Below are 57671 nucleotides of genomic sequence, written 5' to 3'. Positions count from 1 at the left end.
CTCGGTTACTGTTGTTGTTAATTCCATAATAAGTATCTCCAATCCTTTGAATTCTTAAAGTGCTTCTGCGTCCATTTCGCCAGTTCGGATACGCACCGCTTGGTTCAGATCGTAAACAAAAATTTTACCGTCGCCGATTTTTCCGGTTTGCGCAGCTTTTGTAATTGCTTCAACAACGCGATCTACATTGTCTGCGTGAGTCGCGATTTCAATTTTCACCTTTGGTAGAAAATCGACTTGATACTCTGCACCGCGATACAATTCCGTGTGACCTTTTTGACGACCGAACCCTTTAACTTCTGATACTGTCATCCCTTCGATACCGACATCAGCCAATGCTTCTCGTACATCGTCTAATTTAAACGGCTTAATAATGGCATTGATTATTTTCATTGAGTTATCTCCGAAGCTTTCATCCTGAAACACTTCTTATAATCCAATCTACGTGCCAAGTTTTTAAGTTATTGAATAATAAAAACTAACCTCAATTTACATATCTATAAACAAAAAGGGCGCACCATATCGGTGCGCCCTTTTCACAAATTTAAAGCAACGGCAGAGAAGTTACCCAAAACTGTGCATTAAATGTTCAAAAAGTCTTTCCACTGTTCGATAAGTGCCATGAAATCCTCTATCCCACAACTTGCTGTACTTTCTGCATTGTAGAAGTCGAACTCACTTTCCATCTCGACATCATATTCATGGGCTAATGCGTTTTCTTGTACAAGAACTTCGTCGCCCTGAATCATCAAGCTAATTTCCGTGCCTGTTAGGTTATGCTCCTGAGAAGGCGCTGAAAATGACCGCTCAATTAGCTTTTCAACCTGTGCAATCTTCATCGGATCTTTGCCAATTTCTTCTTGCAACCAGCGCCCTACAATCTCATGTCCCATGCTACATTTTACGTAGTACTCGCCCATCAACGTGTTACGAATGAATTCAAATTCCACCGAGATTGCCTATTTCGTATCAATTTGGTGCGAGTATAGCGAATTGCTCCCATAAAAAAAGCACCTCATATGAGGTGCTTTCGAATTGTGCATTTCTGATTATGCCGGTTCTTGGAAGATCACTTCGTCCGCTTTCTTGGTGTATTGATCCATTTTATGGAAGTTCAAGTAGCGGTATGTATCCGTTGCCGTAGCGTCGATTTGCTTCGCGTATTCTAGGTATTCTTCTTTGGTTGGAATCTTACCTAGGATTGCACCTACTGCAGCTAGCTCAGCTGACGATAGGTAAACATTCGCACCAGTACCCAGACGGTTCGGGAAGTTACGCGTTGAAGTCGACATTACTGTTGATTTATCTGCAACACGCGCTTGGTTACCCATACAAAGTGAACACCCTGGCGTTTCAATACGAACCCCTGCACGTCCGAAGATACCGTAGTAGCCTTCTTCAATCAGTTGGTCTTTATCCATCTTTGTTGGTGGCGCTACCCAAAGGCGCGTCGCTAACTGGCCATTGAACTTGTCAAGCAATTTACCTGCTGCGCGGAAGTGACCGATGTTCGTCATACAAGAACCGATGAACACTTCATCAATCGCTGTGCCTTGTACTTCAGACAACAAACGAGCGTCATCTGGGTCATTCGGTGCACATAGTACTGGCTCATTGATTTCAGCCATATCGATTTCAATCACATGTGCGTATTCAGCGTCTTTATCTGCTTGCATCAGCTCAGGGTTTGCTAGCCACTCTTGCATTGCAGTAATACGGCGCTCGATAGTACGGCGATCACCGTAGCCTTCAGAGATCATCCACTTCAGCATCACGATGTTAGAGTTTAAGTACTCTTCGATCGACTCTTGAGACAATTTCACAGTACAACCTGCCGCCGAACGCTCTGCAGATGCATCAGAAAGCTCAAATGCTTGCTCAACCGTTAGCGTTTCTAAGCCTTCAATCTCAAGGATACGGCCAGAAAATTCGTTGATCTTGCCCGCTTTTTCTACCGTTAGTAGACCTTGCTGAATCGCGTAGTAAGGGATGGCATGAACAAGATCACGCAGTGTAATACCCGGTTGCATCTCACCTTTAAAACGAACCAAGATTGACTCTGGCATGTCTAGCGGCATAACGCCTGTCGCAGCTGCAAAGGCAACCAAGCCCGAGCCGGCTGGGAATGAAATACCCAGAGGGAAACGAGTATGTGAGTCACCACCCGTACCGACAGTATCCGGTAGTAGCATACGGTTCAGCCATGAGTGGATAATACCGTCACCAGGACGAAGAGATACACCACCGCGGTTCATAATAAAGTCCGGAAGTGTATGGTGAGTGTTAACGTCTACTGGTTTTGGATAAGCCGATGTGTGACAGAAAGACTGCATGACAAGATCAGCAGAGAAGCCGAGACACGCCAAGTCTTTAAGTTCATCACGAGTCATAGGGCCTGTAGTATCTTGCGAACCTACTGTCGTCATTTTCGGCTCACAGTAGGTTCCAGGACGGATGCCTTCTACGCCACACGCTTTACCAACCATTTTCTGTGCAAGCGTGTAACCCTTGCCAGAATCTGCGATTTCACCAGGTTTGCGGAATACGTCCGAAGGCTCAAGACCTAGAGACTGGCGCGCTTTGTCTGTCAAACCACGACCGATGATCAATGGGATACGACCACCAGCACGAACTTCATCAATCAGTACTTCTGTTTTTAGCGAGAACTCAGCTAGAACCTCACCAGTTTCGTGGTTGCAAACTTTACCTTCATATGGGTAAACATCGATAACATCGCCCATGTTGAGCTTAGTTACGTCAACTTCGATTGGTAGTGCGCCAGCATCTTCCATTGTGTTAAAGAAGATAGGGGCAATTTTGCCACCAAGCACATACCCACCAGCTCGTTTGTTTGGAACGTAAGGGATATCATCACCCATAAACCAAAGCACTGAGTTTGTTGCCGATTTACGTGAAGAGCCAGTACCAACAACATCACCAACGTAAACCAATTGATAACCTTTGTCTTTTAACTCTTCAATTTGCTTGATCGGGCCAATAGTACCCGGTTGATCAGGGTTTATTCCTTCACGCTCGTTTTTAAGCATCGCCAGTGCGTGTACTGGGATATCAGGACGAGACCAAGCGTCAGGTGCAGGTGAAAGGTCATCCGTGTTCGTTTCACCTGTTACTTTAAATACGGTTAGAGTGACTTTTTCTTCAAGCTTAGGCTTAGAAAGGAACCACTCAGCATCAGCCCATGATTGAAGTACTTTCTGTGCATGCGCATTGCCTGCTTTTGCTTTCTCTTCTACGTCATAGAAAGCATCAAACATTAGCAGCGTATGAGACAGCGCTTTTACTGCGATCTCTGCCAGTGCTTCATCATCCAATAGCTCAACTAGCGGTTCGATGTTGTAACCACCTTGCATAGTGCCTAGCAGTTCAGCCGCTTTTTCACGACTCACTAATGGTGATTTAACTTCACCTTTTGCTACTGCTGTTAGGAAACCCGCTTTTACATAAGCAGCTTCATCAACACCTGGAGGGATACGGTTTTCAAGTAGGTCAAGAATGACTTTTTCTTCACCTTGCGGGGGATTTTTCAGAAGTTCTACAAGTCCAGCAACTTGTTCTGCGTCTAGCGGTTTAGGAACAACTCCTTCAGCAGCACGCTCTTCGACGTGTTTACGGTAGGCTTCAAGCACGACTTTTTCCTCTCATTGCGGTTCCTCCTCTATTATTACTATTGTTAAAGTAAAGGAGTGAACATCCTTGGAAACTTGGCTCTCCATTGCCCTTGTTTTCATTCAATTATGATTGAGAAACAGCGCCGTAGAGGCCAAACTGTGGGCAAAATAATAGCAAATTTAACCTTAAATTAAAATCTTATCATTTTGACCAACATAGCAACTTACGACTAAAGTTCTGCTAATTTTGACCAAATATGCCAAGTTTTTGCTTTCTCATACCCGATTAATTAAACGATGTTCCTACGATCAAATACACAGCATCCAAATCTTGCTCGGTACGACCGTATGCCAACATTATTGGTCCTATTGGTGAGTCAACACCAAAGAAGATGGAGCCAGCATTGTAAAGCGGCGCTTCGTTTAGTTTCAGATCATTATCAGACCAAACACCGCCATATTCGACCGATGCGCCCAGGTAGACTGGAGCTTCAAACAATCCGAAATCATTATCAAACCACTTATATCGGTACACCAAACTGCTGAAAAATAAGTTCTGTCCGATCAGGCTATTTCTTGGGATTCCCGATAGGCTTAAGAAGCCGCCCAACTCTCTGGGATCAAGCGGTAAAGATGAGTTTTTACTCTCTACAAAACTATATTCAGCATGTCCGACTAAAGTATGACGCTGATGACTCACTGCACCTTTAAATCGTGCAGAGATTTCATAAACGGTATCTTCAATAATTTTGTCAGTTTCTAAAAGGTTAACGCCTTGAGGACTTTGATCATGAGACACTAAATATTCGAGATCGACTAAAAGCCCACGAGTCGGAAATGCGAAATCATCAAGTGTATCTAGGCGATAATTGGCAAACAGGCCACGACGTTCAAAATCCAATTTACCAGCAGAAGCCAAAGTAGAAAGCTCAATATCTCCGGTTGAGTAGCGAGCGCCAAATCGAAGTTCTTGCCACAATGTGGGTTGGATACCTATCGCTAACTCTGTTGTAAAATCATCGTAAGTGACCGGAAAAAAGTCATTTACTGACTCTAAATCTGGTGCTTGAGGCTCTGTTAAAGGTAAGTTTCGGCTCTCACTACCATAGGAAATTCGCCCCGATACAAAAAGTTCTTGGCTAGATAAAACAGGGGAATACAACTCAGCTTCAATCAGCTTATCCGTGCCCATTTCTACGTTGAACGCCAACTCCGCGCCATGAGAGTTTAAATTGGTAAAGTTGGTCGATATTCCTATGCCGTACTGGCTATCTGTATCGAAGTCATCTTCAAGAAAAAATCGGAAGTTGAGATAATTAGGCCCCCACGACTTCTCGTTAACATCAAAAACCAACAATGTCTCACCATCCACCTCTTCAAAGTGATAAGTGATGAGCTCGAACCTATCTAACGCGTAGAGGTTTTCAACGGCTTTCTCAATTTCGGCCGTTGAAATACGACGTCCGGTTTCTAATTCAATACGATTCGTCAACAACACATCGCTGTAGTGCGTGTTATTTACAATCACTATGTCATCAACCACACGCTGATCACCATAAATCAAAGTTTTACGAACTTCTTGTTTGCGATCGATGTATTTTTGATAGTCCGCATTGGACAAGCGCAACCCTTTCAGCTTGTCTTTTAACTGCTTGGTAATATCGTACCCAGCTTGAAAAGCCCAAGGCATTTTGTCGAACTCGACAGTTTCCATGGTGCCCACATTGGGACGAATATAGATATCTTGAGGTTCAAGCTCGTCCACTTGCTGTTGTGTACTACGACGAACGAGATAGTTAGAGAGTTGGTCCGCGACAGTAAACAGCCCCGTAAATTCATCTTCGGTTTTGTAATCGGTGCTAATATCGACGGCAATAACGACATCAGCCCCCATGGCGCGAGCCACATCGACAGGCATGTTATTGACGACGCCGCCATCAACAAGCATATGGCCATTGAGCTTATAGGGAGGAAGCGCTCCTGGTACAGACATGCTAGCCATCATGGCGTCCACAAGGTAACCATTGCCCAATACGACTTCTTCTAAGGCAAGAATATCAGTCGCAACAGAACGATAAGGAATGGCAAGATCATCAAAAGAATCGAATCGCCCTAAGTTCCCTGTAGTCTCACGCAATACTCGCAACATGTTCTGGCCTTGCACCACACCCGTTGGTGCTCGTACCTCACCGAACCTTAAGCCGAGATCGGTATTAATTTGATAGCGGTCTTCATACTCTTTGTCACGAACTCGACGTTGGCTACGGTCAACACGATCTCGATAACCGCTGCCCCAATCGACGGTGTAGATAAAACTCTCGATTTCATCAGCACTCATCCCCGTGGCATAAAGCCCACCCACATAGGCGCCCATACTGGTACCGGTCACAATATCCACAGGAATCTGCATTTCTTCCAATGCTTTTAAAACTCCAATGTGTGCCGCCCCTTTCGCTCCGCCACCAGCGAGCACAACCGCCACCTTTGGTCGAGGTTCCAAGTCATCCGTTTTTGTTAGAGAGTTTGCGAGGGAAACAGAAGGAGTGATCATCAAAAAGGTACTAACCCAAAGCGCAAAGTTGCGAACCGATGGGCGTGATAACAGCTTTTTGAACATTCACTTCTTCCTTTATTGAATATCTGATCAAGTAGGGCGTGCTAGCAGTACTGTACTAACACGCCCTAATATGTACTAAGAATTAATCAGATAAACAAGCTAATGTTGTTGATTTGGCGATGCTACCAATCAAATATGCTATTTAACCAGTTTGATTTCTTCTCACACTGTTGCTTTATCTGACCGGTTTTATCCCAAACCGGCAGTTTGTAATCACTACGGCAGTTCATTTCTAAACCTCCATCAGATGTAGGCTTGAACCCTAATGTGGTGATTTCTCTTGGCCATGGGAGCTCTAAACGCTCAGGAATACGCTGCTTCAAGTACTCTGCGTATACTCGTAATGCACCACTCGACCCCGTTAGATTCACGGGTTTATTATCGTCGCGGCCTAGCCAAATTGTCGTCACCTCACGACCATCAACACCGACAAACCAACTATCGCGGTTATCATTACTGGTACCCGTTTTTCCTGCCAATGCAGCCCAACCAAACTGGCTTTGTAAGAAGCGGCCAGTGCCTTGAGCAACCCCTTGTTTCATCGCGTAGGTCGTTAGCCATGCTGCTTGTTCATCCACGGCTCTTGATGAACGAGGCAAGGATTGATACAGCACATTACCTTCCATATCCATGACTGAGCGCAGAGCGGTCAGTTTTGCACGCTTACCTGAATTCGTCAGAGTCTGATACATCTGTGCGACTTCGAATGGCGTCAAAGAAAACGAACCCAAAAACATCGAAGGCACTGGGCGAATTTCGTCTTTGTTCACGCCCAAACGCTCTAAAGTATTGGAGACTTCAGGAATGCCAAGTGCCATACCTAAGCGCACGGTTGGTACGTTAAGTGATTTCGCTAAAGCAATGTAAAGTGGCACATCACCACGATATTTTCTATCGTAGTTGCGCGGCGTCCACACGTTACCTTTACTGCTCTTCAGACTTAACGGCGTGTCGTGTAGCGTCGTGCCTAGGTTGTATTTATCCGGTTGTTCTAGAGCCGTTAAGTAAATCGCTGGTTTCACTAAAGAACCAATTGGACGACTGGCATTGAGCGCGCGGTTAAAGCCTTCATAACCGACACGTTTACCACCAACCATCGCACGGATTTCACCACTATGGCGATCAACGGCCACAGCAGCGGCTTCTAACTCTTTACCACCCCGTTTAGCTAGTTCTGGGATCTTTTTCGCGATAGCTTGTTCCATTTTGCTTTGCGATACTGGGTCCAGAGACGTAAATACGCGCAGTCCGGTCTCTGCTTTAAATCGCTCCCCAACTTTTTCTTTTAATTCAATGCTCAATTGTTGGAAATAAGCTGGCTGACGGCTCGCAATACGTGGCTTGCTTTGCGTATCGAGTGGACGACTTACAGCTTGTTCATACTGCTCTGAAGTCAACATGTTTTGCTGCATTAACAGGCGCAGAACGAGATCACGACGCTCTTTCGTTCTCTCAGGGTAACGAATTGGGTTGTAGTAAGACGGTCCTTTTACCATCCCAACTAACATCGCCAGTTGATCGATTCGCAACTCCTGAATTGGCTGCCCAAAATAGTAACGCGACGCCAAGCCAAACCCGTGGATCGCTTCACCTCCACTTTGACCTAGGTACACTTCGTTGAGGTAGGCTTCTAAGATACGATCTTTGCTGTAACGATAATCCAAAATTAGCGCGATATACGCTTCTCGAACTTTACGCCACAGTGTTTTATCACGAGTCAAAAACAGGTTTTTTGCCAGTTGCTGAGTCAACGTACTACCGCCTTGAACAGTACGACCCGCCTTAATGTTCGCAACCAATGCACGTGCAATCGCGAGCGGTGACACCCCGTCATGTTGATAAAAATCCCGGTCTTCGGTCGCAAGCAGTGCATCCACCAAAATTTCAGGGAACTGATCACGACGTAAGAAAAGGCGCTGTTCATCACGGTCTTTCTCCAGCATGCCCAACATCTTCGGTTCTAGGCGCAAGTAACCAAGGTCTCCTCGAGATTCTAAAGACTGAATACGTTGCAAACCGGAATCAGAGAAATGCAGCATAATGTGACGATCTGGCTCAGGACCATCGGCAAACTCGAATGGACGACGAATCAATTCAATCCGAGTGGAAGAAGAGGAATATTCGCCTGGGTAACGAGGTTGACTCACTTTACGGTAATTCAACACATCTAGCTCGTTGCGCAGTTCTTGGATGGTGATATTCTCACCAGGGCTTAGATTCAAGATACGGGCATAAACCACCGTTGGCAGCTCAAACAGCTGGCCTTCAAAGCGTTCTTTCACCACACTATCTAAGTAAATCCCAACAAACAGCAAAACAGCGGCAAGTGCAACGCCAGCTTTCCAGCTAAACGACCACAGAACTTTCAACCACGAACGTTTCTCGTTAGTCGGCTTTTTACTCGGCGTACGTCGAGTCTGTTTTGCGGCTCCTTTATTGGTTGTACTTTTCTTCGCTGGCGCTTTTTTCGCGCTAGGCTTCTTGCTGTCAGTCATTATTCAATTGTCTTTTTGTTTTCGTTGTTGCTACATGATTGGCAGGATCATCTGGCCAAACGTGTTTTGGGTAGCGCCCTTTCATCTCTTTTTGAACGTCTTTGTAGCTTCCGTTCCAGAAAGCCGCCAAGTCCGACGTTACTTGCAATGGACGTTGTGCCGGTGAAAGCAGTTCAAGCACCAAACGCTTGCGGCCAAGAGCCACCGTTGGGGAACCACTCTCCCCAAATACTTCTTGCATACGCACCGATAATATCGGCTCATGGCCATATTGGTAACGGATACGCTTCTTTGAACCTGTGGGCAGTTGGTAATGCTCAGGTAACCATTCATCCAGTTGTTGATTGAGTGGCCAACCTAATCGAGCATTAAGCGCTTCGACCAAGTTTATCTTGCTCAGGTCTTTAACCGAACTGACAGACGTCATGTATGGTTCTAACCACTCCTCTAATGAATCCAGCAAACTGACTTCATCAAACATTGGCCATGACTGCTCAGGTAACCATTCCACCGCACAACGAATCCGAGCTAACAAGCTCTCCGCTGCCGGTGTCCAGTTTAGACTCTGTAAGCCCTGGCGGCGGACATACGTGAGTAAAGCTTGTGTCATTTTTTCTTTGCCCGGGCTTGGCAACGGCTCGCGTTCAACGACCAGCAGACCGAGTTTTGTTTGTCGCTCAGCTATTAGACGGCCTCTTTTTTCATCCCAGTCCACTACTTCTTCAGACGAAAATAGCGTATCAAAGGTCGTTCGCAATATATTGACATCCAATTCACATGCCGAATGAATTTGACTTGAATTAGAATGAGAACGCATTAAGTCAACGGCAACCAAATACTCACAGCCACCTAGCATGTCTTCCTGATGACATTCTGCACCATGACCATTAGCCAAAGTAAATCGCCCAAATTGATTTGTGCGCTGCTGTGCAATGCGATCTGGAAATGCCAAACTTAACACCAGCGGTAATGCATCTTCATCCACGCCTTTCAGGTCAAATACCGTATCCAATTTGTACGCCAGAGATTGAGCACGCTTGAACAACATCGACTTTTTTGGATGAGTACCAACAAGCCAACGATGCAAGCTATAAGCGATATTGGTAACATTTCTCTCTGGCTCTTCAATCAGTGCGACCGCCGCCAAAGCAGCATTTAACATCTTATCACTGTAAGATTGCGCTTTAATTAGCATCGCAGCCGCACGAGGCTCAACGCCTAGTTCATGCGCCTGTTTTCCTTCGGACGTTAATTGCCCTTTTTCCGTCAGTAGTCCCAATGACACCAATAGCTGCTTCGCTTGTTCCAATGACGCATTAGCGGGAACATCAAGCCACTTTAGATCGTGGATATCACTCGCTCCCCAAAAGGCAAGCTCCATAACTAAACTAGCTAAATCGGAATACAAAATTTCGGGTTGGGGAACCAGCGGTTGCTGCTTGAACTGGTTTTCAGAATAAAGACGAACACAAATGCCCTCTTCTATTCGTCCCGCTCGTCCTGTACGCTGAATCGCTGAAGACTGTGCAATGCGTGTTTGCTCTAAGCGTGTTAAACCGTTTTTCAAATCAAAGCGGGCAATACGCTCTAACCCAGAATCAACGACGAGGCGAATGCCTTCAATCGTTAGTGAAGTTTCTGCAATGTTGGTCGCTAGAACGACTTTACGCTTACCTTGTTCTGCTGGCGTAATCGCTTTTTGTTGATCTGCAAAGCTCAGTTGACCATAAAGTGGGCATACGTCGATATCATCCGCTAAATGAGACAACCGCTCTTCAACTTGTTTTATGGCACCAACACCCGGTAGGAAAGCTAACAAAGATCCAGACTCTTTGTTCATAAGACTTTCTATTGTTTTTGCCATACTCGTAGGTAAATGCTCGTTCACACCTAACGGCTGGTAGCGCATTGCCACATCAAAGCTGCGCCCTTCAGATTCAATGTAACTGGCTTCTGGCAACAACGATTGTAATGCTTGTTGGTCAAGCGTTGCCGACATTACCACCAGCTTGAGATCGTCTCGCAATGCCTCTTGAACTTCTAAACTGAATGCCAAAGCGGTATCGGCATGAATGCTGCGTTCATGAAACTCATCAAAGATCAGTAGATCAACCCCATCCAGTTCAGGGTCAGTTTGGATCATCCGAGTCATAATCCCTTCGGTCACGATCTCCAGCTGCGTTGCAGAACTTACCTTTGCCTCGCCACGAACTCGATAACCCACGCGTTGACCAACTTGTTCTCCCAATTGCTCAGCAAGATAACGGGCAATGTTACGCGCCGCGAGTCGTCTTGGCTCAAGCATGATGATTTTTCCAGCAACCGAATGATTTAAGAGTAACTGCAAAGGGAAGTAAGTCGACTTACCGGCACCAGGCGCCGCTTTTAAGATCACTTGATGTTGATTTTTGACCGCCGTCAGCAACTCAGGCATCACGGCTTCAATCGGCAATTGTGACAAAGGAAATACCTTATGGTGTAATGGTGGCAACATTGTACATAAAAAATTTTTTGTCTAAATAAGCAAATGCATTTCACACCCGCTTTAGAGTCCGCCACTCTACTCAAACGTTATAAACGCTTTCTTGCCGATATCGAGCTCGATACTGGTGAAATCCGTACAATCCACTGCGCAAATACAGGTGCAATGACGGGTTGTGCAACGCCCGGAAACAAAGTTTGGTTTTCTACTTCCGACAACCCGAAACGAAAATACCCCAATAGTTGGGAGTTGAGTGAGACCGAACAAGGCCACCGTATTTGTATCAACACCGCGCGTGCCAATCAATTAGCCGTAGAGGCTATTGAAAATAATGTCATTTCAGAGCTTTATGGTTATGACACACTTCAAACTGAGGTGAAATACGGCAATGAAAATAGCCGAATTGATATCTTGCTCAGCGCAGACGACAAGCCAAAGTGCTATATAGAAGTGAAAAGCGTCACTCTTCTTGATGAGACCGACTCTACTGGACAAGGATACTTCCCAGATGCGGTCACGACTCGGGGACAAAAACACCTGAGAGAGCTCACAGAAATGGCACAAAATGGAAGTAGAGCCATACTTTTATTCACTGTTTTACATTCAGGTATTGAAAAAGTATCCGCGGCGCACCATATAGACGCGAAATATTCACTATTACTCAAACAAGCACAAGACGCTGGAGTGGAAGTTCTCTGCTACAAAGCTGAACTGAGCGATACTGGAATGAAGCTGATTTCCGCTATTGATTTTATCAATTAAGAGAAAAAATGATGTCGTCTTCACATTGACGATAACTTTGCGATTCAGTATTTGCTTGCACCGCCTCTTTTTGCTATAGATACCCGCCTTAAATTGACTGCGTAGCAGTTGACTAGGTGTAAGTAGGAGATGCTGTATGCCAGAATCAAAGAAGAAAACGATAGGCATCCTAGCCATTGCCGGCGTGGAGCCATATCAGGAAAAACCTGGTGAAGAGTACATGTCACCAGAGCAGGTTGAACACTTTACGAAAATCTTAACAGCTTGGCGCGACCAGCTAAGAGCTGAAGTGGATCGTACTGTTCACCACATGCAGGACGAAGCAGCAAACTTCCCAGATCCAGTTGACCGCGCCTCTCAAGAGGAAGAGTTCAGCCTAGAACTGCGTAACCGTGACCGCGAACGCCGTTTGATCAAGAAGATTGAAAAGACTTTGGATAAAATCAAAGAAGACGATTTTGGCTTCTGTGAGTCTTGTGGCGTAGAGATTGGTGTTCGCCGTCTTGAAGCACGTCCAACCGCTGACCTTTGTATTGACTGTAAAACACTTGCAGAAATCAAAGAGAAGCAAATGCAAGGTTAATCACCCAGCATTATGATTGTTGAAGGGAGCTCAGGCTCCCTTTTTGTTTTGGCTATCTTCGCACCCTATTTGTTTACTAAATTCGAGATACACGCATGACACGCTATGTAGGTCGATTCGCCCCATCTCCTTCTGGTCCACTGCATTTTGGTTCACTGATTGCCGCTCTTGGCAGTTATTTTCAAGCGAAAGCACAAAACGGAGCTTGGTTAGTACGTATTGAGGACTTAGACCCACCAAGAGAAATGCCAGGTGCAGCGCAACTTATCCTAGAGGCACTCAAGGCCTATCAGCTGCATTGGGATGGAGAAGTGGTATACCAGAGCGAACGTCACGACCTTTACCAAGCTCAAATAAACAAATGGCTCGAAAATGGAGAAGCCTATTATTGCCAATGTACTCGTAAGCAAATTAAAGAGCATGGCGGTTTTTATCCTGGCACTTGCCGCGATAAAAACTTGAAAGACGGCGCGATTCGCCTAAAAATGACCAAGCCTGTCGCTCATTTCCTCGACCAAAAGCGGGGAACCATTACTATTCCAGAGCAACTCGTTAATGAAGATTTCATTATTAAACGTCGAGATGGATTATTTGCTTATAATCTTGCGGTAGTATTGGACGACATCGACCAAGGCGTCACAGAAGTCGTGCGAGGTGCAGACTTAATCGAGCCGACAGGGCGTCAAATTAGCCTGTACCAAATACTTGGTCAGCCTGAAGTTAGCTACTTGCATTTACCATTGGCGATGGACAACAACGGCAATAAATTGTCGAAACAAAATCACGCGACGGCTATTGATATAGATACACCAAAACCTACTCTATTGCGCGCCATGACATTTTTAGGTTTCGAGATACCTGAAACCGTAAGGGCGGCCAACATAGAAGATATTCTTCGTTGGGGCTGCGAAAACTGGCGCTTGGAACAGCTTCCAGCAGAGATCGAGATCACACCGTGATTCTCAAATGGCATTGTGTAGGCTATCATTAGCCGCAAATTAGGCCCTAGAGGCGTATAAAACTAACCAAAGCAAGATTGGATTAAACCCAGTTATTGCCAGATGCACATGAATACAAACGACTATACACCAAGCGAACCTGCCACAATTCCAGAGCTCGCTCTCAATGTAATAACTCGTGAAGAGCACAACATTTCGCGTAAGCAGATCAGTGATAATGCGCTGAAGGTACTGTACCGCCTAAATGGTGCTGGTTTCGATGCTTTTCTTGTGGGTGGCGGGGTTCGAGACTTACTGCTTGGACAAAAACCAAAAGATTTTGACATTGCGACCAACGCAACGCCGGAACAGATCAAACAGCTATTTCGTAACTGCCGTTTGATTGGTCGCCGCTTCCGCTTGGCTCATATTATGTTTGGCCGAGACATCATTGAGGTTGCGACATTCCGTGGTCACCACCAAGAGCAAAAGAATAAGAGCATTTCTCAGCAATCAAAAGAGGGTATGCTGCTGCGTGACAACGTCTACGGCACCATCGATGAAGATGCTGAGCGCCGTGATTTCACGATTAACTCGATGTACTACAACATCGCAGATTACTCGATTCACGACTACGCACGTGGTATTGAAGATTTAGAAGATCGCCTAATTCGACTGATTGGTGATCCAGAAACACGCTACCGTGAAGACCCTGTGCGCATGCTGCGTGCGGTTCGTTTCGCGGTAAAACTAGACTTTGATATTGAAGAAGACACCGCAGCGCCAATCGAACACATGGCACCGTTGCTCGGTGACATTCCGTCAGCGCGTCTTTTTGAAGAGTCACTCAAATTATTGCAATCCGGTCATGGCTTAGAAACCTACCACCTACTGCGTGAGTACAACCTATTCCAGCAACTATTCCCGACGATTGCAGCGCACTTTACAGAAGATTACTCCTCTCATACTGAGCAGATGTTGGATCTTGTCCTAGATTCTACCGACATGCGCATCGAAGATGGGAAACGCATCAATCCAGCATTTATGTTTGCTGCAATGCTGTGGTACCCACTGTGTGCGAAAGCCGATGAACTGATGGAAGAGCGCAACTTAGGCCATTACGACGCCATTATGGAAGCGAGCAACATCATTCTTGACGAGCAAGTTCGCACAATTGCCATTCCAAGACGCCACACCGCAACCATTCGCGAGATTTGGCAGTTACAGCTTCGTCTTCCACGACGTAACGGTAAACGTGCATTCCGTCTTATGGAGCTCAATAAATTTAGAGCTGGCTTTGATTTTCTTGAAATGCGCGGTGAAATTGAAGGTGGTGACACTCAGAAGCTTGCCAAGTGGTGGGAAACTTTTCAAAATGCAGGCCGAGAAATGCGTCAAGCAATGGCTGCCGACTTAGACGGTCAATCACCGAAAACAGGCCAGCGCCGCCGTAAAACTTATCGCAAGAAAAAGAGTAAGCCCAAATCATGATTACAGCGTACATTGCGGTAGGCAGTAACTTGGCTGATCCTGTCAGCCAAGCGAAGCAAGCGATTGAAGCATTAAAAACGCTGCCTAAATCAGAGTTTGTTCAAGCTTCTTCGCTATACAGCAGCACGCCAATGGGGCCACAAAACCAACCGGATTACATCAATGCGGTTGTGTCTATTAACACCAGTTTGACGCCTATTGAATTGCTCAATTGCACACAAGCTATAGAGCAAGAACAAGGGCGTGTCCGTAAAGACGAACGCTGGGGACCAAGAACCTTGGACCTCGACATTGTGCTTTATGGCAATGAGGTGATTAATTCCGAGAGGCTGATCGTTCCTCATTATGGAATGAAAGAGCGTGAATTCGTACTCTACCCTCTTGCGGAAATTGCACCAAGTTTACAACTCCCTGATGGGACCGAGGTCTCTAAACTACTGGAACAAGTAGATAGAAACGGCCTCAGTATCTGGCAGTCATAGCCAACTCCTAGTAAGGATAAAACCATGAAAAAAATGACCATCAACGACCTGATCAAGTGGAAGCAAGAAGGTCGTAAATTTGCTACTTCAACCGCTTATGATGCGAGCTTTGCCCAACTGTTTGAAAGCCAAGAAATGCCAGTACTTCTTGTTGGTGATTCTCTAGGTATGGTTTTGCAAGGTCACAACGATACTCTGCCAGTAACGGTCGATGATATCGCTTACCATACTCGTTGCGTACGCGCTGGTAGCCCAAATTGTTTGTTGATGGCAGACATGCCATTCATGAGCTACACCACGCCAGAGCAAGCTTGCGAAAATGCGGCTAAACTGATGCGTGCTGGTGCCAATATGGTAAAAATTGAAGGTGGTGACTGGCTTGTCGACACGGTGAAAATGCTCACTGAACGATCAGTTCCAGTTTGTGCTCATCTTGGTTTAACTCCTCAAGCTGTTAATATTTTTGGTGGTTACAAAATCCAAGGTCGCGATCAAGAAAAAGCAGACCGCATGGTAAAAGACGCATTAGCGCTGCAAGAAGCAGGCGCTCAAATCGTCTTACTAGAATGCGTACCAGCTGAGCTTGCTGAACGTATTACGCAAGTGCTTGACGTTCCTGTTATCGGTATTGGTGCAGGTAACGTAACAGATGGTCAAATTCTCGTGATGCATGATATGTTCGGTATTTCTGCCAACTACATGCCGAAATTCTCCAAAAACTTTCTTGCTGAAACAGGTGATATGCGCAAAGCCGTTACTAAATACATTGAAGATGTAGCCAACGGTGTATTCCCAGACGACGCTCATACCATTGCCTAGAGGATAAATGCATGCAAACTTTTGCGGAAATCTCAGCAGTTCGTGAACACCTTAAAACCTTTAAACGTGAAGGTCGTAAAGTGGCGTTTGTCCCTACCATGGGCAACCTTCACGAAGGCCACTTAACTTTAGTGCGTAAAGCACGCGAATACGCTGATATCGTTGTCGTAAGCATCTTTGTTAATCCGATGCAGTTTGATCGTGCTGACGATTTAAATAATTACCCACGCACGCTAGAGGAAGACTTAAGCAAGTTAACCTCTGAAGGGGTCGATGTGGTATTTACGCCAACACCAGAAGTTATCTACCCAGAAGGTCTGGATAAGCAAACCTTCGTCGATGTCCCTGGCCTATCAACAATTCTCGAAGGCGCGTCTCGACCAGGTCATTTCCGTGGCGTGACGACGATTGTGAATAAGCTGTTTAACATCGTACAACCGGATGTCGCGTGCTTCGGCGAGAAGGACTTCCAACAACTTGCTGTTATCCGCAAGATGGTTGATGACCTAGCAATGGACATTGAAATCATCGGTGTACCAACCGTACGTGAAATGGACGGTTTAGCAATGAGTTCACGCAATGGCTTGCTTACGCTGGACGAGCGTCAACGTGCTCCTGTACTTGCTCGTACAATGCGTTGGATCAGTAGTGCCATTCGCGGTGGCCGCGATGACTACGCATCGATCATCGAAGATGCAAGCGACCAACTTCGAGCTGCAGGTCTGCACCCTGATGAGATCTTCATTCGTGATGCTCGTACATTACAAGTGATCACACCAGAAACGACACAAGCTGTCATTCTGATGTCTGCGTTCCTAGGCAAGGCTCGTCTTATCGATAACCAAACGGTAGATATGGTTGTCGAAGCGAAGGAAGAAGCTGAATCTAACAATACAAACTCAGAGAGCGCAGAGTAAGCTCTGAGTCATAAAAGTAAAAAGGTCGACTCTTAGTCGACCTTTTTTATACTCTACGTATAGACGCAATCTAACCCTTCAGGGCGAGTTTTAAACCGCTTGTGCAGCCACATCCACGCTGGAATATCACGTTTTATCATTTTCTCAAGCTCTTGGTTCAAGATGCTTGCCGCTTTAACCGCATTACGTCTCTCGAAACGCTCGCTAATGTCTTTTCCAATGTACAGCGTGTAATGGTGATTTTTACTCACTGTAACGCCAGATATAACCGCGCACTTTGTTGCATCAATGAGAACACTAGACCCGACGGTACTCGCCGCTTGTTCAACAGCAAAAAACGGCGCAAAAACAGAATGGCTAACGCCATAATCATGGTCGGGCAAATACCAAAGTCGATGACCCTTTTTCAGAACTTTGAGCATTGATTTCACGTCTTTTCGATCAATCATTTGATGTCCAAAACGAGTTCGACCTCGATGTTGAATAAACTCATAAGCAGGATTCGAATTTGGGCGATAAACGCCATAACCTTGGGCAAACTGGCTAAAAATACGAGCGGTTATCTCCAAGTTTAAATGGTGACTGCACACCACCAACACACCACGTCCATTCTTTTCCTCAGCGAGTAAACGATCTTTTCCAACAATAGAGGTTATCCAACGTATCCGCCAATCTGGCCAAAACCAAGCGATACCGGTTTCGATGATCGCCATTCCAGTATATTGAAAGTTTTTTCGTACTACGTCCTTACATTGCCAATCCGTAAAATCAGGGAAACACAGCTGGAGATTACGCAGAGCGATCTTGTGTCGGCGCTTCATTACATGCATCGCAATACAGCCGATGCTTCTACCTAAGATTCGCAATACTACGTATGGCAGTACATTAACAAGAATCGCTAAAGATCCAAATGCCAGCCATACAGACCAATATTTGGGCTTAAGTAACTGATAGGAGAAAGGCGGCGGCGGGACAATATTCATAGGATCACTCATTTATTACAAATGATTGAAACCTACCATGATAAAAACCGAAAAATTGTATGGGTATGTATTGTTATGCATGCGAAAGAGCAGCGTGAATCGCCGCTCTTTGCTTTATGAGAATGGCTTAGCTTCTTAGCCCAATCCCTTTGGTTACTAGATAATACGCAATGGCATACAGTGCAACAACAAACACTGCAAGTACACTAAATGAAGTGATAATGCCTACATCCGAGACACCTAAAAAGCCGTAACGGAACGCATTCACCATGTAGACGATTGGGTTGATCTTAGAAACGCCTTGCCAAAATTCAGGCAGAAGACTAATCGAATAAAAGACACCTCCCAAGTAAGTTAGAGGAGTCAATACAAACGTAGGGATGATCGAAATATCGTCAAACGTTTTTGCGTAAACCGCATTGATCAAGCCACCGAGAGCAAATACCACCGACGTCATGAAGACAGTCGCGACAATAATGCCCCAGTGCTCCACTTGCAAATCAACGAACAAAAGTGACACACAAGTAACAATTGCACCGACCAACAAACCTCGAGTCACGCCGCCCATCACGTAGCCAGCAATAATCACATAGTTTGGTACCGGTGCCACCAGCAGTTCTTCAATGTTCTTCTGTAGCTTTGCACTAAAGAATGACGACGCCACGTTCGAGTATGAGTTAGTGATCACCGACATCATGATCAAACCTGGAACAATGTACTCCATGTAACTAAAGCCGCTCATCTCACCAATTCGAGAGCCAATAAGATTGCCGAAAATGATGAAGTACAACGTCATCGTAATGGCTGGCGGCACTAAGGTTTGCACCCAAATACGTGTAAAACGAGTGACTTCTTTGCTCAGCAAGCTGCGAAATGCCGTCCAATATAAACCGTACATTTAATTACTCCCCTCTCTTACAATGCTGACAAACAACTCTTCAAGTCGGTTGGCTTTGTTACGCATTGAGAGAACTTTAATGCCATGCTCTGTTAACTGACTGAATACCGAATTCAATCCTTGGCTCTTATCTAGTTCTATCTCTAAAGAGCCATCAACAATACTTTGTCGATTAACACCTTCAAGCTCAGGCACCTCGACTTCTGACTCAATATCCAAGATAAATGTCTCGACGCTTAGCTTACCTAGTAACGCCTTCATGGTGGTATTTTCAATCAGCTCACCACGATTAATAATGCCGATATTTCGACACAGCATCTCCGCTTCTTCTAGGTAGTGTGTCGTTAAAATAATCGTAATTCCTTGCTCTTGGTTGATCTCTTTCAGAAACCCCCACATTGAGCGGCGTAGTTCAATATCCACTCCAGCCGTTGGTTCATCTAAAATGAGTAATTGCGGCTCGTGCATCAAAGCTCTTGCGATCATTAAACGACGCTTCATCCCACCGGATAGGTTACGAGCACGCTCTTGGCGTTTTTCCCATAAATCCAATTTTTTCAGGTATTTTTCTGCTCTTTCTTTGGCTAATACTTTAGACACACCGTAATAGCCAGCTTGCTGCATCACAATTTGCTCAACGGTTTCAAACTGGTTGAAGTTGAACTCCTGTGGCACCAAGCCTAAATTCTGCTTGGCCAATTCGAGGTCGGTATCAATGTCATAACCGAAAACTTTCGTCGTTCCGGAGGTTTTATTCACTAAGGAGGAAATGATGCCAATCGTGGTCGATTTTCCTGCACCATTGGGACCCAGAAGCGCGTAGAAGTCACCCTTTTTCACTTGGAGACTTATACCTTTTAACGCCTCAAAGCCACCTGCATACGTCTTGCGCAGTTGTTCAATTTCTAATGCGTACATAAGGTCTTGATTGCCGTTTGTTTGTGATTACTAATACCGACTCATATTTAGCAGCGGTTTACTACAAAATCGCCTTGGGTATCGTATTGGAGGTCCATCAGTTTATCGTTGAATAACGATGATTACAAATAAACCTTTCGATAATATTGGAAATATAACCCTTACCTCGTAAAGGTTATCTCTGAGTAAGACAAAATAGAGCATAAAAAAACGCAACAGGACACTGTTGCGTTTTTAACTGTCAGAATGATTACGCCGTTATGCGCTGATACTGGTCTGCCTCAACATGTGCCACCGCCGCATTCAATGCTTCGTAACGGAATTGGTACATATTTTCATCAGGCACAAGGTCAATCACATGGAATTTCTCTAGCTGTTCTCGTGTTCGCTCATTCGGGCATAATAAATACACGGCACAATTGGCATCGAGAGCATCCTTAATCGCATTCTCTAACGCCAAACCGACGGTCACATCAATCATTGGTACATCCGTAAGATCGAGAATCATCACGTCATAGTCCGAAATACTAGAGTGCTGACGTGAAATGGCTTTAGAAACACTAAAGATCATCGGACCGGAAAGATAAAAGAACAGCACTTTACCATTAGCACGATCCAACAAACCACGCTCGCTGTCAGTCAGCGGCACATCATCTTCATCCGCGTCGCTGATCGCTTTTACTTGTCGCGCCTGCTCTCGGCTCAAACGCTCGATGATGATAATGTTCGAGATAAAGACGCCTAAACCCACCGCAACGATAAGATCAACGAATACTGTAAGCAACATAACGCCATACATCACCGCCATTCCGGAAAAGCTTACCTTATGTGCCCTCTGAATAAAGCTCCAGTCTAGGATGTTAAAGCCAACATACACCGCAATGCCTGCTAACACAGCCATCGGGATTGGCTCTGTTAACCCGCCAGCAACCAGTACAACCAACGCCAACATTAGTGCACGAATCACACCAGATAATGGCGAACGAGCCCCAACTTGGATATTCGTTACCGTCCCCATGGTAGCCCCCGCCCCCGGCAGCGCACCAAACAAGCCTGAGATCATGTTAGCTAACCCTTGACCTCGCAGCTCTTTATCTGAGTCGTGTTCTTTACGAGTTAATGAGTCACCGATAACCGCCGTTAACAAAGTATCAATACAACCTAATGTGCCGAGCACTAATGCATCAATGACCATCTCGACAAACATATCTGTGTCAATATAAGGGGCGACGAGAGAAGGTAACCCAGCAGGAATTTCACCGATACGACGAATATCTTCTGTATCAAAGAGAATCACAGACAATAAAGTTACCGCGACCAATGCCACGAGCTGTGCAGGAACGTATTTACGATATTGCTTAGGGAAGAAAAAAAGAATCCCCAAAGTCAGTAGTCCCAAAAACAACTCACTGAATTTAAGGTTAGAAATGGTCTCCGGCAAAGCAGATAACGTTCCGAGTACTCCCCCTGAAGGCGCAGCATGTCCCATCAAAGGCGATAACTGCAGAATGATAAGAATCACACCAATGCCAGACATAAACCCGGAAATAACGCTATAAGGCATTAAGGTAACGTATTTACCCAGTTTTAACGTCCCCAATAGGATTTGGAATGCGCCAGCCATCATGACAACCGTGAAAGTCATAGCCATGCCCGTTTCTGGGTATTTCGCCATCATACTGGTTAATACTGCGGTCATGATTACCGTCATTGGCCCTGTCGGTTCTGATATTAACGTATTAGAACCACCAAATAACGAGGCAAACAAACCGACCATTATTGCCCCCCAAAGGCCGGCCTCAGCACCGGCTCCGGATGCAACACCAAACGCTAACGCCAGAGGGAGAGAGATAATCGCCGTGGTTACCCCGCCAAATACATCCCCTTTGAAATTGATATCTTCAAAACGACTACCGAACACTGCTGATTTTCCCTGCATTCAATTTTAAAAAGTAAAATATCACTACTTTAACGAGCTAGGCGAAAATTTAAACCATAAATAGATTAAGGCTAAATTCACACCACAAATAGTTTCACCAGATTTTACTTTTTTCTTAATGAAAACTAGTCAGATGAGTCCTATCTGACGAATATTTAACGAGATCGAAATTGTAACATTGTGTATAGTTACAACACTGATCGCTTGCATGTGCACACAAACAGCGGCAGCGATTTTGTCTTTTAAGGGAAGTAGTTTGCAAAATGCCGGAAATAAAACAGTTATTTGAAAACAATTCGAAATGGTCTCAAGAGATCAAATCTGATCGACCTGAATACTTCGCAAAACTCGCTGAGGGGCAAAAGCCTGATTTTCTTTGGATTGGCTGCTCTGATAGCCGCGTTCCTGCCGAGCGACTAACCGGGCTATACTCAGGTGAACTCTTTGTTCATCGGAATGTTGCAAACCAAGTTATCCATACTGATCTCAACTGTCTATCTGTCGTCCAGTACGCCGTAGACGTTCTTAAGGTTAAACACATCATTGTCTGTGGACACTATGGATGTGGTGGCGTAAACGCAGCCATTGATAACCCTAAGCTAGGTCTTATTAATAATTGGCTGTTACATATCAGAGATATCTATTTCAAACACCGCACTTACCTAGATCAAATGCCGCAACAAGATCGAGCGGATAAACTAGGCGAGCTTAATGTTGCAGAGCAAGTGTACAACTTGGGTAACTCAACCATCCTGCAAAACGCTTGGGAGCGTGGGCAAGATGTTGAAATTCATGGTGTGGTATACGGAATTGAAGATGGTCGCTTAGAGTACTTAGGCATTCGTTCTAACTCTAAGGAAACCGTAGAAGCGTCTTACCAGAAAGCTCTTTCGACGATTCTAAATACAGATAACAAGCTGCTTTGTCGCTAAGTCATATCTAAAAGTTGAACAAAAAACGCCCATCTTAGATGGGCGTTTTTTTTATATTTTTAATGCTGCTCTCAATGATTATTCTTGAGGTACAACTTTACCGATGTATGGTAAGTGGCGGTATTTCTGCGCGTAATCAATACCCACCCCAACGACAAATTCATCTGGAATTTCGAAACCAATCCAATCCACAGGAACATTCACTTCACGACGAGATGGCTTATCTAGGAGCGTACAAATAGCGATAGACTTCGGCTCACGTAGCGAAAGAATCTCACGGATTTTATTTAGTGTGTTACCAGTGTCAATGATGTCTTCAACAAGCAGAATGTCTTTACCTTTGATGTCATCATCCAAATCTTTCAAGATACGAACGTCACGTGAGCTTTCCATCGTATTGCCGTAGCTTGACGCTGTCATAAAATCAACTTGGTGAGTCAGTTCGATAGCACGTGCCAAGTCTGCCATAAATACAAATGAGCCACGCAATAAGCCTACCAACACAAGATCTTCACTACCTTGATAACGCTCTGTAATTTGTTTGCCTAATTCACGAACTCGCTCCTGAACTTCTTGCTCAGAAATCATGACTTCTATTGTATGTTTCATACTGTGCTCAATCTAAATTTGTGGGTTGAGGTAAGTCGCACGCAAACGATCACCTAATCTTACGGCGTGTAGTGTATCACCACGTTCATTGGGTTGAAAGTCACATCCTGTTGCCAAAAAATCTTGGAAGAAGGTCTTAGTTTTATAAAGTTCATAGCTAAATTTATCAATAATAATGACATTACTGTATATAAATTGTTCTACAGATGTTGACCTTGTGCATATGCACCATTACACTCATCACTGCTTTAAGCAACTATTAAAATAATCAATTAGGGGGTTACCCCCAATATCAACTCAAATGGCAAGGAAAATGGACATGGACTCAATTGCAAAGAGACCTAGAACTAGGCTTTCTCCAATTAAGCGTAAGCAACAGCTAATGGAAATCGCATTGGAAGTATTTGCGCGCCGCGGCATCGGTCGTGGTGGTCACGCAGATATCGCAGAAATTGCTCAAGTTTCTGTGGCGACTGTTTTTAACTACTTCCCTACACGCGAAGACTTGGTGGATGAAGTTCTCAATCACGTCGTACGTCAGTTCTCAAACTTCCTATCGGATAACATAGACCTAGACTTACATGCACGTGAAAACATCGCCAATATTACGAATGCGATGATCGAGCTTGTCAGCCAAGACTGTCACTGGCTAAAAGTATGGTTCGAGTGGAGTGCTTCAACACGTGACGAAGTATGGCCATTGTTTGTTTCAACTAACCGTACTAACCAGTTGCTGGTACAAAACATGTTCATTAAAGCAATTGAACGCGGTGAGGTGTGTGACCAGCACGATTCAGAACACTTGGCAAACCTGTTCCACGGTATTTGTTACTCACTGTTTGTCCAAGCGAACCGCGCTAAAGGTGAAGCGGAGCTGAAACATCTAGTGAATTCATACTTAGATATGCTTTGCATTTACAACCGTGAACACTAAAGCTTAGCTCGTAATATATGTCAGCCCACCGTTTGGTGGGCTTTTTATTGTCTGCTAAGCACACATTTATATTCCTATATAACAAGCATAAAAAAACCGCTGCAATGCAGCGGCTTCTATCATTCAGTCAGAAAAAGCTTACTTCTTCTTAACTGCTTTTTTGTTTGGCAGGTCAGTGATTGAACCTTCAAATACTTCAGCAGCTAGACCTACAGACTCGTGTAGAGTTGGGTGAGCGTGGATAGTCAGAGCGATATCTTCTGCATCACAGCCCATCTCAATTGCAAGGCCGATTTCACCAAGTAGTTCACCACCGTTAGTACCAACGATAGCACCACCGATTACGCGGTGAGTTTCTTTGTCGAAGATTAGCTTAGTCATACCGTCTGCACAGTCAGATGCGATTGCACGACCTGATGCTGCCCATGGGAATGTTGCTACTTCGTACTTGATGCCTTCTTCTTTCGCTTCTTTTTCAGTCTTACCAACCCAAGCCACTTCTGGCTCAGTGTACGCAATTGAAGGGATAACTTTAGGGTCGAAGTAGTGCTTCTTACCAGAGATAACTTCAGCAGCTACGTGACCTTCATGCACACCTTTGTGAGCAAGCATTGGTTGACCAACGATATCACCGATCGCGAAGATGTGAGGAACGTTAGTACGCATTTGCTTATCAACGTTGATGAAGCCGCGCTCGTCAATTTCTAGACCCGCTTTTTCACCGTCGATTAGCTTACCATTTGGTACACGACCGATAGCAACTAGAACCGCATCGTAACGCTCAGCTTCAGCTGGCGCTTTCTTGCCTTCCATTGAAACGTAGATACCGTCTTCTTTTGCTTCAACTGCTGTTACTTTCGTTTCTAGCATTAGCTTGAACTTGTCTTTGATACGCTTAGTAAATACTTTCACGATATCTTTGTCTGCTGCAGGAATTACCTGGTCAAACATTTCAACAACTTCAACTTTAGAACCTAGAGAGTGGTAAACCGTACCCATTTCTAGACCGATGATACCACCGCCCATGATAAGCAGTTTTTCTGGCACTTCTTTTAGTTCAAGAGCGTCAGTAGAGTCCCAAATACGTGGGTCTTCATGCGGGATAAATGGCAGTTTGATTGGACGAGAACCAGCCGCAACGATTGCGTTGTCAAAGTTAACAACTGTTGGCTCACCTTCGCCTTCTACAAGGATAGAGTTAGGGCCAGTGAACTTACCGTAACCGTTAACTACTGTTACGTTACGCATCTTAGCCATACCGCTTAGGCCGCCAGTTAGTTGGTTAACAACCTTTTCTTTCCAGATGCGGATTTTGCTGATGTCTGTTTGAGGCTCACCGAACACAACGCCGTGGTCAGCCATCGCTTTCGCTTCTTCAATTACTTTAGAAACGTGAAGCAGTGCTTTAGATGGGATACAACCCACGTTCAGACATACACCGCCAAGCGTGCTGTAACGTTCAACTAGTACAGTTTCAAGACCTAAGTCCGCACAACGGAATGCAGCGGAGTAACCAGCAGGACCAGAACCAAGTACAACAACTTGGGCTTTAATTTCTTTGCTCATTTTGACCTCTTGTAGTCATTATCCCTAACAGGCTGAGTGGGTATCGATTTTTTATGTTTAAGAGAGATTTGTTTTAAACAGTTATTTTCAGACCGCTAACAGTTTACAGAGATGTTAATGGTGTGAAAAGTAAATCAATTTAGCCTGTGAGCTAGACAACAATTCGATTGTGAAAACCCTGAACGAAGCAAGGCTGATAACCAAATTGTCGGTAATTATGATTAGCAGAGGCGGCTAAGTTGCCGCCTCTCATTCATCTAATTTCTATTACAGAACTAGACGACGAATGTCAGATAGACATGAGTTTAGGTAAGTGATGAAGCGCGCACCTTCAGCACCATCGATCACACGGTGGTCGTATGATAGAGACAGTGGAAGTTGTAGACGCGGTTCGAACTCTTTACCGTTCCATACCGGTTTCATTTCTGACTTAGACACACCTAGGATACCAACTTCTGGCGCGTTTACGATTGGAGTAAACGCCGTACCGCCGATACCGCCTAGGCTAGAGATAGTGAAACAGCCACCTTGCATGTCAGCAGCTGTTAGCTTGCCTGCACGTGCTTTCTTAGAAACCGCCATTAGCTCTTCAGATAGCTCGTAGATGCCTTTCTTGTTCACGTCTTTAAATACAGGAACAACTAGACCGTTTGGTGTATCTACCGCGATACCAACATTCACGTATTTCTTCAGAATTAGGCTCTCACCGTCTTCTGATAGAGAAGAGTTGAACGCTGGGAAGGCTTCAAGCGCTTTAGCTACCGCTTTCATGATGAACACAAGTGGTGTGATCTTCATGCCAGTGTCTTTCTTCGCTTCAATCGCGTTTTGCTCTTTACGGAATGCTTCAAGAGCCGTGATGTCTGCGTTATCCCACTGTGTAACGTGCGGGATCATTACCCAGTTACGGTGTAGGTTTGCGCCAGAGATCTTCTTAATGCGAGATAGCGGTTGAACTTCTGTCTCACCAAACTTGCTGAAGTCCACTTTTGGCCATGGTAGTAGACCAAGAGCCGCGCCGTCGCCTTTGCCAGATGCTGCTGCACCTGCGCCAGACTCAAGACGCTTAAGTGCATCTTTCACGTAAGCTTGAACGTCTTCTTTTAGGATACGGCTCTTACGACCAGAACCTTTAACCTTAGAAAGATTAACGCCAAATTCACGCGCTAGACGACGAACAACTGGAGACGCGTGAGCGTACTCATCATTTTCTTTGAAATCGCCAGTCGCTGCTGGAGCTGCTGCCGCTGGAGCTTCTGCTTTAGGAGCCGGAGCTGCAGGTGCTGCCGCTTGAGCTGGAGCTGGAGCTGCTGCAGGAGCAGGTGCTGCACCCGCCACTTCGAATACCATGATTAGTGAGCCAGTAGACACTTTGTCGCCAGCTGCAATCTTGATTTCTTTAACTGTGCCAGCGAATGGTGCAGGAACTTCCATAGAAGCTTTGTCACCTTCAACAGTGATTAGAGATTGCTCTTCTTCCACTGTGTCGCCAACCGCAACCATGATCTCAGTAACTTCAACTTCGTCGCCGCCGATATCTGGAACGTTCACTTCTTTTGCCGCAGACGCTGCTGGAGCTGCTGCCGCAGGAGCTTCAGCTGCCGCTGGTGCTGCTGGAGCGCCTGAACCTGCTGTTTCGAATACCATGATAAGTGAGCCAGTCGATACTTTATCGCCTGCTGCAACTTTGATCTCTTTTAGAGTACCTGCGAATGGCGCTGGAACTTCCATAGAAGCTTTGTCGCCTTCAACAGTTAGAAGAGATTGCTCTTCTTCGATGCTGTCGCCAACGGCAACCATGATTTCGGTAACTTCTACTTCATCACCACCGATGTCTGGTACGTGAACTTCTTTTAGTTCTGCCGCTGCTGCTGCTGGAGCTGGAGCTGCTGCTGGAGCTGCTTCTGCCGCAGGAGCAGGTGCAGCGTCAGCTGCACCCTCGGCTTCGAAAATCATGATTAGAGAACCAGTAGAAACCTTGTCGCCTTCTGCAACTTTGATTTCTTTAACGATACCCGCTTGAGAAGCAGGAACTTCCATAGAAGCTTTATCGCCTTCAACTGTGATCAGAGACTGCTCTTCTTCAACCTTGTCGCCAACGCTTACAAGAATCTCAGTAACTTCAACCTCATCCGCACCGATGTCTGGTACATTAATTTCGATTGCCATTTCTTATCTACCTTCTTAATTAAGCGTATAGCGGGTTTGTTTTCTCTGTGTCGATGTCGAATTTCTTAATTGCTTCTGCAACTACAGATTTCTCAACTTCGCCACGTTTCGCTAGTTCAGTTAGCGCTGCTACTACTACGTAACCTGCGTTCACTTCGAAGTGACGACGTAGGTTTTCACGGCTGTCTGAACGACCGAAGCCATCAGTACCAAGAACTTTGAAAGACTCAGCAGGAATGTATGCACGAACCTGCTCTGCGTAGTTCTTCATGTAGTCAGTTGCTGCGATAGCAGGTTCAGTACCCATTACTGTTTGGATGTAAGGTACTTTCGCTTCCGCTTCTGGGTGAAGCATGTTGAAACGCTCTGCATCTTGGCCATCGCGAGTTAGTTCGTTGAATGACGTTACAGAGTAAACATCAGAAGCAACACCGTAATCTTCGCTTAGGATTTGAGCTGCTTTACGTACTTCATTCATGATAGTACCAGAGCTCATTAGCTGAACTTTCGCTTTGTCGCCCGTGTAAGTTTCTAGCTTGTAGATACCTTTACGGATGCCTTCTTCAGCGCCTTCTGGCATTGCTGGCATTGCGTAGTTTTCGTTCATTAGCGTTAGGTAGTAGAACACGTTTTCTTGTTCTGGACCGTACATGCGACGGATACCGTCTTGCATGATTACTGCTACTTCGTACGCGAATGTTGGGTCGTAAGAAATACAGTTAGGAACCGTACCCGCCAAAATGTGCGAGTGGCCGTCTTCGTGCTGTAGACCTTCACCGTTCAACGTTGTACGACCCGCAGTTGCACCTAGTAGGAAACCACGTGCTTGTTGGTCACCAGCCATCCACGCCATGTCGCCAACACGTTGGAAGCCGAACATTGAGTAGTAGATGTAGAACGGGATCATTGGTAGGTCGTTTGTCGAGTATGAAGTCGCAGCAGCAACCCATGAAGACATAGCACCTAGCTCGTTGATACCTTCTTGTAGAACCTGACCTGAAGTCGCTTCTTTGTAGTAAGAAACAACGCCACGGTCTTCTGGTGTGTAAGTTTGGCCGTGCGGGTTGTAGATACCGATTTGACGGAACAGACCTTCCATACCGAATGTACGTGCTTCGTCAGCAATGATAGGAACGATGTTCTTACCAATGTTCTTGTTCTTAAGTAGAACGTTTAGCGCACGTACGAATGCCATAGTAGAAGAGATATCACGCTTCTGTTCTTCTAGTAGTGGCTTGAATTCTTCTAGCTCAGGAACGATGAATTCTTGAGTGAATTTTGGTAGACGCTGTGGCGTGTAGCCGTGTAGCGCTTTACGACGAGCGTGTAGGTATTCGTACTCTTTTGAACCTTCTTCAAGTTTCAGGTACGGAAGCTCTTTCACTGCTTCGTCAGTTAGGATGTCTTGAAGACCTAGACGATCACGTAGGTGTAGTACGTGAGTCATGTCCATCTTCTTAACTTGGTGCGCGATGTTCTTACCTTCAGCCGCTTCACCCATGCCGTAACCTTTAACAGTCTTAGCTAGGATTACTGTTGGACGACCTTTAGTTTCTGCCGCGTTTTTGTATGCCGCGTATAGCTTAGAAGACTCGTGACCACCACGCTTAAGTGCGAAGATTTCGTCATCAGTCATGTCAGCAACAAGTGCAGCTGTCTCTGGGTACTTACCAAAGAAGTGCTCACGTACGTACGCGCCATCTTTTGATTTGAATGTTTGGTAGTCGCCGTCGATCGTTTCATTCATAAGCTGTAGAAGCTTACCAGTCGTATCTTTAGCTAGTAGTGAATCCCAGTTGTTACCCCAGATTACCTTCACTACGTTCCAACCAGCACCTTTGAACAGACCTTCAAGTTCTTGAATGATCTTACCGTTACCCATTACAGGGCCATCTAGACGCTGTAGGTTACAGTTGATTAGGAAGCATAGGTTGTCTAGTTTCTCACGCGCAGCGAAAGAGATAGCACCACGTGATTCTGGCTCATCCATCTCACCGTCACCTAGGAACGCGTAAACGCGCTGCTCTGAAGTATCTTTAAGACCACGGCCTTCTAGGTACTTAAGGAAACGAGCTTGGTAGATAGAAGCGATTGGACCTAGGCCCATCGATACTGTCGGGAACTGCCAGAATTCAGGCATCAGTTTAGGGTGCGGGTATGAAGGAATACCTTTGCCGTCTACTTCTTGACGGAAGTTGTCTAGCTGCTCTTCAGTTAGACGACCTTCAACGAATGCACGTGAGTAGATACCTGGTGAAATGTGACCTTGGTAGTAAACTAGGTCGCCACCATCCTTCTCGTTTGGTGCACGGAAGAAGTGGTTGAAACATGTCTCGTAGAACGCAGCAGAAGACTGGAAAGACGCCATGTGGCCGCCTAGCTCTAGGTCTTTCTTAGATGCACGTAGAACGATCATGATAGCGTTCCAACGAATAATTGAGCGAATACGACGCTCAAGTGTTGTGTCACCTGGGTATGCTGGTTCTTGGTCTGCAGGAATCGTGTTGATGTAGTTAGTTGTGATACCTGTTGGCATATCAACACCGTCTAGACGTGCTTTATCTAGAACTTGCTCTAATAGGAATTGAGCACGCTCTAGACCTTCTTCACGTACAACTGACTCAAGCGCTTGTAGCCATTCTTGAGTTTCCAGTGCATCTACGTCATGCTTCATATCAGACATGGCGATCTATCCTTCTGTTGGTTGGATCTACTTATTTAAGTAACGCTCTTACGAGTCGTTACCCTGCTGAATTCGACGTAGAGAACGCTCTCGTCGAGACTCTTCTCGAGTCAAATCCAACAATGTTTCTTCGATGTAAGCCAAGTGCGAGTGGGACATTTCTCGCGCCTTTTCAGGCTGACCAGAAACAATCGCATCCACGATATTGGCTCGGTGTTTACTGACTTTCTCGACCGCTTCTGGGCGGCGACGTAGTAATTTAAAATTTTGTAGAATATTTTGCTCAAGCAAAGGTGCTAAGCTTCGAACAATGTGCAACAAAACCACGTTGTGCGCGGCTTCTGTCAAAGCGATCAAAAATTGCATCACTTCCGCAGATTCAGCTTCGATATCGTTGTTTGCTTGCTCTTGGCTAATGCGTTCAAGGCAACCTTGAATACGCGCAAAATCTTCTTCGGTACCACGTAAAGCTGCAAAGTAAGCTGAAATTCCTTCCATTGCATGACGAGACTCAAGCACATCAAGCTGGGTTTCAGAATGACTAGACAACAAATTCAACAAGGGATCTGAAAAGCTCTTCCAGATATTCTCACTTACGAATGTTCCGCCACCTTGGCGACGAGTCAACAAACGCTTCGCTTCCAAGCGTTGAATGGCTTCTCGGACTGAAGGACGAGACACATCGAACTGTTTTGCCAGTTCACGCTCTGGAGGCAGTTGTTGCCCCGGAGACAATGTTCCTTCCACTATCAACCTTTCTAACTCTTGTTCTATAACATCAGAGAGTTTTGGCTGACGAATCCTTTGATAAGCCATAATTTATTGTTCTTCTACTCTTGCAGGTAATTGGTAATACCAATTTTAAGTTGGTGCAGAAATTAACATAATTAAAACGCCACTGTCCAGCCGAAAATTGACCTAAATCATAGAACGAGCTTACTTCCAACACTCTGATAACAATCGACTGTTAAAACAGCAATAGAATTGGTATGACCAATTACATAAAGCATACAAATGGGAAGTCGACGTGCTAGCAGTTTTGGAAAAGAAATACAGAAAATGACAAAATTATCAGTCTATTTATTCACCAAAACGGCATGTACGAGCGTAAAAATGTAGTTAACTTTTAACAATCATTAATATTTCTGGTATCAAAAAAAGGCATACCTGATCGTATGCCTTATTTATTTCGCTTTTTTGAATTTACACTTTCGCTACAAATCAACGCTGTATAAGCAGTCTATATTTCACCCAATCAAAGCTTAGACCAGGATCGCTTTTTCTCAAGGGCGCAATATATTGATGACCGGTAATTCGTGGCGGGGTGATTTGAGGATAAGACTGCATAATCACCTCAGTGATCTCTGCAAGTGATTGATATTGCGCTTCTGTGTAGGCAGTAAATTCTGTCCCTTCAAGCTCGATACCAATGGAATAGTCATTACAACGCTCCCTGCCTGCGAAACTGGATTGACCGGCATGCCATGCTCTATCAAGAAAAGAAACAAATTGAACAACCTCGCCGTTTCTTTTAATCAAGCAATGTGCAGAAACGCCCATTTTGTGAATGACTTCAAAAAATGGATGTTCATTTGGGTCTAGCTTGCCAGTGAAGAAGTCCTCTATATATGGTCCACCAAACTGCCCAGGAGGCAAACTGATATTGTGTACCACCAGCAGAGAGATGTCGTTTATATCAGAGCGGGCATCAAAAAATGGTGACGGAACATGCTTTGCTTGTGTCAGCCAGCCATTCTCGATAATTGGGCGCATATCAACCTCTCTACTTTGCAAATTAACTGCTGAAATTATTGACACCGGAGAGTATCATTCGTTGCCATCTCCCTTTCAAGACAAGATTTGCGATGAAGAACACACACAACATTCAAGAACGCCTAGAATACCTTAAACAACAACTCCCTTTAGAGATCACTCGCTCTGTCGCTGATACCTTAAAAGAAGATCTAGGTGTCAGTGTAGACGCAGATAACGACATTACTGCATCTTTGATCCCTGCCGAGGCGGTTAATACCGCAACGATTATTACTCGTGAGCATGGTGTGTTCTGTGGTCAAGCATGGGCTGATGAAGTTTTTAAACAGCTCGGTGGTAAGGTCAGCATTGAATGGCACGTGAAGGACGGCGATAAAGTCGAACCTAACCAAACCCTTTGCACGCTGACAGGCCCTGCTCGTGACTTGTTGACTGGTGAGCGTAACGCAATGAATTTCATCCAAACGCTGTCTGGCTGCGCAACAGTTACCGCAGAGTACGCTGAAAAAATCGCGCATACTGAGTGTCGTCTACTAGATACACGCAAAACCATTCCTGGTCTGCGTAGCGCATTAAAATACGCCGTGACGTGTGGTGGTGGCTTTAACCATCGCATCGGCGTGTTCGACGCTTACCTCATTAAAGAAAACCACATTATTGCTTGTGGTGGCATCACCCAAGCCATCCAAAAAGCGAAAGAGCTTAACCCAGGCAAACCGGTAGAAGTAGAAACGGAAAGCTTAGAAGAGTTGAAACAAGCGATAGAGGTTGGTGCCGACATCATCATGCTCGATAACTTCACAAAAGAAATGATGCGTGAAGCCGTAGCGATTAACGCAGGTCGTGCCGCTTTAGAGAACTCCGGCAACATTACGCTAGAGACCATCGCAGAATACGCAGAAACCGGTGTCGATTACATTTCGGTAGGCGCGTTGACTAAGCATTTAAAAGCGATGGATCTTTCGATGCGCTTCAAATAATAAAAGCAACAAATCTCAATTACTTCAACTAACTCAGTGAGTTGTGAGTAACTCATCATTTAAAAGGGCCAATTGGCCCTTTCTTTTTATCCACTAAAAAAATAGTACTACTCGCAAAACCCTGCATGCGATATGCAACTTTTCACCAAAGAGTTTTATCTCACTCGAGAGCCCATCTCTTCCCCATTTTCAACCCACCTTAACTCTCCATAATCTTTCGCCAATGCAAGAGCATTATTAATTTTTAGGAAAGGGTTAAAAATGAAAAACAGTAAACAGAAAAAACAGCAAGGTTTTACGCTAATTGAATTGATGATTGTGGTAGCAATTATTGGGGTGCTATCAGCTATCGCGATCCCTGCTTATCAAAACTATGTAAAAAAGTCAGAAGCAGCTACTGGGTTAGCAACCGCTAAATCTCTTATCACTAATATAGATATGCATATTCAAGAAGTCGGTGCTTTCCCGACTAATGATTCAGCGGGCTTTACTGCTGTTGGTGCAACGTCAGGAATGAACAAACTTGGCACTCTATCATTCGAGAGTATCAGCGGTGCAAATGGAACCATTAAGTTCCTATTTGGTAATACTTCTTCTATAAGCACGGCCTTTGTAGAAATTGCCAAGTCAAATAGTGGGTGGGCATGTACATTTACAACTAATAGCAAATTAACAAGCAATGAAGTACCAAAAGCTTGTAGATAAAACCTAATGTTAACAAACCTCTCAACCATTCTTCGTCAAAAAGGAGTACTGACCTTTTCCCAAGAAGAATCGTTAATAGAGCAAGTCAAAGCTTCTGGCATTTCGATGCCGGAAGCTTTACTCAGTTCTGGATTCTTCACGTCAAGTGAGCTCGCTGATCACTTAAGTTCTCTCTTTGGTTTAAATCAGCCCGAGTTATCTCAGTACGAGTACGCTTCGCTTTGTCAACAACTCGGTCTACGTGAATTAATCACACGACATAACGCACTCCCACTCCAGCGTACGTCTTCAACGTTATTACTCGCCGTTGCCGACCCCACCAACCAACAAGCAGAAGATGATTTTCGCTTTGCCACTGGTTTACAGGTTGAATTGGTCTTGGGGGATTTTAGTCAACTCAGCGCGGCAATTCGACGCTTGTATGGTCGTTCATTGAGTCATGAGAAGTCCGGGTTAAAAGAGATCAACCAAGAAGAGTTAGCCAATCTGGTTGACGTGGGCGCAGATGAAATCGACAACATTGAAGACTTGAGCCAAGATGAGTCTCCTGTTAGCCGTTACATCAACCAAATTCTGTTGGACGCTGTGCGCAAAGGCGCATCCGATATCCACTTTGAGCCTTATGAAAAGATGTACCGCGTGCGCCTACGCTGTGATGGCATCTTAATTGAAACACAGCAGCCACCAAGCCACTTAAGTCGCCGCTTATCCGCTCGTATCAAAATCCTCTCTAAACTTGATATTGCAGAGCGGCGTTTACCACAAGATGGGCGTATTAAGCTCAAGTTGAATCAAGACACCGCAATTGATATGCGTGTATCCACGCTACCGACTCTATTCGGAGAGAAAATTGTACTACGACTGCTCGACAGCAGCTCTGCGTCATTGGATATCGACAAGCTTGGTTATAGCGAACAACAAAAACAATTGTACTTGGATGCGCTGCGTCGCCCACAAGGCATGATTCTGATGACAGGCCCAACAGGGAGCGGTAAAACCGTTTCTCTATACACTGGGCTAAGTATCCTCAATAAGCCAGAAATCAACATTTCCACGGCAGAAGACCCAGTAGAAATTAACTTATCGGGCATTAACCAAGTTCAAGTTCAGCCTAAGATTGGTTTTGGTTTTGCCGAAGCCCTGCGCTCTTTCTTACGTCAAGACCCGGATGTGGTAATGGTCGGTGAGATTCGTGACTTAGACACCGCCGAAATCGCTATAAAAGCATCGCAAACCGGTCACTTAGTACTTTCAACCTTGCATACCAATTCTGCGGCTGAAACGGTTATTCGTTTATCAAACATGGGCGTAGAAAGCTTTAACTTGGCCTCATCTCTTAATTTGATTATTGCCCAGCGCTTGGCCCGTAAACTGTGCTCGCACTGTAAACAATCACAAGAGCTTACCGTTCAGCTACAACACCTTGGAATTCAAGCAAGCGACAACATTTTTAAAGCCAATCCCGATGGATGTAATGAGTGTACCCATGGTTATTCCGGCCGAACGGGGATTTATGAAGTGATGCGCTTTGATGAATTTCTTTCCGAAGCGCTTATTAAAGGTGCCTCGGTACATGAACTAGAAAAACTCGCCATCGCAAATGGTATGAGCACGTTACAAATGTCGGGCATAGAAAAACTCAAACAAGGGATCACAAGTTTTAGTGAACTACAGCGTGTACTTTATTTTTAATCCTTTAATCAGCAGTCTCCTCTATGAAAAGCACTACACCACAACTTAAAAACTTCCGCTGGAAAGGCATCAACAGTTCAGGCAAAAAGACGTCTGGACAAACCCTCGCGATGACAGAAATTGAAGTACGCGAGCGTCTAGACGCACAGCACATCAAGATCAAGAAGTTAAAGAAAAGCAGTATCTCGTTTCTCACTAAACTCAGCCATCGCGTGAAAGGCAGAGACATTACGGTGTTCACCCGTCAGATTTCGACGATGTTGATAACTGGTGTGCCCTTAGTTCAGGCTTTAAAATTGGTCTCAGAAAACCATAAAAAAGCAGAGATGAAATCCATTTTGATGAGCGTGACACGCGCCGTTGAAGCGGGTACGCCCATGTCAAAAGCCATGCGCACTGCAAGTGAACACTTTGACCCACTCTATACCGACCTTATCGCCACAGGTGAGCAATCCGGTAACTTAGCAGAAGTATTCGAGCGCTTAGCCACCTACCGAGAAAAAAATGAACAACTCCGTGCGAAAGTGATCAAAGCCCTGATTTACCCAGCCATGGTAGTGCTAGTAGCCTTAGGCGTCTCGTTTATCATGCTCACCAAAGTCATTCCCGAGTTTGAAAAAATGTTTGTTGGTTTTGGTGCTGACTTACCTTGGTTTACCAGGCAAGTATTAGATCTTTCCGCCTGGACACAAAACTGGAGTCCGTTTATCGCACTAGGCTCCATTAGTTTATTCATCTCGGCGAGAATCCTCTCTAAGCGTTCAGATTCTTTTCGCTTAATGCTCAACCGCTCTGTGCTTAAATTTCCTGTTCTGGGCCCTGTATTATCAAAAGCTGCTATCGCCAAATTTAGTCGAACACTCGCAACAAGCTTTACAGCGGGTATTCCAATTCTAACCAGTTTAAAAACCACATCAAAAACCTCAGGAAACTTACACTATCAACTCGCCATAGAAGAAGTTTACCGTGATACCGCCGCAGGTATGCCAATGTATGTTGCCATGCGTAACTGTAATGTGTTCCCTGAATTAGTGTTACAAATGGTCATGATCGGTGAAGAGTCTGGTCGACTTGACGATATGCTCAATAAAGTTGCAACGATCTACGAGTTTGAAGTCGATAACACCGTCGACAACCTTAGTAAAATTCTAGAGCCGCTAATTATCGTTTTTTTAGGCATCGTTGTTGGCGGATTAGTGACAGCAATGTACTTGCCAATCTTTAACTTAATGAGTGTATTGGGCTAGAATGAGCTGTTAACTCCTTTAAAACAGCATCTTGCTGATTTCACTCATCGCTCAAGAGACAAATATGGAAGTATTCCAGTACTACCCTTGGCTATTCGTTGTGTTTGCCACCATCTTCGGTCTGATCGTGGGTAGCTTCCTCAATGTGGTTATTTATCGACTACCTAAAATCATGGAACTAGAATGGCGACGCGAATGTGCCGAGTCATTTCCTGAATACAAAATAGAACCTCCTAAAGAAGTGCTGACCTTGAGCGTCCCACGCTCCTCCTGTCAGAAGTGCGCAACGCCGATACGTATTCGAGACAACATCCCTGTGATTAGCTGGCTGCTTTTAAAAGGCAAATGCCACAACTGTCAGACAGCCATTAGCGCACGCTATCCACTGATTGAACTGCTCACTGCGTTCTGCTCAGGCTTTGTCGCTTACCACTTTGGTTTTAGTTACTTTACCGTTGCCCTACTCTTTTTCACTTTTATCTTAATCGCCGCAACATTTATCGATCTAGATACGATGTTGTTACCTGACCAATTAACATTACCATTAACTTGGGCTGGCATTGCCTTAGCATTAGTCGAAATAAGTCCTGTTACTCTACAGGATTCTGTCATTGGTGCTATTGCTGGTTACCTATGTCTCTGGTCCGTTTACTGGGGCTTTAAGCTACTTACTGGTAAAGAAGGAATGGGATATGGTGATTTTAAACTACTAGCAGCACTAGGGGCTTGGCTAGGTTGGCAGTCACTGCCGATGATCATTCTACTTTCTTCTGTGGTTGGCATCGTATTTGGCATCATTCAACTACGCTTGCAAAAGCAGGGAATTGAAAAAGCTTTCCCTTTCGGTCCTTACTTAGCAATTGCTGGTTGGATAAGCTTAATTTGGGGCGAGCAGATTTTAAACTGGTACTTTACTTCAGTTCTAGGAGTGTAAATGGCTTTGGTTATTGGTTTAACAGGTGGTATCGCTAGTGGAAAAACAACCGTCGCGAATCTGTTCAAACAACAATTTAAAATCGATATCGTTGATGCCGACATTGTAGCAAGAGAAGTTGTCGCACCAGGTACTCCCGGCCTAAACGCGATTATTGAACACTTTGGTCACGATATCGTTCGTGAAGACCAAACTTTAGATCGCGCAAAGCTGAGAGAGAAAATCTTTTCGAATTCAGATGAAAAAGCATGGCTCAACGCACTGTTGCACCCGATAATTCGTGAAAAGATGATCGAAGATTTGCAGCAAGTCACTTCAGAGTATGCGTTACTTGTGGTGCCGTTGCTCGTAGAAAACAAGCTAGATAGTTTATGTGATCGCGTTCTTGTCGTCGATGTAGAACCGAATACACAGATATCTCGCACGATGAAACGAGACAATGTGAGTGAAGATCAAGTTCGCGCCATCCTTGCCTCTCAAGCATCAAGAGAGCAAAGGTTCGCGCTTGCAGACGATGTGGTTAAGAATAATCCAAGTGACCCTGATCTTTTGCTTCAAATCACAGATTTGCACGAAAAGTACCTAGCCATGTGTAAGAAAAATCTGCGAAAATAGGAACGAAACTCACAAAGGCTTATGTCGATGACCACGCACAAATTTGAACATCCGTTAAATGAGAAAACTCGTATTTATCTAAGAGTGGAGTCTCTGCTGCGTCAGGCTCACTTGGCCTCTGGGTTTAGCGAAAATCATCAGTATCAACTGTTTTTCCGTGCGTTATTCGATATGGTTGAGATCTTCGAACAAATCCAACTGAAAAGTGAACTGGCTAAAGATCTTGAGAAGCAACGGCTGTCGTACCGCCATTGGCTAAATGTTGATGGCGTCGATCAAGACGCATTAAATACCCTACTACAAGAGATAGATGTCGTTCATAGCCAACTAATGGGTGCAGAACGTTTTGGTCAAGCACTAAAAGAAGATCGCTTCCTAAGCTCTATCCGTCAACGCTTTAATCTACCGGGTGGTTCATGCTGTTTTGATCTGCCAGCATTACACTACTGGCTTCATCTACCTATTGAACGTAAAAAGCGTGATGCACAACAGTGGCAAGCAAGCTTAAAGCCCTTATCTGATGCGCTTTCGTTATGGTTAAAGCTCACTAGAGAGACCGGACATTTCAAAGCTCAAATCGGTCGTGCAGGTTTCTTCCAAAGTGACGCTGATGAAGCCAACATTCTAAGACTTCACATCCCAATGGAATATGGCGTGTATCCTATGATTTCAGGCCATAAAAACCGCTTTGCGATCAAGTTCATGTCGTTTGAAAACGGTCAAGCGTGCACACAAGATATTGAATTTGAACTTGCTGTGTGCAGCTAAGACGACACTCAGCCTCGCCTCCATAATCTAAAATTCAACGCTTTATTGCGCTTATATTTGATAAAATTTCGTAGCAGCAATAGCGCGTTTAATAAGCCATCTTTAATTCGTTTAGGTATACTACCCTTTAACACCAATTAGTAATGGGACGCTCAACTATGTCTAAAGTTACCATCGTTCAATGTCCACAATGTGGCGCCGACGTAGAATGGGGAGAACAAAGTCCTCATCGCCCTTTCTGCAGTAAACAATGCCAAATGATTGATTTTGGTGAATGGGCAGATGAAGAAAACACCATCCCAGGCGCACCCGATATGTCCGATAGTGATGGCTGGTCTGAAGACCAGTATTAAATTGAGACCTAGGGTAAAGGAATACCCTAGGTTCCTTCTTGGGGAACCTGAATCACGCTCCTTCGTCGCTGTCCAGAATGACGAATTTTAACCACGGTACTCTATAATCTTTGACCATCATTTCCTGTCATTCCGAGGAGCCATAGCGGCATCAGGAATCTACGCATAGCAAGGATGAAGCTAACAACGTAAACAATTGCATGCTAGACTAGTAGATTCTGAATCACGCTCCTTCGTCGCTGTCCAGAATGACGAATTTTAACCACGGTACTCTGTAATCTTTGACCATCATTTCCTGTCATTCCGAGGAGCCATAGCGACATCAGGAGTCTATTCACAACAAGACAGAGGCGTGGAGTGTACGTCAGTGCATGAGCATCGACAGTGCAGGTCGGGCGAAAAGAAACGAGCAAGCTAATTACACAAATAAAAAAACGGAGCCCTAAAAGGACTCCGTTTAAGATGAGAACGCTAGTTATAGCATTACTTCTTAGCAAGTTTCTCTTTGATACGAGCAGACTTACCAGAACGCTCACGTAGGTAGTACAACTTGGCACGACGTACTGCACCACGGCGTTTAACTTCGATGCTATCAACGATTGGAGAGTGTGTTTGGAACGTACGCTCAACACCTTCACCGTTAGAGATCTTACGTACAGTGAAAGCAGAGTGTAGACCACGGTTACGGATTGCGATTACAACGCCTTCGAAAGCCTGTAGACGCTCACGGTCACCTTCTTTTACCTTAACTTGAACTACAACAGTGTCACCTGGTGCAAATTTAGGTAGGTCTGATTTCATTTGCTCTTCTTCAAGAGCTTTGATGATGTTACTCATTTTTTAAATTCCTAGAATAAACTGATACTAAATAAATTAGGTTACTTTGCGTTATGTTCTTTAATGGCTTTATGCTCATTAACAAACTCAGCAAGTAATTGTTCCTGTTCGTCAGTCAGAGCTAGGTTTTCCAGGAGCTCTGGTCTTCTTAGCCAAGTACGGCCCAACGACTGCTTGAGTCGCCATTGACGAATGTCCTTGTGATTGCCTGACATCAGTACAGCTGGTACCTCTTTGTCATCCAATACTTCTGGACGCGTATAGTGAGGGCAATCTAACAAGCCATTTGCAAAAGAGTCTTCTTCTGCTGACGCGAAATCCCCTAGTACACCCGGAACAAACCGAGAGACAGAGTCGATTAACGTCATGGCTGGTATCTCACCACCCGTCATCACAAAATCACCAATCGACCATTCTTCGTCGACTTCAGATTGAATGATGCGCTCATCTACCCCTTCATAACGACCACAAATCAGAAGCAAGTTCTCATTCGTTGCCAGTTCTTCCACTCCTTTCTGGTCGAGCTTGCGACCTTGAGGAGAAAGGTAGATGACTTTCGTCTTGCCCGGTGATGTTGCTTTCGCGGTATGAATGGCATCGCGCAAAGGCTGAACCATCATTAACATACCAGGGCCACCACCGTAAGGTCGGTCATCGACTGTGCGATGTTTGTCGTGAGTGAAATCTCTAGGATTCCAAGTCTCAATCGACAAAAGACCTTTTTTAACCGCTTGACCTGTTACTCCAAAATCAGTAACAGAACGGAACATTTCTGGAAAAAGGCTAATAACGCCAACCCACATGTTTATCTCGCTCTGTAATTTTGGAGATTAGAATCCAGGATCCCAGTCAACTTCGATCCGTTGAGCTTCGCGATCAACATTAATGATCACTTGCTCTTCAAGGAACGGGATTAATCGTTCCTTCTGCCCGAAAGCATCTTTAAGATTTGCTTTAACAACCAGAACATCGTTTGAGCCAGTTTCTAGCATGTCAGTAACGACACCTAGATCGTAACCTTTAGTAGTTACAACTTGCATCCCAAACAATTCGCGCCAGTAGAACTCATCTTCTGACAATTCAGGAAGTACCGCAGGGTCAATAGCAATTTCAAAGTTCGTCATTAGATGCGCGTCTTCACGAACATCCATGCCTTCCAGCTTAGCCACCATACCTTTGTTATGGCGCTTCCAGCTTTCTACTTTGTACTCAACCCACTTGCCCTTTTGGTTAATGTACCAAGGGCTGTAATCGAAAATGCTTTCAGCATTGTCTGTGTAGGAAAAAACCTTAAGCCAACCACGAATGCCGTAAGTAGCACCAAACTTGCCTACAACAATCTTTTCGTTGCTCATTGTTTCTTTACCTTTCATCGACATAAACTAGTTTCTACTTTTCAAGTAAAAAATTAAGCCGCTTTTTGAGCGTCTTTAACTAGCTTAGCAACACGGTCAGATACTGACGCGCCTTGACCAACCCAGTGGTTAACGCGGTCTAGGTCTAGACGTAGACCTTCTTCTTGACCTTTAGCAGTTGGGTTGAAGAAACCAACTTTCTCGATGAAACGGCCAGTTGCAGCGTTGCGGCTGTCCGCTACTACGATTTGATAAAATGGACGCTTTTTAGCGCCGTGACGTGCCAAACGAATGGTTACCATGTCGTCCTCTTTGCTTTCTCAAAAATAAAATTAACCCCAAAAACCATTCAAGAAATTAAACAGTTTGGGGTCTCGTGCCAAAATAAAGCTCCGGAATTTTACTCTTCTCCCGGAGCAATGCAAGGAGTTTAGTTACTTTTTCACCAACATAAATTGAATTTAAAGTTTGTGACGTACCTAACACCCTGAATCTATGCGTGATCGATTAATTAACGACCAAATGGGTTGAAGCCACCGCCACCACCCATGCCGCCCATCATGCCTTGCATGTTGCGCATCATGCCTTTCATGCCACCTTTTTGCATCTTTTTCATCATTTTCTGCATTTGGGTGAACTGTTTTAGTAAGCGGTTTACATCTTGAACCTGCACACCAGAACCAGCCGCGATACGCTTCTTGCGCGAGCCCTTGATAATTTCTGGGCGTTGACGTTCTTTCATTGTCATGGAGCTGATGATCGCTTCCATCTGTTTGAACATCTTGTCATCGACTTTATCTTTCACATTGTCTGGTAGCTGGGACATTCCTGGAAGCTTATCCATCATCCCCATCATGCCGCCCATGTTTTGCATCTGGCCTAGCTGTTCACGGAAATCTTCAAGGTCGAAACCTTTCTTCTCTTTGAACTTCTTCGCTAACTTTTCTGCCTTTTCTTGGTCAACGTTGCGTTGTAGGTCTTCAATCAAAGACAGAACGTCACCCATGCCAAGAATACGTGAAGCAACACGATCTGGGTGGAACGGTTCTAGCGCGTCAGTTTTTTCACCGACACCCAAGAATTTGATTGGTTTGCCCGTGACATGGCGTACTGAAAGTGCCGCACCACCACGAGCATCACCATCAACCTTAGTTAGAACTACACCGGTAAGAGGTAGCGCATCGCCAAAGGCTTTTGCTGTATTTGCTGCGTCTTGACCCGTCATGGCGTCAACAACAAATAGCGTTTCTACTGGGTTGATAGCTGCGTGAAGATCTTTGATCTCCCCCATCATCTCTTCATCAATTGCCAAACGACCTGCGGTATCGACAATAAGTACGTCGTAGAATTTTTTCTTCGCATGGTCAATCGCTGCATTGGCGATATCAATAGGCTTTTGGTCTGGTGATGATGGGAAGAAGTCAACACCGATGTCTGATGCCAGTGTTTCAAGCTGCTTGATTGCCGCAGGACGGTAAACGTCGGCAGACACAACCAAAACTTTCTTCTTGTCACGTTCTTTTAGAAGCTTAGATAACTTACCTACCGATGTGGTTTTACCCGCACCTTGTAGACCTGCCATAAGAAGCACAGCAGGTGGTTGAGCGGCAAGGTTTAGCGCCTCATTCGACTCACCCATTACGGCTTCAAGTTCTGTTTGAACGATCTTGATAAATTCCTGACCTGGAGTCAGAGATTTAGAAACTTCTACGCCCACCGCTTTTTCTTTAACGCGGTTCACAAATTCACGAACGACCGGAAGCGCAACGTCAGCTTCAAGTAGAGCCATTCGGACTTCACGTAGGGTTTCTTTAATGTTGTCTTCGGTCAGACGACCTTTGCCACTGATATTTTTCAGCGTTTTGGATAATCGATCCGTTAAATTCTCAAACATCTTTGTCTCTTCGCTAAAATGGCGATTAATTAGTGTGAGTATACATTAGCCAAGGTCTGAGTCATACCCGTACCGCTGTCCTATTCTTGTCTCTATTTATATATGGTGCGGTAACTTATTAATTTCAATATCTCATCTCTCACGATTGATGTCGGATATAACGTAGCCCCAAAGTGTAATGCAAGGTATAATTTCTCCATCGTGCACAATAATATTTAGGATTCATGGATAGCTTAATAGCCATCGCGGCCGCCATACTTTATGTCTTGGCGATTGCGACCATCATACCCGGACTCTCACAACAGTCAGGAATCAAAGCAAAAACAGTGTTTGCTAGTGCTGCCTGTGCGCTTGTTTTTCATGCGTGGATTTTGAGTGATCTGATTTTTGATGGTTCAGGTCAAAACCTGAGTATTCTCAACGTGGCTTCTTTGATCAGTTTTATTATTTCTCTGGTCATGAGCCTTGCTATGTTGAAAAACCGACTGTGGTTTTTATTGCCTGTCGTTTATAGCTTTGCTGCCATCAATTTATCTGCTGCCACATTTTTGCCAAGCACGTTTATAAAGCACCTAGAGAATGACCCTAAGCTACTCATTCATATTTCATTTGCGCTCTTCTCATACGCGACTTTAACTATCGGGGCACTCTATGCGCTTCAGTTGGCTTGGCTGGATCACAAACTGAAAGCAAAAAAATCTTTGGCGATTAACCCAAACCTGCCGCCTCTATTAATGGTGGAGCGTCAACTCTTCAAAATTATTTTGATCGGTAACTTATTGTTAACTGCCACGCTCATTACTGGCTTTGTCTTTGTGCAGGATATGTTTGCCCAAGGTAAGGCACATAAGGGCATTCTTTCTTTCATCGCTTGGGTAGTGTACTCAATACTGCTTTGGGGTCACTATCAAAAAGGCTGGCGTGGTAGAAAAGTCACATGGTTCGCTGTTGCAGGAGCAACACTGTTAACTCTGGCATATTTTGGCAGTCGCTTTGTAAAAGAAATCATCTTGAATTAGGGAGCTCTAGGGCTCCTATCCTTTATATTTTAGGCTAGATAAAATACAGTACGCCTTAACTCTTTGACTTAACGGACATACTCAACCGTTATATAACCCAATACTTACAAGGAACAGCAACGTTTTGGACGACATCTCTACGGGTATCTTGTTTGCGCTACTCGCGTGTCTTATCGTCATATCAGGTTACTTTTCCGGTTCAGAAACAGGGATGATGTCTCTGAATCGTTATCGCTTAAAACACTTAGCCAAAAACGGGCATAAGGGTGCTAAGCGAGTCGAAAGACTATTAGACCGTCCAGATCGTTTGATTGGTCTTATTCTTATCGGCAACAACCTCGTTAATATTCTCGCGTCTGCTATCGCGACCATTATTGGTATGCGTTTGTATGGTGATTTAGGTGTCGCTATCGCAACCGGTGCACTAACTATGGTTGTATTGGTTTTTGCCGAGGTTACCCCTAAAACAATTGCAGCGCTTTACCCTGAACGTGTGTCCTACGCGAGCAGTATATTATTGACCATACTGATGAAGTTACTGTCGCCTTTAGTGATGCTTGTTAACTTTATTACGAATGGCTTTATCCGCTTACTTGGTGTAAGAGCGGATCACTCAGCAGAAGATCATCTTAGCTCCGATGAGCTGCGTACGGTAGTAAATGAAGCTGGCGGTTTGATCCCTCGCCGACACCAAGACATGCTGGTGTCTATTTTGGATCTTGAGCACGTCACCGTGAACGACATTATGGTCCCACGCAATGAAATTACTGGTATCGATATTAACGACGACTGGAAATCCATTGTTCGTCAGCTAACCCACTCACCACATGGGCGCATAGTTTTCTATCGTGACCAAATTGATGAAGTGGTTGGCATGCTGCGCTTGCGTGAAGCTTATCGTCTGATGTTGGAAAAGAACGAATTCAACAAAGAAACGCTATTACGTGCTGCTGATGAGGTCTATTACATCCCAGAAGGCACACCACTGAACGTGCAAATGTTGAAATTCCAACGTAACAAGCAACGTATCGGTCTGATCGTGGATGAGTACGGTGATATCATCGGTCTAATTACTCTTGAAGATATTCTGGAAGAGATCATTGGTGAGTTCACGACGTCAATTTCTCCAAGCCTCTCTGATGAAATCAGTCCTCAAGGTGACGGAAGCTTTCTTATTGAAGGCAGCACCAATATCCGAGATATTAACAAAGGCCTGAAATGGGATTTACCAACGGATGGTCCGAGAACGCTAAACGGGCTCATTTTAGAACACTTGGAAGATATTCCTGAGAGCCATCTAAGTGTGAGAGTAGCGGGTCACCCAATGGAACTTGTTGAGATTGAAGAGAACCGAATCAAGCTCGTTCGTGTTTATCCGAAGAAGAAAAAATCGACATCCAAATAACCAAAAGAAAAGCCTGACTCATGTCAGGCTTTTTACTTATTGGGGCAATATGCTTCTTAATGAGCACCTAGTCGATGCGCAACTCTTTTAACATCGACTCAGGCAAAGCAAGTTCATCATTTTTGTTCACCGAAACACCAGCATCCAAAATGTTCTTTGCGATCTGTTGTGCTTCTTTTAAAGAGTGCATTGCTGCCGTGCCGCATTGGTATTCGTTAAGTTCAGGGATCTTATTCTGACTTTCTACCTTCAGCACGTCTTCCATTGCTGCAATCCAAGCATCTGCGACTTGCTGCTCTGATGGTGTGCCAATCAGGCTCATGTAAAAACCTGTGCGGCAACCCATAGGCGAAATATCGATGATCTCAACAGAATCACCGTTTAGGTGATTACGCATAAAGCCTGCATAAAGGTGCTCTAGGGTGTGAATACCTTTTTCAGAAAGAATGTCTTTGTTTGGCGCAGTAAAGCGTAAGTCGAAAACAGTAATCGTATCCCCTTTTGGGGTCTGCATGGTTTTCGCCACTCGTACAGCGGGTGCGTTCATACGAGTGTGGTCCACGGTAAAACTATCGAGTAAAGGCATTACATCTCTCCTGATTGTAACTCCAGTACCTTTCGGTAATGGGTAAATGTCATTCATCCCTACAGCACATGAACTGACTGTGGGCTAAAAGAACCAGCTGCTGTTGTCTTCTAATTCCTGACGACATTGCTTCAGCTGCCAGCCATAAGTTTTCGCTGTTTGTTCAACACGTCGAGCGACTTTGATTAAACTAGGTTTTCGATTATAAGTGCCTCGCTTATACCCACCTCGCCCTTCATGATAAGCCAGATACTGGTTATAGGGATCCCATAATGAAATCCCTAGCTGACGCCGTGTTTCATGAGTGTACCAACCGACAAACATCATAGAATCATCGAAGTTGGTACGAGAGCCACCCTGACCTGTAGCATCTTGGAAGTCTTCCCAAGCAGGGTCTTGAGCTTGAGCGTAACCATACGCACTGCTGACTCGTCCCCAAGGAATAAACCCTAGCAAATAATCTTTAGGTGGTTTTGCATCGTGCCGAAAGCTGCTTTCTTGTTTAATGATGGCCATAGCGACATGAATAGGGGTACCCCATTCATCTTCCATATCTTTGGCATCATCGTACCAACCGGATTTCTCTCGGAATATCTCGCATAAGTTATTCTGCTGCTTTGGCGGTGCCGTAGCACAACCTGCAAGTAACACGCTTCCAAGTACCGCTACTACTGACGACTTAATGTTCAACCGCACCAATCCTTAGTTAGTCATTACTGCTTCAGGTAAGCAAAGTAATCTTCCAAAAAATCATCAAAAGAAAGCGTATCACTCTGCTCTGCTTGCTTTTGTTTTTCCACGGATGACGCTACTTCCGTTTCCATCGTATCTTGTGAGTAGTACTGGTAACCGTGAGCTAGGTTTTCATCACGGTACTTCATACCAAGAGTACAACCAACTTTACCTAGCCCACCCAGCTCTTTCGTTAGCTCTAATAGTTGACCAGAGATCGTTAGTTCTGGGTTATCAATCCATGTCTCGAGTTGATTACACACATCTTGGTATGCACTGCCACCAGCGGTCATATCCATTTGCTGTGCTATTTGACGTAACTCGACGAAAACTCGGTGTGCCCAATCTTGTAGAGATAGATGTTCACCTTGACAACCAATTTGCAGCATTAGACCTTTTTCACGGCCAGAAACAATGACTTTATTCCAGTTATCGCGCCAACACTCTAATTCACAGTTATCCATAGGGTCTGAGTCTGACAAGGCCGCCCAGGTAAGGAAGAGATCCAAGAATCGTACTTGCTCTTCATTTAAGCCCACTGCGCTGAATGGGTTAACATCTAGAGAACGAACTTCAATGTATTCGACACCACCGCGTCGTAACGCATCTGAAGGCTTCTCACCACTTTTCGATACACGTTTTGGACGAATCGGAGCGTACAGTTCATTCTCAATTTGTAAGATATTGGAATTAAGCTGGCGGTATTCACCATCCACTTTTACCCCAATTTTCGCAAACTCTTCTGATGGGTGGCGAATCGCATCACTCAAACCATCGAGGTATTGGTCAATGCTGTTAAAACCAATTTTCAGCACACTTTGCGCACTATTGGTATAGCCAAGATCGCTCAAACGCAAAGACGTCGACTTCGGCAAATATAATGTCCCGCCAATCTTCTCGAATGGCAGATCGGTTTCACGACCTTGAATAAAAGAGCCACATAACGCTGGTGATGCACCAAAGAAGTAGGGAATCATCCAGCCAAAGCGGTAGTAATTACGGATCAACGCAAAGTACGCATCAGACTTAGCATCTTGGCGGGCTTGTTCATCTTGCTCGCCATAGAGCGCATCCCAAAATGTTTCAGGAAACGAGAAGTTAAAATGGACACCTGAAATAATTTGCATCAGGCTGCCATAGCGACGCTTTAGGCCTTCTCGGTACAGCGTTTTCATTTTCGCTGCATTCGAAGAGCCATACTGGGCTAACTGAATATCATCCTCTGAGCCTACGTAGCAAGGCATTGATAGTGGCCACATTTTCTCTTCACCCATTTTGGTTTGAGTGAAATGATGGATATCTTTCAGCTGTGCCATCAGTTCTGGAATTTCATGTGACACAGGCGTAATGAACTCTAACAATGATTCCGAAAAATCCGTTGTGATCCATTGATTTGTGAACGCAGAGCCTAACCCTTCAGGATGAGGAGTTGTAGCTAGATGTCCATCCTGACGATAGCGCAAAGTTTCTCGCTCAACACCGCGTCCAAACTGCTTAAATACTTCGGGGTTTGATGCAACTTTTTTTAGTCGCGCAGCAAAATCAGTCAAAATGAGGTTCGCTTATATTGGGAGCAGGACACTTGTTACATAACACAAGTGTAAGCTAAGTTATTGATAGTTAACGCATCTAGATAAATAACCCACGAAAAGTTACTTATCTAGATGAATAGCGGAGAAACGTTTCTCCGCTATTAAATGTGTACTCTATCGAATGATTTCAAGCTCTTCTACGTCTTTCCCCAACTTTTCTAATTGAGGACGCAACGATTTAGCATCACCAACGACGATAATTTGATAGTCATTTGGATCAAACCATTTCTGAGCCAGCGCATTCAACGTCTGCTTATCGACTTTTTCTACGATAGCGTTTCTTTGCTGCAAGTAATCATGATCGAGGTTGTACTTAAGAATATCACTGATGAGCTCCGCTTTTTGTGTTGGCGTTTCATATTTCAGTGCATCTTTTTGACCGACCGCTTGACGCATAAATTTCATCTCTTCATCAGTAATACCTGACTGCGAGTATTCATTTAGCTCATTTTCCATCTCAATGATCGAAGCAACCGTTGCATCCGCTCGTACTTGCGCGGTGAAAACCACCGAGCCTGTTTCTGGATTACCAGAGAAGTAGCCGTAAGCACCGTATGTGTAACCCTTGTCTTCACGTAGATTTTGGTTAATGCGGCTATTGAAGTTCCCAGCTAAGTTGAAGTTTGCCAGTTGGCTTAGGTAAAAATCGCCCGTTGCGTCGTAAGGCATACCTTGACGAACCATCATGACCACACTTTGCGGCGCTCCTGGTTTATCAACAAGATGGATCTTTTGCTCACCTAATGCAGCAATGCTTTGCGGTGCATACAATGGCGCAGCTTCATCCTGCCAGTTTTTCCAGAACTTCAGTTGCTGTTCAATTTCCTGTTGATCAATGTCACCAACAACGACGATTTGCGCACTTTGTGGCGTGTAATGCTTCGAGTAGAATTCACGGACATCATCCAACGTTAATGCACTGACACCTGCTTGCGTGCCGTCTTTTGGTCGAGCAAAAACCGAATCCCCATAGAGCACCTGGCGACTCGCTTGTGACGCCATCCAACTTGGATTTTGGTGCTCATATACCAGGCCTTCTAGCGCTTGCATTTTTACACGCTCGAAATCATCTTGATTAAATGCAGGAGACAGCAACATCTCTTCGACAATTTTTAACGTCGGCTCTAAGTTCTTTTCTAGAGCAGAAACACTGATGTTTGTTGTATAACCTGTGGCATTAACAGAGATAACACTACCCAGTTTATCAAGCTCAGCTTGAATCTCTTCGACACTGCGTTTCGTTGTACCTTCTTGCAACATCGCAGCGGTCAATTGGGCAAGACCTTCTTTACCCTTTTCAACAAAACGTGTCCCGGCAGGTAGACTAAATTGCATCATCACCGTCGGCGTTTCATCGCTAACTGCACCAAGCAGCTCTGAGCCATTCTTGAAATGTAACTCGTACAGCTCTGGCATCGTCGCTTTCACTGGTTCTCCTACTGGCGGTTGCACTGAGCGATCGAAGTTATCGGTCGCACGACGATACGCCAATTGGTCATCGGAAATCTTCTCATATTCTGGCAGCGTACGCTTTGGTGTCACAAAGGTCGCAGGTTTTACGACAAGGTCTGTTTTTCCTTTTGGGACCACGCTTAGGGTCACTTTGTTCTTACCTTGGATAAAGTCCGTATACGCTTTTTCTACCGAAGTCGGCGTAACTGCACGGATTTGTTCAAGCTGTTGCTCAAGACGATCAGGATCGCCGAAAAATGTCTCGTTGGAAGCCAACTGAGTCACTTTACCTTTAACGCTTTCTAGCGCAAAAATAGCATCCGCTTCCGCTTTACCCTTCAACTGCTCAAGGCGATCTTCTGTCACGCCTTTTTCCGCAAACTGATTCAGTGATTGTAAAAGCTCGTCGTACAGTTTTGATAGGTCGCCTTTGTCTCCAGAATCGCCCATTGCGTAAACGTAAAAGTTACACGCCAGTTCAGCACAGTCATGGAATGAACCAGCATCGACCGCTTTTTGAGTCTTCACTAGGTCTTGATAGAGCACGCTGTTGGTACCGCCACCCAATACTTCTGATAACGTGTCGAGAGACGCTTGGCTTTCTTCGCCGTTGTAGGTTGTTGGCCACGCGATCATCACCATAGGTTGTTGAATACGATCTTCTAGCGTGATGTATTTGTCTTCTTGCAGTTTTGCAGGTTTTTTCGGCGCATTTTCAACCTCAGGACCACGAGGAATCGAACCGAAGTACTTATTTACCCACTCTAGAGTTTGTTCAACGTCTAAGTCACCACCGATCGTGATAGTCGCATTGTTTGGGCCATACCAACGCAAGAAAAACGCTTTGAGGTCGTTCACATCAACACGATCAAGATCTTCAACATAACCAATGGTTTGCCACGAATACGGATGACCTTCAGGATATAGCGCTTCGGACATGCGCTCCCAAATTAAGCCATAAGGACGATTATCGTAACGCTGGGCTCGCTCATTTTTTACAGTCGAACGCTGAATTTCAAATTTGCGTTGAGAAACCGCATCCAGCAAAAAGCCCATACGGTCAGACTCTAACCACAGCATTTTCTCGAGCTGGTTAGCAGGGACAGTTTCAAAGTAGTTAGTACGATCGCGGTTTGTTGTACCATTTAACGTGCCTCCAGCCTCTGTGATGATCCTGAAGTGCTCTTGGTCACCAACGTTCTCTGAACCTTGGAACATCATGTGCTCAAAGAAATGCGCAAAACCAGACTTACCCACTTCTTCACGAGCTGAACCAACATGGTAAGTCACATCCACATGGACCAATGGGTCAGAATCTTCAGGAGCTAAGATCACCGTTAAACCATTATCGAGTTTATACTTTTGGTATGGAATCTTAACTTTGCCTTCTTCAGCTTTCGATGACTCAACGAAAGTTACCCCTTTCGGCAGTGATGAAACTGGCGTATTTGATGCACAGCCCGTGATCACCAACAGTGAACACGCGCCAACCCAAAACATCTTCATGTACTTTCCTTAAAATAATCCGAGATAGATGACCGCAAGTAAGCTATACCTAGCAGCCTTTCCTAAAAATATTAAAATCACGCAAGGCAGAAACTTCATTCTTAGCCACCCTGCGGCTAAACACAGCGGGTCTCCAATTACAGGTAACCAGCTAAAAAATAATCCCCAATAGCCATACTTAGAGAGCCACTTTAATGCGGTATGACCGTGCTTTTCCTCTTGTGCTTTGTTGGGAATCCACAAGCCAAGCCAATAATTTGTTAAGCCACCAAGCGTATTACCGATAGTAGCGACCATAACAATTGAAGAAACGGAGTATTGATTTAATGAGAGAGTGGCAACTAAGCCCGCCTCAGAACCACCAGGCAACAACGTGGCACTGAGAAAACCGGTCATGAAAAGCACCCATAATGCTGAATCTGAAAACCAAAGCGCTAAACTTTCAAAACTCGTGTTAAATGCTTCTAGCATGTCATATCAAGCAACACCTTGCCTCTGGTTCTTCCTGATTCGACCTGCTGGTGAGCACCAATGACATCACTCATAGGATAAACCTGATGAATTTCAGTCTTCAGTAAGCCAACGCCCACCATGTACAACAAGGTATCTAACTGCGCAGGGTCTGGTTCAACCAACATGCCACTAGCCTCAAAGCCTAGGAGTTTGGCTTTTTCACAAATCAGCTCAGCTGTGATGGTTGGAACGGTGATGACTCTCGCATTGTCTTTCAGGCATTTAAGCGCATCTAACGCAGCATCTCCGCCTACTAAATCAATCAAAACATCAACATCTTCAACACGTTCTGACACTGGTGCAAATTGATAGTTCACTGCATGAGCACCGAGCGTCGCAAGGTAATCTAAATTTCGTTCACTGCAGGTGGTAAAGACTTCCGCTTTCGTCGCGATCGCAATTTGTACCGCGAGGTGTCCAACACCACCGGCTCCAGCGAGGATAAGTACGCGATCGTTTTCCGTCACATTAGCCTTACTGAGAGCTTGTGCCGCAGTTTGTCCCGCCAACGGTAATGCAGCAGCTGCCTCCAAAGTTACGGAGCTAGGAACATGACTTAACTCAGTTTCTGGAACACATATGTATTGACTGTAACCACCGCCTCGAACTGGGAAACCAATAAATCCAGCCACCTCATCACCTTCATTAAAACGTGATGCCCCCTCTCCACAAGACATCACTTTTCCTGAGATGTCGTAACCTGGCACCCAAGGTAAATTATCCTTATTCTGCGCTGCTGCCCAACCGAGCCCAGCTCGAGTTTTGACATCAATAGGATTTACGCCTGAAAAAGCGACTTTTACTAAGACTTCACCAGGCTGTGGTGATGGTGTAGAAGCATGTTGAATCGCGAGTACGTTGGCATCACCAAACTCAGTGATAACGATCTGTTTGTGTTCCATAAACCATTCCCTGCAAGAAAACAAAAAGGGATGCGAAAGCATCCCTTTGACTATAAACCATTTTGTTAACCTAAGTTAATCGTGATTTTGTAAATTGGTTGATCATTCCATTTTCAATAATGTCTAACCAACAAGTGCTAACAATATACCAGCCGCAACGGCTGAACCCAGCACACCAGCAACGTTTGGTCCCATCGCATGCATTAACAAAAAGTTTTGCGGGTTAGCTTGTAAACCAACTTTGTTTACGACTCGCGCGGCCATTGGTACCGCAGAAACGCCAGCCGCACCAATAAGTGGGTTGATGTCTTCTTTCGAGAACTTGTTAAGCAGTTTCGCCATCAGGACGCCCGCACCAGTACCGATACTAAATGCAACTGCGCCTAACCCCAAGATACCTAACGTTTCTAGGTTCAAGAACTGCTCAGCTTGCAGCTTAGAACCAACACCAAGACCTAAAAAGATAGTCACTATGTTGATCAATTCATTTTGAGCAGTTTTCGATAAACGATCGACCACACCAGCTTCACGCATCAAGTTACCCAAACAGAACATACCAACCAATGGCGTAGCTGAAGGTAAGAACAGAATCGTCATCAGTAATACAGCAAGCGGGAAGATGACTTTCTCCCATTTACCAACATGACGAAGCTGAGCCATCTTGATTTGACGCTCTTCCTTGGTTGTCAGTGCTTTCATGATTGGTGGCTGGATGATCGGCACCAATGCCATATAGCTGTATGCCGCGACTGCAATCGCACCTAGCAGATCTGGAGAGAGCTTACTCGCTAAGAAAATCGCTGTTGGCCCATCAGCACCACCGATGATCGCGATAGACGAAGCATCTGCCATGGAGAACTCCATGCCAGGTACATAGTTGAGCAAAATAGCGCCAAACAGTGTTGCAAAAATACCAAACTGCGCAGCCGCACCTAACCACAACGTTTTTGGGTTTGCGATCAAAGCACCAAAGTCAGTCATCGCGCCCACACCCATGAAGATCAATAGCGGGAACACACCCGATTCAATCCCAATGTAGTAAACGTAGTAGAGCAAGCCACCAGGCTCAGTAAAGCCAGCATTTGGAATATTCGCCAAAATAGCACCGAAACCAATCGGCAATAACAGTAAAGGTTCAAATCCTTTTTTAATTGCCAAAAACAGCAAGGTACAACCAACCAGCATCATACAGATTTGGCCGAACTCGAAGTTAGCGATCCCTGTTTCTGCCCAAAGGGTTAACAATCCGTCCATGATACTCCCTTACGCCAGGCTCAACAGAGGCGCACCTACTGTGACAGCATCGCCTTCTTTAACGTTCAGCTCTTGAACCACACCACCACGCGCCGCTCGTACTTCAGTTTCCATTTTCATCGCTTCAAGGATGAGCAATACATCGCCTTCAGCTACCTCAGCACCAGGTTGAACATTCACTTTGAAGATGTTACCTGCAAGAGGAGCAGGTACCGCTTCTGCTGAAGCATTAGAAGGTGCGCTAGGTGTAGCCGATTTTGCCGGTGCATTAGAAGGAGCAACAGATGTCAGTTCACCTTGAGGGCCAACTTCCACCTCATACACCTGCCCGTCAACACGTACACTATAAGTTTCTACACCACCAGTTGCTGGTTGAGCTACAGGTACAGCAGGCTTCTCAGCTTCTAGCGTTGGTGCAGGCTCAAATGCTTCTGGGTTTTCACGATTCTTAAGGAACTTAAGCCCAACTTGAGGGAAAAGTGCATAAGTGAGTACGTCATCAACACGCTCACTTGCTAGCTTAATGCCTTCTGATTTCGCTTTCTCCATCAGATCAACCGTAAGCGTCTCCATTTCAGGCTCAAGTAAATCGGCAGGACGACAGGTAATTGGCTCTTTACCATCAAGCACTTTCGCTTGCAGTTCTGCATTTAACTCGGCTGGCGCTTGACCGTACTCACCTTTCAATAGGCCAGCGGTTTCCTTGGTAATACTCTTATAGCGCTCGCCAGTAAGAACGTTAATCACCGCTTGCGTACCGACGATCTGTGAAGTTGGAGTCACCAATGGAATGAAACCAAGATCTTCACGTACACGAGGGATCTCTTCTAATACTTCATCAATGCGATCCGCAGCGCCCTGCTCTTTCAACTGGCCTTCCATATTGGTCAACATACCACCAGGCACTTGAGCAATCAGGATGCGTGAATCGACTCCTTTTAACTGGCCTTCCCACTTCGCATACTTCTTACGTATCTCACGGAAATATGCGGCGATAGGTTCCAGTTGCTCGAGTTTCAAATTGGTATCTCGCTCGGTGCCTTCTAGCATAGCGACTACCGTTTCAGTCGGTGTATGACCGTAAGTACAACTCATTGAAGAAATCGCAGTATCGAGAATATCAATACCGGCTTCTACTGCTTTTACCGCTGTTGCTGTAGACAGCCCCGTTGTTGCATGACAATGAAGTGCCAATGGCACATCACAAGACGCTTTGATACGCGTGATAAGCTCTTCCGCTTCATAAGGCTTAAGTAAGCCAGACATATCTTTAATACACAGCGAATGACAACCTAAATCCTCTAGGCGTTTTGCCAAGTCAACCCAAGTGTCTGCGTTATGCACTGGGCTCGTAGTGTAAGACAACGTACCTTGAGCATGCGCACCAACATCAACCGTTGCTTTAACGGCTTTCTGGAAGTTTCGCACGTCATTCATTGCATCAAAAATACGGAATACATCCATGCCGTTAGCATGCGCGCGTTCAACAAACTTCTCTACTACGTCGTCGGCATAATGGCGGTATCCTAAAAGGTTTTGACCACGCAGTAGCATTTGCATTGGTGTATTAGGCATCGCTTTTTTTAGTTCACGTAAACGCTCCCAAGGGTCTTCCCCTAAGAATCGAATACAAGAATCAAATGTTGCACCACCCCAAGTCTCTAGAGACCAGTAACCAACCTTATCCAACTCAGCTGCGATAGGCAGCATATCCTCAATACGCATACGCGTAGCAAATAGTGATTGATGGGCATCACGAAGGACCACATCAGTAATAGCTAGTGGTTTAGACATGCTCTTAAACTCCTTTTTAATCCTAGTTCGGCTACTTCGCGAATGAGGCGCGATGTTTATGAATCGCAGCCGAGATCGCCGCCACTACTTGTGGACTAACAGCTGAAGAGGTTGATTGAATATTAGTGTTTGTTTTTGGTGCTGCGATCGGCTCTGGTACTTCTTCTGGTACCAATTTCGACATTAACCGAACGAGATAAACAAGAATAGTGAGGAAAATAAATACGACCGCCATCCCCGTTAGCATCAGGGTGGCCGCATCTACTAGCAGGCTTCCTATATTAGTCATGTTGCTTCCTTTCTTTGTCATCCTGACAACGTGCAGGACTTTAATAGTGTCAAATCCCGACCCATGGATTATCTCGATTGGTTAAATTTTGTCAATTTTGTTTAAGGAAGGTTTGTAGTAATCCTGATAAATGATTATTTATTCACTACCCAGATCACAGTTCATGACAAAATAATCACTTCAAATCGCTACCACCTTATGAACAGAGTAAAGGAGGACATAAATAAAAACTGCGATTTAGATTTCAAAATCAAATCGGTACTCACGCAGTAAAAACCAACAAAAACAAAAAGATGAATAAAATTAACAATTAATAAACAAATAACAAACAAAGTAACTACATAAGAGTGATTGAAATGAAAAATGGAAGTCAGTGTATAGGAGGGATAATCAGGATGATTTCACACGATGCGACAGAAGCTTGATAGCAAATTGCTTAGATACGCACATATTCGCTTTTAAAAAAGAGGAACATAGGCTCTAGTGATCCTACGCCATATTTCAGATGTCTAGATACAAAAAAGCCTCGCAATTGCGAGGCTGTTTCAATGAGTGGCGCGTCCTGGAGGATTCGAACCTCCGACCGCCTGGTTCGTAGCCAGGTACTCTATCCAGCTGAGCTAAGGAC

Annotated in this window: 50 protein-coding genes (1 of these 50 only partly in view); 19 read left to right on the top strand and 31 right to left on the bottom strand. The window is 44.9% G+C overall.

Going from position 1 to position 57671, the window contains the following annotated elements; genetic code table 11:
• The 7 genes from R8N47_RS02375 to hrpB form a co-directional block, all read right to left on the bottom strand.
• Positions 1–27, bottom strand: partial view of an ammonium transporter gene (locus R8N47_RS02375; RefSeq protein ID WP_005386568.1) — the beginning only. The gene continues 1203 nt to the left of window position 1, outside the view; only the first 27 of its 1230 coding nucleotides appear in the window; the start codon lies at positions 25–27; its stop codon lies beyond the left edge, outside the window.
• A gap of 27 nt (positions 28–54) precedes the next feature.
• Positions 55–393: a P-II family nitrogen regulator gene (locus R8N47_RS02370; RefSeq protein ID WP_005386570.1), complete on the bottom strand. Its 339-nt coding sequence runs from the start codon at positions 391–393 to the stop codon at positions 55–57.
• Positions 394–581: 188 nt separating this feature from the next.
• Positions 582–950, bottom strand: coding sequence for a YacL family protein (locus R8N47_RS02365; RefSeq protein ID WP_017635908.1), 369 nt, complete (start codon positions 948–950; stop codon positions 582–584).
• A 99-nt stretch (positions 951–1049) separates the two neighbouring features.
• A complete protein-coding gene (gene acnB / locus R8N47_RS02360) occupies positions 1050–3647 on the bottom strand; it encodes a bifunctional aconitate hydratase 2/2-methylisocitrate dehydratase (protein WP_064354281.1) in 2598 nt (865 codons plus the stop codon).
• 268 nt (positions 3648–3915) lie between these two features.
• Entirely contained in the window at positions 3916–6246 is a 2331-nt protein-coding gene (locus R8N47_RS02355) for a patatin-like phospholipase family protein (RefSeq protein ID WP_064354282.1), read from the bottom strand.
• A 122-nt stretch (positions 6247–6368) separates the two neighbouring features.
• Positions 6369–8741, bottom strand: a complete 2373-nt coding sequence (gene mrcB, locus R8N47_RS02350) for a penicillin-binding protein 1B (protein WP_017820402.1) — start codon at positions 8739–8741, stop codon at positions 6369–6371.
• Positions 8734–11202 (bottom strand): ATP-dependent helicase HrpB, encoded by a 2469-nt coding sequence (gene hrpB / locus R8N47_RS02345; RefSeq protein WP_064354283.1) that lies wholly within the window; start codon positions 11200–11202, stop codon positions 8734–8736. Before hrpB ends, mrcB begins: the two co-directional genes overlap by 8 nt.
• Before the next feature lie 66 nt (positions 11203–11268).
• Between hrpB and sfsA the strand changes: the two genes are divergently transcribed.
• From sfsA to panC, 7 genes are all read left to right on the top strand, one after another.
• Entirely contained in the window at positions 11269–11985 is a 717-nt protein-coding gene (gene sfsA, locus R8N47_RS02340; protein WP_005380023.1) for a DNA/RNA nuclease SfsA, read from the top strand.
• Positions 11986–12121: 136 nt separating this feature from the next.
• A complete protein-coding gene (dksA, locus tag R8N47_RS02335) occupies positions 12122–12568 on the top strand; it encodes an RNA polymerase-binding protein DksA (RefSeq protein WP_005386584.1) in 447 nt (148 codons plus the stop codon).
• A 95-nt stretch (positions 12569–12663) separates the two neighbouring features.
• The gene (gluQRS, locus tag R8N47_RS02330; protein WP_005386586.1) at positions 12664–13527 is read left to right on the top strand and encodes a tRNA glutamyl-Q(34) synthetase GluQRS; all 864 of its coding nucleotides are present in this window, start codon (positions 12664–12666) and stop codon (positions 13525–13527) included.
• A 102-nt stretch (positions 13528–13629) separates the two neighbouring features.
• Complete coding sequence (gene pcnB / locus R8N47_RS02325) at positions 13630–14997, top strand: polynucleotide adenylyltransferase PcnB (protein ID WP_005386589.1); 1368 nt, start codon at positions 13630–13632, stop codon at positions 14995–14997.
• A complete protein-coding gene (folK, locus tag R8N47_RS02320) occupies positions 14994–15479 on the top strand; it encodes a 2-amino-4-hydroxy-6-hydroxymethyldihydropteridine diphosphokinase (RefSeq protein ID WP_005380007.1) in 486 nt (161 codons plus the stop codon). Before pcnB ends, folK begins: the two co-directional genes overlap by 4 nt.
• 24 nt (positions 15480–15503) lie before the next feature.
• Positions 15504–16298, top strand: coding sequence for a 3-methyl-2-oxobutanoate hydroxymethyltransferase (gene panB / locus R8N47_RS02315; protein WP_005386592.1), 795 nt, complete (start codon positions 15504–15506; stop codon positions 16296–16298).
• A gap of 11 nt (positions 16299–16309) precedes the next feature.
• Complete coding sequence (gene panC / locus R8N47_RS02310) at positions 16310–17215, top strand: pantoate--beta-alanine ligase (RefSeq protein WP_005380005.1); 906 nt, start codon at positions 16310–16312, stop codon at positions 17213–17215.
• Positions 17216–17268: 53 nt separating this feature from the next.
• Here the strand turns inward: panC and R8N47_RS02305 are convergent, their stop codons facing one another.
• The 4 genes from R8N47_RS02305 to R8N47_RS02290 form a co-directional block, all read right to left on the bottom strand.
• The gene (locus R8N47_RS02305; protein ID WP_064354285.1) at positions 17269–18198 is read right to left on the bottom strand and encodes a Kdo(2)-lipid IV(A) acyltransferase; all 930 of its coding nucleotides are present in this window, start codon (positions 18196–18198) and stop codon (positions 17269–17271) included.
• Between the two features lie 127 nt (positions 18199–18325).
• On the bottom strand, positions 18326–19096 hold the full coding sequence (locus tag R8N47_RS02300) for an ABC transporter permease (protein WP_064354286.1): 771 nt from the start codon (positions 19094–19096) through the stop codon (positions 18326–18328).
• On the bottom strand, positions 19097–20014 hold the full coding sequence (locus tag R8N47_RS02295) for an ABC transporter ATP-binding protein (protein ID WP_005380000.1): 918 nt from the start codon (positions 20012–20014) through the stop codon (positions 19097–19099).
• Between the two features lie 250 nt (positions 20015–20264).
• Positions 20265–21935 carry a SulP family inorganic anion transporter gene (locus R8N47_RS02290; protein WP_005379997.1) on the bottom strand — a complete coding sequence of 557 codons (1671 nt, stop codon included), beginning with the start codon at positions 21933–21935 and terminating at the stop codon, positions 20265–20267.
• Positions 21936–22216: 281 nt separating this feature from the next.
• Between R8N47_RS02290 and can the strand changes: the two genes are divergently transcribed.
• On the top strand, positions 22217–22885 hold the full coding sequence (gene can, locus R8N47_RS02285) for a carbonate dehydratase (RefSeq protein ID WP_005379996.1): 669 nt from the start codon (positions 22217–22219) through the stop codon (positions 22883–22885).
• Positions 22886–22963: 78 nt separating this feature from the next.
• Here the strand turns inward: can and hpt are convergent, their stop codons facing one another.
• Entirely contained in the window at positions 22964–23494 is a 531-nt protein-coding gene (hpt, locus tag R8N47_RS02280) for a hypoxanthine phosphoribosyltransferase (protein ID WP_005379995.1), read from the bottom strand.
• 319 nt (positions 23495–23813) lie between these two features.
• Here hpt and opaR point away from each other — a divergent pair, with 319 nt between their 5' ends.
• The gene (gene opaR / locus R8N47_RS02275; RefSeq protein WP_005379994.1) at positions 23814–24428 is read left to right on the top strand and encodes a transcriptional regulator OpaR; all 615 of its coding nucleotides are present in this window, start codon (positions 23814–23816) and stop codon (positions 24426–24428) included.
• Between the two features lie 138 nt (positions 24429–24566).
• On the opposite strand, the gene lpdA is transcribed toward opaR, so the two are convergent.
• The 5 genes from lpdA to ampD all read right to left on the bottom strand — a co-directional run bounded on the left by lpdA (position 24567) and on the right by ampD (position 32619).
• Positions 24567–25994 (bottom strand): dihydrolipoyl dehydrogenase, encoded by a 1428-nt coding sequence (gene lpdA, locus R8N47_RS02270; RefSeq protein WP_005379993.1) that lies wholly within the window; start codon positions 25992–25994, stop codon positions 24567–24569.
• A 267-nt stretch (positions 25995–26261) separates the two neighbouring features.
• Positions 26262–28163, bottom strand: coding sequence for a pyruvate dehydrogenase complex dihydrolipoyllysine-residue acetyltransferase (gene aceF, locus R8N47_RS02265; protein WP_064354287.1), 1902 nt, complete (start codon positions 28161–28163; stop codon positions 26262–26264).
• A 19-nt stretch (positions 28164–28182) separates the two neighbouring features.
• Complete coding sequence (gene aceE / locus R8N47_RS02260) at positions 28183–30846, bottom strand: pyruvate dehydrogenase (acetyl-transferring), homodimeric type (protein WP_005386612.1); 2664 nt, start codon at positions 30844–30846, stop codon at positions 28183–28185.
• A 48-nt stretch (positions 30847–30894) separates the two neighbouring features.
• On the bottom strand, positions 30895–31662 hold the full coding sequence (gene pdhR / locus R8N47_RS02255; RefSeq protein WP_005379989.1) for a pyruvate dehydrogenase complex transcriptional repressor PdhR: 768 nt from the start codon (positions 31660–31662) through the stop codon (positions 30895–30897).
• Between the two features lie 405 nt (positions 31663–32067).
• A complete protein-coding gene (ampD, locus tag R8N47_RS02250) occupies positions 32068–32619 on the bottom strand; it encodes a 1,6-anhydro-N-acetylmuramyl-L-alanine amidase AmpD (RefSeq protein ID WP_042521337.1) in 552 nt (183 codons plus the stop codon).
• 92 nt (positions 32620–32711) lie between these two features.
• Here ampD and nadC point away from each other — a divergent pair, with 92 nt between their 5' ends.
• From nadC to yacG, 8 genes are all read left to right on the top strand, one after another.
• Positions 32712–33599, top strand: a complete 888-nt coding sequence (gene nadC / locus R8N47_RS02245) for a carboxylating nicotinate-nucleotide diphosphorylase (protein WP_064354288.1) — start codon at positions 32712–32714, stop codon at positions 33597–33599.
• A 261-nt stretch (positions 33600–33860) separates the two neighbouring features.
• Positions 33861–34304 carry a pilin gene (locus tag R8N47_RS02240; protein ID WP_064354289.1) on the top strand — a complete coding sequence of 148 codons (444 nt, stop codon included), beginning with the start codon at positions 33861–33863 and terminating at the stop codon, positions 34302–34304.
• Positions 34305–34310: 6 nt separating this feature from the next.
• The gene (pilB, locus tag R8N47_RS02235; RefSeq protein ID WP_064354290.1) at positions 34311–35996 is read left to right on the top strand and encodes a type IV-A pilus assembly ATPase PilB; all 1686 of its coding nucleotides are present in this window, start codon (positions 34311–34313) and stop codon (positions 35994–35996) included.
• 23 nt (positions 35997–36019) lie between these two features.
• Entirely contained in the window at positions 36020–37243 is a 1224-nt protein-coding gene (locus R8N47_RS02230) for a type II secretion system F family protein (protein ID WP_017635918.1), read from the top strand.
• A gap of 64 nt (positions 37244–37307) precedes the next feature.
• Complete coding sequence (locus R8N47_RS02225; protein WP_064354291.1) at positions 37308–38177, top strand: prepilin peptidase; 870 nt, start codon at positions 37308–37310, stop codon at positions 38175–38177.
• Positions 38178–38792: a dephospho-CoA kinase gene (gene coaE / locus R8N47_RS02220; protein WP_064354292.1), complete on the top strand. Its 615-nt coding sequence runs from the start codon at positions 38178–38180 to the stop codon at positions 38790–38792.
• A 27-nt stretch (positions 38793–38819) separates the two neighbouring features.
• The gene (gene zapD / locus R8N47_RS02215; protein ID WP_005373086.1) at positions 38820–39560 is read left to right on the top strand and encodes a cell division protein ZapD; all 741 of its coding nucleotides are present in this window, start codon (positions 38820–38822) and stop codon (positions 39558–39560) included.
• Between the two features lie 158 nt (positions 39561–39718).
• A complete protein-coding gene (gene yacG / locus R8N47_RS02210; RefSeq protein ID WP_017635922.1) occupies positions 39719–39913 on the top strand; it encodes a DNA gyrase inhibitor YacG in 195 nt (64 codons plus the stop codon).
• Positions 39914–40396: 483 nt separating this feature from the next.
• Here yacG and rplS read toward each other — a convergent pair whose 3' ends face one another.
• The 5 genes from rplS to ffh form a co-directional block, all read right to left on the bottom strand.
• Positions 40397–40750, bottom strand: coding sequence for a 50S ribosomal protein L19 (gene rplS, locus R8N47_RS02205; RefSeq protein WP_005379971.1), 354 nt, complete (start codon positions 40748–40750; stop codon positions 40397–40399).
• A gap of 41 nt (positions 40751–40791) precedes the next feature.
• The gene (trmD, locus tag R8N47_RS02200; protein ID WP_064354293.1) at positions 40792–41553 is read right to left on the bottom strand and encodes a tRNA (guanosine(37)-N1)-methyltransferase TrmD; all 762 of its coding nucleotides are present in this window, start codon (positions 41551–41553) and stop codon (positions 40792–40794) included.
• A 27-nt stretch (positions 41554–41580) separates the two neighbouring features.
• Positions 41581–42129, bottom strand: coding sequence for a ribosome maturation factor RimM (gene rimM, locus R8N47_RS02195; RefSeq protein WP_005379964.1), 549 nt, complete (start codon positions 42127–42129; stop codon positions 41581–41583).
• A 29-nt stretch (positions 42130–42158) separates the two neighbouring features.
• Positions 42159–42407, bottom strand: coding sequence for a 30S ribosomal protein S16 (gene rpsP, locus R8N47_RS02190; RefSeq protein WP_005379962.1), 249 nt, complete (start codon positions 42405–42407; stop codon positions 42159–42161).
• Positions 42408–42616: 209 nt separating this feature from the next.
• Positions 42617–43999 (bottom strand): signal recognition particle protein, encoded by a 1383-nt coding sequence (ffh, locus tag R8N47_RS02185; protein WP_005385423.1) that lies wholly within the window; start codon positions 43997–43999, stop codon positions 42617–42619.
• Between the two features lie 224 nt (positions 44000–44223).
• Here ffh and R8N47_RS02180 point away from each other — a divergent pair, with 224 nt between their 5' ends.
• Positions 44224–45018, top strand: coding sequence for an inner membrane protein YpjD (locus R8N47_RS02180; RefSeq protein WP_005379950.1), 795 nt, complete (start codon positions 44224–44226; stop codon positions 45016–45018).
• Between the two features lie 124 nt (positions 45019–45142).
• Positions 45143–46423 carry an HlyC/CorC family transporter gene (locus R8N47_RS02175; RefSeq protein WP_005379948.1) on the top strand — a complete coding sequence of 427 codons (1281 nt, stop codon included), beginning with the start codon at positions 45143–45145 and terminating at the stop codon, positions 46421–46423.
• Between the two features lie 67 nt (positions 46424–46490).
• Here the strand turns inward: R8N47_RS02175 and luxS are convergent, their stop codons facing one another.
• The 9 genes from luxS to R8N47_RS02130 form a co-directional block, all read right to left on the bottom strand.
• A complete protein-coding gene (gene luxS, locus R8N47_RS02170) occupies positions 46491–47009 on the bottom strand; it encodes an S-ribosylhomocysteine lyase (RefSeq protein ID WP_017820391.1) in 519 nt (172 codons plus the stop codon).
• A gap of 84 nt (positions 47010–47093) precedes the next feature.
• The gene (locus R8N47_RS02165) at positions 47094–47699 is read right to left on the bottom strand and encodes a hypothetical protein (RefSeq protein ID WP_005379943.1); all 606 of its coding nucleotides are present in this window, start codon (positions 47697–47699) and stop codon (positions 47094–47096) included.
• A 23-nt stretch (positions 47700–47722) separates the two neighbouring features.
• Positions 47723–49291 carry a glutamate--cysteine ligase gene (gene gshA, locus R8N47_RS02160; RefSeq protein ID WP_064354294.1) on the bottom strand — a complete coding sequence of 523 codons (1569 nt, stop codon included), beginning with the start codon at positions 49289–49291 and terminating at the stop codon, positions 47723–47725.
• A 156-nt stretch (positions 49292–49447) separates the two neighbouring features.
• Positions 49448–52291 carry a M16 family metallopeptidase gene (locus R8N47_RS02155; protein WP_064354295.1) on the bottom strand — a complete coding sequence of 948 codons (2844 nt, stop codon included), beginning with the start codon at positions 52289–52291 and terminating at the stop codon, positions 49448–49450.
• A gap of 9 nt (positions 52292–52300) precedes the next feature.
• Complete coding sequence (locus R8N47_RS02150) at positions 52301–52762, bottom strand: YqaA family protein (RefSeq protein ID WP_025768180.1); 462 nt, start codon at positions 52760–52762, stop codon at positions 52301–52303.
• Positions 52756–53706: an NADP-dependent oxidoreductase gene (locus tag R8N47_RS02145; RefSeq protein ID WP_054574809.1), complete on the bottom strand. Its 951-nt coding sequence runs from the start codon at positions 53704–53706 to the stop codon at positions 52756–52758. The genes R8N47_RS02150 and R8N47_RS02145 overlap by 7 nt, the downstream gene beginning before the upstream one ends.
• 123 nt (positions 53707–53829) lie before the next feature.
• Positions 53830–54960 (bottom strand): sodium ion-translocating decarboxylase subunit beta, encoded by a 1131-nt coding sequence (locus tag R8N47_RS02140; RefSeq protein WP_005379935.1) that lies wholly within the window; start codon positions 54958–54960, stop codon positions 53830–53832.
• A gap of 9 nt (positions 54961–54969) precedes the next feature.
• Positions 54970–56754, bottom strand: a complete 1785-nt coding sequence (gene oadA, locus R8N47_RS02135) for a sodium-extruding oxaloacetate decarboxylase subunit alpha (RefSeq protein ID WP_318070285.1) — start codon at positions 56752–56754, stop codon at positions 54970–54972.
• Positions 56755–56785: 31 nt separating this feature from the next.
• Complete coding sequence (locus R8N47_RS02130; protein ID WP_005379932.1) at positions 56786–57043, bottom strand: oxaloacetate decarboxylase subunit gamma; 258 nt, start codon at positions 57041–57043, stop codon at positions 56786–56788.
• Between the last annotated feature and the right edge of the window lie 628 nt (positions 57044–57671).

It is taken from the genome of Vibrio sp. 2132-1 (genome assembly GCF_033344315.1).
This window is presented reverse-complemented; position numbering and strand designations above follow the sequence as displayed.

Coding starts and splice junctions, on each gene's coding strand:
- R8N47_RS02370 (WP_005386570.1), bottom strand. CDS start 393: ATGAAAATAATCAATGCCATTATTAAGCCGTTTAAATTAGACGATGTA.
- R8N47_RS02355 (WP_064354282.1), bottom strand. CDS start 6,246: ATGTTCAAAAAGCTGTTATCACGCCCATCGGTTCGCAACTTTGCGCTT.
- mrcB (WP_017820402.1), bottom strand. CDS start 8,741: ATGACTGACAGCAAGAAGCCTAGCGCGAAAAAAGCGCCAGCGAAGAAA.
- sfsA (WP_005380023.1), top strand. CDS start 11,269: ATGCATTTCACACCCGCTTTAGAGTCCGCCACTCTACTCAAACGTTAT.
- dksA (WP_005386584.1), top strand. CDS start 12,122: ATGCCAGAATCAAAGAAGAAAACGATAGGCATCCTAGCCATTGCCGGC.
- gluQRS (WP_005386586.1), top strand. CDS start 12,664: ATGACACGCTATGTAGGTCGATTCGCCCCATCTCCTTCTGGTCCACTG.
- pcnB (WP_005386589.1), top strand. CDS start 13,630: ATGCACATGAATACAAACGACTATACACCAAGCGAACCTGCCACAATT.
- folK (WP_005380007.1), top strand. CDS start 14,994: ATGATTACAGCGTACATTGCGGTAGGCAGTAACTTGGCTGATCCTGTC.
- panB (WP_005386592.1), top strand. CDS start 15,504: ATGAAAAAAATGACCATCAACGACCTGATCAAGTGGAAGCAAGAAGGT.
- panC (WP_005380005.1), top strand. CDS start 16,310: ATGCAAACTTTTGCGGAAATCTCAGCAGTTCGTGAACACCTTAAAACC.
- R8N47_RS02305 (WP_064354285.1), bottom strand. CDS start 18,198: ATGAATATTGTCCCGCCGCCGCCTTTCTCCTATCAGTTACTTAAGCCC.
- R8N47_RS02300 (WP_064354286.1), bottom strand. CDS start 19,096: ATGTACGGTTTATATTGGACGGCATTTCGCAGCTTGCTGAGCAAAGAA.
- R8N47_RS02295 (WP_005380000.1), bottom strand. CDS start 20,014: ATGTACGCATTAGAAATTGAACAACTGCGCAAGACGTATGCAGGTGGC.
- can (WP_005379996.1), top strand. CDS start 22,217: ATGCCGGAAATAAAACAGTTATTTGAAAACAATTCGAAATGGTCTCAA.
- hpt (WP_005379995.1), bottom strand. CDS start 23,494: ATGAAACATACAATAGAAGTCATGATTTCTGAGCAAGAAGTTCAGGAG.
- opaR (WP_005379994.1), top strand. CDS start 23,814: ATGGACTCAATTGCAAAGAGACCTAGAACTAGGCTTTCTCCAATTAAG.
- lpdA (WP_005379993.1), bottom strand. CDS start 25,994: ATGAGCAAAGAAATTAAAGCCCAAGTTGTTGTACTTGGTTCTGGTCCT.
- aceF (WP_064354287.1), bottom strand. CDS start 28,163: ATGGCAATCGAAATTAATGTACCAGACATCGGTGCGGATGAGGTTGAA.
- aceE (WP_005386612.1), bottom strand. CDS start 30,846: ATGTCTGATATGAAGCATGACGTAGATGCACTGGAAACTCAAGAATGG.
- pdhR (WP_005379989.1), bottom strand. CDS start 31,662: ATGGCTTATCAAAGGATTCGTCAGCCAAAACTCTCTGATGTTATAGAA.
- ampD (WP_042521337.1), bottom strand. CDS start 32,619: ATGCGCCCAATTATCGAGAATGGCTGGCTGACACAAGCAAAGCATGTT.
- nadC (WP_064354288.1), top strand. CDS start 32,712: ATGAAGAACACACACAACATTCAAGAACGCCTAGAATACCTTAAACAA.
- R8N47_RS02240 (WP_064354289.1), top strand. CDS start 33,861: ATGAAAAACAGTAAACAGAAAAAACAGCAAGGTTTTACGCTAATTGAA.
- pilB (WP_064354290.1), top strand. CDS start 34,311: ATGTTAACAAACCTCTCAACCATTCTTCGTCAAAAAGGAGTACTGACC.
- R8N47_RS02230 (WP_017635918.1), top strand. CDS start 36,020: ATGAAAAGCACTACACCACAACTTAAAAACTTCCGCTGGAAAGGCATC.
- R8N47_RS02225 (WP_064354291.1), top strand. CDS start 37,308: ATGGAAGTATTCCAGTACTACCCTTGGCTATTCGTTGTGTTTGCCACC.
- coaE (WP_064354292.1), top strand. CDS start 38,178: ATGGCTTTGGTTATTGGTTTAACAGGTGGTATCGCTAGTGGAAAAACA.
- zapD (WP_005373086.1), top strand. CDS start 38,820: ATGACCACGCACAAATTTGAACATCCGTTAAATGAGAAAACTCGTATT.
- yacG (WP_017635922.1), top strand. CDS start 39,719: ATGTCTAAAGTTACCATCGTTCAATGTCCACAATGTGGCGCCGACGTA.
- rplS (WP_005379971.1), bottom strand. CDS start 40,750: ATGAGTAACATCATCAAAGCTCTTGAAGAAGAGCAAATGAAATCAGAC.
- trmD (WP_064354293.1), bottom strand. CDS start 41,553: ATGTGGGTTGGCGTTATTAGCCTTTTTCCAGAAATGTTCCGTTCTGTT.
- rimM (WP_005379964.1), bottom strand. CDS start 42,129: ATGTCGATGAAAGGTAAAGAAACAATGAGCAACGAAAAGATTGTTGTA.
- rpsP (WP_005379962.1), bottom strand. CDS start 42,407: ATGGTAACCATTCGTTTGGCACGTCACGGCGCTAAAAAGCGTCCATTT.
- ffh (WP_005385423.1), bottom strand. CDS start 43,999: ATGTTTGAGAATTTAACGGATCGATTATCCAAAACGCTGAAAAATATC.
- R8N47_RS02180 (WP_005379950.1), top strand. CDS start 44,224: ATGGATAGCTTAATAGCCATCGCGGCCGCCATACTTTATGTCTTGGCG.
- luxS (WP_017820391.1), bottom strand. CDS start 47,009: ATGCCTTTACTCGATAGTTTTACCGTGGACCACACTCGTATGAACGCA.
- R8N47_RS02155 (WP_064354295.1), bottom strand. CDS start 52,291: ATGAAGATGTTTTGGGTTGGCGCGTGTTCACTGTTGGTGATCACGGGC.
- R8N47_RS02150 (WP_025768180.1), bottom strand. CDS start 52,762: ATGCTAGAAGCATTTAACACGAGTTTTGAAAGTTTAGCGCTTTGGTTT.
- R8N47_RS02145 (WP_054574809.1), bottom strand. CDS start 53,706: ATGGAACACAAACAGATCGTTATCACTGAGTTTGGTGATGCCAACGTA.
- R8N47_RS02140 (WP_005379935.1), bottom strand. CDS start 54,960: ATGGACGGATTGTTAACCCTTTGGGCAGAAACAGGGATCGCTAACTTC.
- oadA (WP_318070285.1), bottom strand. CDS start 56,754: ATGTCTAAACCACTAGCTATTACTGATGTGGTCCTTCGTGATGCCCAT.
- R8N47_RS02130 (WP_005379932.1), bottom strand. CDS start 57,043: ATGACTAATATAGGAAGCCTGCTAGTAGATGCGGCCACCCTGATGCTA.